Origin of the sequence: Nocardia sp. GCM10030253, assembly GCF_042675075.1 — a bacterium.
In the GTDB taxonomy this organism is placed as follows: domain Bacteria; phylum Actinomycetota; class Actinomycetes; order Mycobacteriales; family Mycobacteriaceae; genus Nocardia.
On the sequence record NZ_JBHTDL010000010.1, the window covers coordinates 280643 to 338313 of the forward strand.

50 protein-coding genes and 1 riboswitch (2 of these 51 running past the window's edge) are annotated in these 57671 nt (G+C 66.4%); of the genes, 15 read left to right on the plus strand and 35 right to left on the minus strand.

Annotated elements, in window-relative coordinates; genetic code table 11:
• From ACFQZZ_RS23995 to ftsY, 3 genes are all read right to left on the minus strand, one after another.
• Window positions 1–63 carry the 5' end (the start) of a P-II family nitrogen regulator gene (locus ACFQZZ_RS23995; protein ID WP_040780799.1) on the minus strand. 276 nt of this gene lie to the left of the window's left edge, so the window shows 63 of its 339 coding nt (coding positions 1–63); its start codon is at window positions 61–63; the stop codon falls past the left edge of the window.
• Window positions 64–68: 5 nt separating this feature from the next.
• Window positions 69–1448 (minus strand): ammonium transporter, encoded by a 1380-nt coding sequence (locus ACFQZZ_RS24000; RefSeq protein WP_378684833.1) that lies wholly within the window; start codon window positions 1446–1448, stop codon window positions 69–71.
• Window positions 1449–1706: 258 nt separating this feature from the next.
• A complete protein-coding gene (gene ftsY, locus ACFQZZ_RS24005; protein ID WP_378684836.1) occupies window positions 1707–3227 on the minus strand; it encodes a signal recognition particle-docking protein FtsY in 1521 nt (506 codons plus the stop codon).
• A gap of 111 nt (window positions 3228–3338) precedes the next feature.
• On the opposite strand from ftsY, the gene ACFQZZ_RS24010 reads away from it, so the two are divergent.
• On the plus strand, window positions 3339–3728 hold the full coding sequence (locus ACFQZZ_RS24010) for a DUF2237 domain-containing protein (protein WP_328404030.1): 390 nt from the start codon (window positions 3339–3341) through the stop codon (window positions 3726–3728).
• A 529-nt stretch (window positions 3729–4257) separates the two neighbouring features.
• On the opposite strand, the gene ACFQZZ_RS24015 is transcribed toward ACFQZZ_RS24010, so the two are convergent.
• Window positions 4258–5061: a TetR/AcrR family transcriptional regulator gene (locus ACFQZZ_RS24015; protein ID WP_378684839.1), complete on the minus strand. Its 804-nt coding sequence runs from the start codon at window positions 5059–5061 to the stop codon at window positions 4258–4260.
• Window positions 5062–5179: 118 nt separating this feature from the next.
• Between ACFQZZ_RS24015 and ACFQZZ_RS24020 the strand changes: the two genes are divergently transcribed.
• Complete coding sequence (locus ACFQZZ_RS24020; RefSeq protein ID WP_378684842.1) at window positions 5180–6097, plus strand: NmrA family NAD(P)-binding protein; 918 nt, start codon at window positions 5180–5182, stop codon at window positions 6095–6097.
• Window positions 6098–6278: 181 nt separating this feature from the next.
• Here the strand turns inward: ACFQZZ_RS24020 and ACFQZZ_RS24025 are convergent, their stop codons facing one another.
• Window positions 6279–7085: a hypothetical protein gene (locus ACFQZZ_RS24025; RefSeq protein WP_378684845.1), complete on the minus strand. Its 807-nt coding sequence runs from the start codon at window positions 7083–7085 to the stop codon at window positions 6279–6281.
• Window positions 7086–7327: 242 nt separating this feature from the next.
• A complete protein-coding gene (smc, locus tag ACFQZZ_RS24030) occupies window positions 7328–10939 on the minus strand; it encodes a chromosome segregation protein SMC (RefSeq protein ID WP_378684848.1) in 3612 nt (1203 codons plus the stop codon).
• 446 nt (window positions 10940–11385) lie between these two features.
• On the opposite strand from smc, the gene ACFQZZ_RS24035 reads away from it, so the two are divergent.
• The gene (locus ACFQZZ_RS24035; RefSeq protein ID WP_378684851.1) at window positions 11386–12315 is read left to right on the plus strand and encodes a hypothetical protein; all 930 of its coding nucleotides are present in this window, start codon (window positions 11386–11388) and stop codon (window positions 12313–12315) included.
• Between the two features lie 4 nt (window positions 12316–12319).
• On the opposite strand, the gene ACFQZZ_RS24040 is transcribed toward ACFQZZ_RS24035, so the two are convergent.
• Both ACFQZZ_RS24040 and ACFQZZ_RS24045 read right to left on the minus strand, forming a co-directional pair.
• Window positions 12320–13249, minus strand: coding sequence for a hypothetical protein (locus ACFQZZ_RS24040; RefSeq protein WP_378684854.1), 930 nt, complete (start codon window positions 13247–13249; stop codon window positions 12320–12322).
• A gap of 156 nt (window positions 13250–13405) precedes the next feature.
• Window positions 13406–13831 carry a DUF1707 domain-containing protein gene (locus ACFQZZ_RS24045; protein WP_378684857.1) on the minus strand — a complete coding sequence of 142 codons (426 nt, stop codon included), beginning with the start codon at window positions 13829–13831 and terminating at the stop codon, window positions 13406–13408.
• Window positions 13832–14091: 260 nt separating this feature from the next.
• Here ACFQZZ_RS24045 and ACFQZZ_RS24050 point away from each other — a divergent pair, with 260 nt between their 5' ends.
• Window positions 14092–15639 (plus strand): long-chain-fatty-acid--CoA ligase, encoded by a 1548-nt coding sequence (locus tag ACFQZZ_RS24050; RefSeq protein WP_378684860.1) that lies wholly within the window; start codon window positions 14092–14094, stop codon window positions 15637–15639.
• Between the two features lie 45 nt (window positions 15640–15684).
• Here the strand turns inward: ACFQZZ_RS24050 and ACFQZZ_RS24055 are convergent, their stop codons facing one another.
• The 8 genes from ACFQZZ_RS24055 to ACFQZZ_RS24090 form a co-directional block, all read right to left on the minus strand.
• Window positions 15685–16134, minus strand: coding sequence for a DUF350 domain-containing protein (locus ACFQZZ_RS24055; protein ID WP_378685121.1), 450 nt, complete (start codon window positions 16132–16134; stop codon window positions 15685–15687).
• Between the two features lie 27 nt (window positions 16135–16161).
• Entirely contained in the window at window positions 16162–17325 is a 1164-nt protein-coding gene (locus ACFQZZ_RS24060) for a glutathionylspermidine synthase family protein (protein WP_378684863.1), read from the minus strand.
• Window positions 17325–18203 (minus strand): hypothetical protein, encoded by an 879-nt coding sequence (locus ACFQZZ_RS24065; protein ID WP_378684865.1) that lies wholly within the window; start codon window positions 18201–18203, stop codon window positions 17325–17327. The genes ACFQZZ_RS24060 and ACFQZZ_RS24065 overlap by 1 nt, the downstream gene beginning before the upstream one ends.
• 32 nt (window positions 18204–18235) lie before the next feature.
• Window positions 18236–18541, minus strand: coding sequence for an acylphosphatase (locus ACFQZZ_RS24070; protein WP_378684868.1), 306 nt, complete (start codon window positions 18539–18541; stop codon window positions 18236–18238).
• Window positions 18542–18757: 216 nt separating this feature from the next.
• Window positions 18758–19225 carry an OsmC family protein gene (locus tag ACFQZZ_RS24075; protein ID WP_378684871.1) on the minus strand — a complete coding sequence of 156 codons (468 nt, stop codon included), beginning with the start codon at window positions 19223–19225 and terminating at the stop codon, window positions 18758–18760.
• A 149-nt stretch (window positions 19226–19374) separates the two neighbouring features.
• Window positions 19375–20082: a response regulator gene (locus tag ACFQZZ_RS24080; RefSeq protein WP_378684874.1), complete on the minus strand. Its 708-nt coding sequence runs from the start codon at window positions 20080–20082 to the stop codon at window positions 19375–19377.
• A 56-nt stretch (window positions 20083–20138) separates the two neighbouring features.
• Window positions 20139–22817, minus strand: coding sequence for an ATP-binding protein (locus ACFQZZ_RS24085; RefSeq protein ID WP_378684877.1), 2679 nt, complete (start codon window positions 22815–22817; stop codon window positions 20139–20141).
• Window positions 22814–22987 (minus strand): hypothetical protein, encoded by a 174-nt coding sequence (locus tag ACFQZZ_RS24090; RefSeq protein WP_378684879.1) that lies wholly within the window; start codon window positions 22985–22987, stop codon window positions 22814–22816. The genes ACFQZZ_RS24085 and ACFQZZ_RS24090 overlap by 4 nt, the downstream gene beginning before the upstream one ends.
• Window positions 22988–23270: 283 nt before the next feature.
• On the opposite strand from ACFQZZ_RS24090, the gene ACFQZZ_RS24095 reads away from it, so the two are divergent.
• From ACFQZZ_RS24095 to ACFQZZ_RS24110, 4 genes are read left to right on the plus strand one after another with little or no spacing between them, the layout of a single operon-like run.
• Entirely contained in the window at window positions 23271–23453 is a 183-nt protein-coding gene (locus tag ACFQZZ_RS24095; RefSeq protein WP_378684882.1) for a potassium-transporting ATPase subunit F, read from the plus strand.
• The gene (gene kdpA, locus ACFQZZ_RS24100) at window positions 23454–25124 is read left to right on the plus strand and encodes a potassium-transporting ATPase subunit KdpA (RefSeq protein WP_378684885.1); all 1671 of its coding nucleotides are present in this window, start codon (window positions 23454–23456) and stop codon (window positions 25122–25124) included.
• A gap of 1 nt (window position 25125) precedes the next feature.
• On the plus strand, window positions 25126–27297 hold the full coding sequence (kdpB, locus tag ACFQZZ_RS24105; RefSeq protein WP_378684888.1) for a potassium-transporting ATPase subunit KdpB: 2172 nt from the start codon (window positions 25126–25128) through the stop codon (window positions 27295–27297).
• Between the two features lies 1 nt (window position 27298).
• Complete coding sequence (locus ACFQZZ_RS24110) at window positions 27299–28186, plus strand: potassium-transporting ATPase subunit C (protein WP_378684890.1); 888 nt, start codon at window positions 27299–27301, stop codon at window positions 28184–28186.
• 103 nt (window positions 28187–28289) lie between these two features.
• Here the strand turns inward: ACFQZZ_RS24110 and ACFQZZ_RS24115 are convergent, their stop codons facing one another.
• Window positions 28290–29384 carry a winged helix DNA-binding domain-containing protein gene (locus ACFQZZ_RS24115; RefSeq protein WP_378684893.1) on the minus strand — a complete coding sequence of 365 codons (1095 nt, stop codon included), beginning with the start codon at window positions 29382–29384 and terminating at the stop codon, window positions 28290–28292.
• 80 nt (window positions 29385–29464) lie between these two features.
• On the opposite strand from ACFQZZ_RS24115, the gene ACFQZZ_RS24120 reads away from it, so the two are divergent.
• Window positions 29465–29749: a hypothetical protein gene (locus ACFQZZ_RS24120; protein ID WP_378684896.1), complete on the plus strand. Its 285-nt coding sequence runs from the start codon at window positions 29465–29467 to the stop codon at window positions 29747–29749.
• Window positions 29750–29795: 46 nt separating this feature from the next.
• Here ACFQZZ_RS24120 and ACFQZZ_RS24125 read toward each other — a convergent pair whose 3' ends face one another.
• The 11 genes from ACFQZZ_RS24125 to ACFQZZ_RS24175 form a co-directional block, all read right to left on the minus strand.
• Window positions 29796–31952: a glycogen debranching N-terminal domain-containing protein gene (locus ACFQZZ_RS24125; protein ID WP_378684899.1), complete on the minus strand. Its 2157-nt coding sequence runs from the start codon at window positions 31950–31952 to the stop codon at window positions 29796–29798.
• Entirely contained in the window at window positions 31949–33052 is a 1104-nt protein-coding gene (locus ACFQZZ_RS24130; RefSeq protein WP_378685123.1) for a glycosyltransferase family 4 protein, read from the minus strand. Before ACFQZZ_RS24130 ends, ACFQZZ_RS24125 begins: the two co-directional genes overlap by 4 nt.
• A 349-nt stretch (window positions 33053–33401) precedes the next feature.
• Entirely contained in the window at window positions 33402–33833 is a 432-nt protein-coding gene (locus tag ACFQZZ_RS24135; protein WP_378684902.1) for a carboxymuconolactone decarboxylase family protein, read from the minus strand.
• 92 nt (window positions 33834–33925) lie between these two features.
• Window positions 33926–35452 (minus strand): substrate-binding domain-containing protein, encoded by a 1527-nt coding sequence (locus tag ACFQZZ_RS24140; RefSeq protein WP_378684905.1) that lies wholly within the window; start codon window positions 35450–35452, stop codon window positions 33926–33928.
• Between the two features lie 194 nt (window positions 35453–35646).
• Window positions 35647–36705 (minus strand): PHP domain-containing protein, encoded by a 1059-nt coding sequence (locus ACFQZZ_RS24145; RefSeq protein ID WP_378684908.1) that lies wholly within the window; start codon window positions 36703–36705, stop codon window positions 35647–35649.
• Between the two features lie 5 nt (window positions 36706–36710).
• The gene (locus ACFQZZ_RS24150) at window positions 36711–37292 is read right to left on the minus strand and encodes a dihydrofolate reductase family protein (RefSeq protein ID WP_378684911.1); all 582 of its coding nucleotides are present in this window, start codon (window positions 37290–37292) and stop codon (window positions 36711–36713) included.
• Between the two features lie 64 nt (window positions 37293–37356).
• A complete protein-coding gene (gene mutM, locus ACFQZZ_RS24155; RefSeq protein WP_378684913.1) occupies window positions 37357–38217 on the minus strand; it encodes a bifunctional DNA-formamidopyrimidine glycosylase/DNA-(apurinic or apyrimidinic site) lyase in 861 nt (286 codons plus the stop codon).
• 1 nt (window position 38218) lies between these two features.
• Window positions 38219–38941, minus strand: coding sequence for a ribonuclease III (rnc, locus tag ACFQZZ_RS24160; protein ID WP_378684916.1), 723 nt, complete (start codon window positions 38939–38941; stop codon window positions 38219–38221).
• A 22-nt stretch (window positions 38942–38963) separates the two neighbouring features.
• A complete protein-coding gene (gene rpmF / locus ACFQZZ_RS24165; RefSeq protein ID WP_014987105.1) occupies window positions 38964–39146 on the minus strand; it encodes a 50S ribosomal protein L32 in 183 nt (60 codons plus the stop codon).
• A gap of 62 nt (window positions 39147–39208) precedes the next feature.
• A complete protein-coding gene (locus tag ACFQZZ_RS24170; protein ID WP_378684920.1) occupies window positions 39209–39838 on the minus strand; it encodes a YceD family protein in 630 nt (209 codons plus the stop codon).
• A gap of 114 nt (window positions 39839–39952) precedes the next feature.
• Entirely contained in the window at window positions 39953–40699 is a 747-nt protein-coding gene (locus ACFQZZ_RS24175) for a DivIVA domain-containing protein (RefSeq protein WP_378685126.1), read from the minus strand.
• Between the two features lie 397 nt (window positions 40700–41096).
• On the opposite strand from ACFQZZ_RS24175, the gene ACFQZZ_RS24180 reads away from it, so the two are divergent.
• Entirely contained in the window at window positions 41097–41609 is a 513-nt protein-coding gene (locus tag ACFQZZ_RS24180) for a GtrA family protein (RefSeq protein WP_378684922.1), read from the plus strand.
• 144 nt (window positions 41610–41753) lie between these two features.
• On the opposite strand, the gene coaD is transcribed toward ACFQZZ_RS24180, so the two are convergent.
• Genes coaD through ACFQZZ_RS24195 form a run of 3 tightly spaced genes read right to left on the minus strand, consistent with a single transcriptional unit; the run spans window position 41754 to window position 46219 of the window.
• Window positions 41754–42239 carry a pantetheine-phosphate adenylyltransferase gene (coaD, locus tag ACFQZZ_RS24185; RefSeq protein ID WP_378684925.1) on the minus strand — a complete coding sequence of 162 codons (486 nt, stop codon included), beginning with the start codon at window positions 42237–42239 and terminating at the stop codon, window positions 41754–41756.
• Between the two features lie 3 nt (window positions 42240–42242).
• Window positions 42243–42818 carry a 16S rRNA (guanine(966)-N(2))-methyltransferase RsmD gene (gene rsmD / locus ACFQZZ_RS24190; protein ID WP_378684928.1) on the minus strand — a complete coding sequence of 192 codons (576 nt, stop codon included), beginning with the start codon at window positions 42816–42818 and terminating at the stop codon, window positions 42243–42245.
• Window positions 42815–46219 carry a pyruvate carboxylase gene (locus tag ACFQZZ_RS24195; RefSeq protein ID WP_378684931.1) on the minus strand — a complete coding sequence of 1135 codons (3405 nt, stop codon included), beginning with the start codon at window positions 46217–46219 and terminating at the stop codon, window positions 42815–42817. Before ACFQZZ_RS24195 ends, rsmD begins: the two co-directional genes overlap by 4 nt.
• Window positions 46220–46716: 497 nt before the next feature.
• Window positions 46717–46964, plus strand: a riboswitch (cobalamin riboswitch).
• 147 nt (window positions 46965–47111) lie between these two features.
• On the opposite strand from ACFQZZ_RS24195, the gene metE reads away from it, so the two are divergent.
• From metE to ACFQZZ_RS24215, 4 genes are all read left to right on the plus strand, one after another.
• Window positions 47112–49379, plus strand: coding sequence for a 5-methyltetrahydropteroyltriglutamate--homocysteine S-methyltransferase (metE, locus tag ACFQZZ_RS24200; protein ID WP_378684933.1), 2268 nt, complete (start codon window positions 47112–47114; stop codon window positions 49377–49379).
• A gap of 762 nt (window positions 49380–50141) precedes the next feature.
• Window positions 50142–50426 (plus strand): hypothetical protein, encoded by a 285-nt coding sequence (locus ACFQZZ_RS24205; protein ID WP_378684936.1) that lies wholly within the window; start codon window positions 50142–50144, stop codon window positions 50424–50426.
• 68 nt (window positions 50427–50494) lie between these two features.
• A complete protein-coding gene (locus ACFQZZ_RS24210) occupies window positions 50495–50848 on the plus strand; it encodes a hypothetical protein (RefSeq protein ID WP_378684938.1) in 354 nt (117 codons plus the stop codon).
• Window positions 50849–51041: 193 nt separating this feature from the next.
• Window positions 51042–51593 carry a hypothetical protein gene (locus ACFQZZ_RS24215; protein WP_378684941.1) on the plus strand — a complete coding sequence of 184 codons (552 nt, stop codon included), beginning with the start codon at window positions 51042–51044 and terminating at the stop codon, window positions 51591–51593.
• Window positions 51594–51608: 15 nt separating this feature from the next.
• Here the strand turns inward: ACFQZZ_RS24215 and ACFQZZ_RS24220 are convergent, their stop codons facing one another.
• The 4 genes from ACFQZZ_RS24220 to ACFQZZ_RS24235 form a co-directional block, all read right to left on the minus strand.
• A complete protein-coding gene (locus tag ACFQZZ_RS24220; RefSeq protein ID WP_378684944.1) occupies window positions 51609–54149 on the minus strand; it encodes an ATP-binding protein in 2541 nt (846 codons plus the stop codon).
• A gap of 42 nt (window positions 54150–54191) precedes the next feature.
• A complete protein-coding gene (locus ACFQZZ_RS24225; RefSeq protein ID WP_378684947.1) occupies window positions 54192–55658 on the minus strand; it encodes a LuxR C-terminal-related transcriptional regulator in 1467 nt (488 codons plus the stop codon).
• A gap of 58 nt (window positions 55659–55716) precedes the next feature.
• A complete protein-coding gene (locus tag ACFQZZ_RS24230) occupies window positions 55717–56307 on the minus strand; it encodes a dihydrofolate reductase family protein (protein WP_378684950.1) in 591 nt (196 codons plus the stop codon).
• Between the two features lie 373 nt (window positions 56308–56680).
• Window positions 56681–57427, minus strand: coding sequence for a MerR family transcriptional regulator (locus ACFQZZ_RS24235; RefSeq protein ID WP_378684953.1), 747 nt, complete (start codon window positions 57425–57427; stop codon window positions 56681–56683).
• A 168-nt stretch (window positions 57428–57595) separates the two neighbouring features.
• Between ACFQZZ_RS24235 and ACFQZZ_RS24240 the strand changes: the two genes are divergently transcribed.
• A protein-coding gene (locus tag ACFQZZ_RS24240; protein ID WP_378684956.1) for a DUF1707 domain-containing protein crosses the window boundary here: on the plus strand, window positions 57596–57671 show its start. Its footprint extends 287 nt past the window's final position; 76 of the gene's 363 nt are visible here — the first part of the coding sequence; it begins with the start codon at window positions 57596–57598; its stop codon lies beyond the right edge, outside the window.

Here is a 57671-nt window from a genome sequence, read left to right on the forward strand (position 1 = left end):
CTCGAGCCCGGTCTTGACGTCCTCGAGAGTGAACGGTTTGACGATTGCGGTGATCAGTTTCATTGTCGTCATGCCTCCTTGACGGCCGTACGTGCCGTGCCACCCACAGCAGCGAAATCGTATGCCGTTTCAGCGTGCTCGGACTCGTCCATGCCCACCGCCTCGGCTTCTTCGCTGGCGCGCAGCCCAATGGTGAACTTCACGATATAGGCAATGACCAGCGAAGCGATGAAGGAGAAGCCGAGCACCGCGCCCGCGCCGACCGCCTGACGCCACAGCTGGTCGACGCCGCCGCCGTAGAACAGGCCGGTCTTGGCCGCACCCGCCTCCGGTGCGGCGACCAAGCCGACCATCAGGGTGCCGACAATGCCGCCGACGAGGTGAACACCGACGACGTCGAGCGAGTCGTCGAAGCCGAACTTGAACTTCAGACCCACCGCGAGCGCACACAGCGCACCGGCGACGACGCCGATGGCGAGCGCACCGAGCACGTTGACCGAGGAACAGGACGGGGTGATGGCGACCAGACCCGCCACGACGCCCGAGGCCGCGCCGAGCGAGGTCGGCTTGCCGTCGCGGAACTTCTCCACCAGCAGCCAGGCTGCCATCGCAGCCGCGGTCGCGATGGCGGTGATGAGGAAGGTCGAACCGGCCAGACCACCCGAGGTGAGCGCGGAGCCCGCGTTGAAGCCGAACCAGCCGAACCACAGCAGACCGGCGCCGAGCATCACGAACGGCAGGTTGTGCGGGCGGAACGGGGTGGTCGGCCAGCCCTTGCGCTTGCCGAGCACCAGCACCAGGGCCAGCGCGGCAGCACCGGCGTTGATGTGGACCGCCGTGCCACCGGCGAAGTCGACCGCGAGCAGCTTGTTCGCGATCCAACCGCCTTCGTGAATGATGTTGCCGTCGGCGTCCTTGGCGTCGAAGTCGAAGACCCAGTGCGCGACCGGGAAATAGACGACCGTGACCCAGATACCCGCGAACAGCAGCCAGGCACCGAACTTCATGCGGTCGGCAACCGCACCCGAGATGAGGGCAACCGTGATGATCGCGAACATCAACTGGAACGCGACGAACACGCTCATCGGAATGGTGCCCATGAGCGGAATGTCCACGGCCGCGGTGGTGACGGCACCGCTGGCATCCTTGACCTCGGCAACGGCGTTGCCGCCGATCAAGCCCTTCAGGCCGAAGAACTGCGCCGGGTCACCGATCACGCCGAACTTGTTGTCGCCGAACGCCGTCGAGAATCCGTACAGCGACCACAGCACGCCGACGAGACCCATGGCGCTGACGCTCATCATGATCATGTTGAGTACGTTCTTCGAACGCACCATGCCGCCGTAGAAAAACGCCAGGCCCGGCGTCATCAACAACACGAGTGCTGAACTCGCCAGCATCCATGCGGTGTCACCGGTATCCGGCACACCGGTAAGGGGAAATGCCACCTTAATGTCCTCCTCATCTCGGGCCCAGCCGACTCCGGCAAATGGACCTGAACGAAAGGGTCCTCATTCGGTGTTTCATCCGCGACGCCGTGGTGTTTCGCCGAGGTGAACGCATGACGCAGTTGTGTTGCTAACACGTTTCATAATGCAAACCGGACGTTTTGCCCCAGTTGTGAGGCTCGTGTCGGCGAGTTCGGACCTTCGATTACCGGCCGGTAGGTCTGGCAAATCTTCCGCTCGGTCGCGCTGACTCCTCGCTCAGCCGAGCAGAGCGTCGACGAACGCGCCGGGTTCGAAGGGTGCCAAATCGTCGGCGCCCTCGCCGAGTCCGACCAGCTTCACCGGCACACCGAGTTCGTGCTGTACCTGGAAGACGATGCCGCCCTTGGCCGTACCGTCCAACTTGGTGAGCACCACACCGCTGATGTCGACAACCTCGGCGAAAACCCTGGCCTGCATCAACCCGTTCTGTCCGACGGTGGAGTCGAGCACAAGCAGCACCTCGTCGACCGCGGCCTTCTTTTCCACCACCCGCTTCACCTTGCCGAGCTCGTCCATCAGGCCCGTCTTGGTGTGCAGTCGTCCCGCGGTGTCGATCATCACCACATCGACGCCGCGCTCGATGCCCATGCTGACGGCGTCGAACGCGACCGCGGCCGGATCAGCGCCCTCGCGACCGCGCACGGTATCGGCGCCGACCCGCTCGCCCCAGGTCTGCAGCTGGTCGGCGGCCGCGGCGCGGAAGGTGTCGGCAGCGCCGAGCAGCACGCGGCGGCCGTCGGCGACGAGCACGCGCGCGAGCTTGCCGGTGGTGGTGGTCTTTCCGGTGCCGTTCACCCCGACGACCAGCAGGATCGACGGATGATCGTCGTGCGGCAGCGCGCGGATCGAGCGGTCCAGTTCCGGGCGTAGCGCCTCGATCAGCACCTCACGCAGTACGGCGCGGGCATCGTCGGTGGTGCGGACGCTGCGCGCGGCCATCTCCTCGCGCAGCCGGGCGACGATCGCCGCGGTACTCGCGGTGCCGAGGTCGGCAAGCACCAGGGTGTCCTCGACCTCTTCCCACGAGTCGTCGTCGAGGTCGCCGCCGCCGAGCAGGCCGAGCAGGCTCTTGCCGACGGCGTTCTGCGACCGGGACAGACGCCCGCGCAAACGGACGAGGCGGCCCTCGGTCGGCTCGATCTCGTCGAGGGCGGGAGCAAGCGCTGCCGCGTCGGCAGCGTCGGGCTCAGCCGTGGTTTCGGCAGGGGCCGCTGTGTCCGTGGACGCTGCGGTCTCGGTCGGCGCGGTCGTCTCGGTGGTCGTGGTGTCCGCCGGAACCTCGACTTCGGGTTCGGCGACAGCCGTGTCCGCGCCTGCCGTCGTATCGACCTCGGCGGGGCCGGACTCGACCTCTGCGGTCTGCTCGGCCGCCGCGGTCGGTTCCGGCTCCAGCAGGTCGACGTCGCCCTCGGGCAGCGGGACGTTGGTGATGCCCCGCTTGGGCGCATCACGTGGAATCGCCGCATCGTCGCCGACGTGTGGCTGCCCATCGGTGTCGGTGCGCTCGATCGGCGCGGGTTCGGGGCGGGTCGCGGTTGCCGTGCCGCCCTGGCTGAAGTTGAAGCCGCCCGACGCCGAATAACCCCCGGACCGATCGGTCAGTTCTTTCTCGGGGGCGGGCGGCGTCAGCGTGATGCGACGGCGTTTGTACAGGACGAATCCGGCGACAAACACCACCAGCAGCAGGGCGGCGACCGCGGCGATCAGGATCCAGGCTTCGGAACTCACGCGGACCATCCTTGCAGAACCACACGGTCTGCATTACCACGCCGCCCTGGCGCCGACACACAACCCCCGAGATTTCTTGTCCTGCGGAACTTCTCGCGAACTGACAATAGGATCGTCGACGTGACCGATCGAAACGTGCTTGGGGGGCCGCTGGAAGAGTGCGGCACCGATCCTCTCACCGGCTTCTACCGGGATGGCTGCTGCAGTACCGGGCCGGAGGATCTGGGTAGCCACACCGTGTGCACTGTCGTCACGGCCGAGTTTCTCGAACACCAGGCGTCCATCGGCAACGATCTGAGTACGCCGCGCCCGGAAAACAACTTCCCGGGGCTGCAACCCGGAGACCGGTGGTGCGTGGTGGCCGTGCGCTGGCTGCACGCCCACGAGGACGGTGTCGCCGCACCCATCGTGCTGGCGGCCACACACGAGAACGCTCTGGAAGTGATCTCCATGGACATCCTGCGCAAATACGCCGTCGACGTGCCCGACGACGTCAGCGACCTGCTGTAAATTCCTGCTCGCCCGAAACGAGACGACCGGAGTTGGGGGACTCGGGTCGTCCGGATTTCCTCGTATGCGACGGCGACCCCACATCGTGTGGCACGCATCGCATCCCGCGCGTCGGCGGCATTGCACGCTGCCATCGTGATGGCGCACACAACCACTGCGTGCGGTGCCGAACGGGCCATACCGAGCCGAACAGGTCGAGCCGGACAAACCGGTTCGAGCAGGGCAGAGCCCAGCGGGGGCCATGCCGAGCAGGGCACGGGCCATGCCGAGCCGGGGCCATACCGAGCCGAGCGAGGCCGAGCCGGGGGCCATCGCGAGCCGCGCCATGCCTAAGCCGCGCCCGGCCGGGCAATGCCGAGCCGAGCTAGGCCATGCCATGCCGGGCCATGCCGAGCCGAGCTAGGCCATGCCATGCCATGCCGGGCCATGCCGGGCCATGCCAGGGCCATGCCAGGGCAGGACCAGGGCCAGGGGCTGCCAGGCCAGGGCCGTCAAGACAGGGGCGAGGCCGGTCAATCTGGGTGGCTGGTCAATCTGGAGCGCCGACCCGGGTCAGTGCGGCGCGCGTGGCGCGTTGGCGGTGCGCCTTCTGACGGCAGGCCGGGGAGCAGTAGCGGGCGGGGCGTCCGGTGCCGGTGTGCCGCACTGCCGCGCCGCAGATCGGGCAGCGGGAATCGCCGACGGTTTCGTTACGCGGCACAGTTCCGTTACGGAGTTCCGGCTCGATGTCAAGTTTCGTTACGGACCCTGTTCCAGGGTTCGCGCGCATCGCGTCGAGCACGATCGCCGCGGCGCGGACCAAGTTCCCGACGGGGCGTTGATGTCGTTGGATCGCAACGCATCCCGTGAAGATGTCGAGGACGTCGGGCAGGGTGATGTCGGCGCGGACCGCGCCCTGCCGCTGGGCGGCGTCCAACAGTGCGCCGAGTGACTGGTGGAACCGCACTCCCGCGCTGCGCAGCAGGGCTTTCGGCCAGCCGTCGTCGGACTGGACCATGTCGCACAATGCCTGGCTACCGGGGGCGGTGGAGACCACCTCGGTGCATACCGCGAAGAAGGCGGCACCCGGGTCCGGCGCGTCGAGATGATCGGCCGCCAATTTGGCGAGCCGGTCGATGCGCTGCTGCATAACCGCTTCCAGCAGATCGGTTTTCGTGGGGAAATGGCGGTAGACGGTGCCCGCGCCGACCCCGGCCCTGCGCGCGACCTCGGCCAGCGATACCGAGGTGCCCTGCTCAGCGAAGGCCCGCTGCGCGGCCGCGAGCACCAGCGCGCGATTACGGCGAGCGTCGGCTCGCGCCGCATTGCCGAGCGGTGACGTTGGAGCAGACATTCGTTACGGCCTTCCCTTTCCTACCTGGCCAATCGGGTCGAGAAACCCGTATCTTCCGAATACGGGTCGCCCGACCCGATTCTATCGAGCAGTGTTCGATCGAGCAGAGAAGGCACGAATGTCCCCTCAGCAGAACCCCATTCTCGTCACCGGCGCCACCGGCAAGCAGGGCGGAGCCACCGCGCTCCGGCTGCTGGCCGACGGTGTCCCGGTGCGTGCGCTGGTACGCGATCCCGAGGCCCCTGCCGCACGCACCCTGGCACACGCGGGCGCCGAATTGGTGGTCGCCGACTTCGATACTCCGACCACATTGGATGCTGCCACCGCAGGCGCCCGCGCCGTATTCCTCGTTCCACCTGCCGCTTACGGCCCAAACGGCTGGGATGTCGACCTGGAGGCCGCCCGCGGCATCGCGGTGGTCGACGCGGCGAAGCGCGCGGATGTCGAGCAGATCGTGTTCACCGGCGTCGCATCGATGAGCGATGACTCCTCTTGGGGCATAGGCGGAAAGCGAAACATCGAAGCCGCCGTTGCCGCCAGCGGCCTGCGTTACACCCTGTTGCGACCGGTCCGATTCATGGAGAACTACCTGATGCGCAATACGCCGGTGGACGGGATCAACGACGGCGTAAACAAACACCTGTTTCCGGCCGATCGGCCGCTGCAGGTGGTGGCGCTCGCCGATATCGCTGCCTTCGCCGCACTCGCCTTCGCCGACCGGGACCGCTTCCACGGCCACACCATCGAACTGGCCAGCGACGCGATCCTGCCGTCGAAGGCGGTTGAGCTGATCAGCGAAGCCACCGGACATCAGGTCAGCTACCGCGAGCTCAGCGAGTCCGAGGCGGGCGCGATAGGCGAGCAGATCGGCAATACGTGGCGGCTGGTCCGCGAGACCGGCGGCTGGCGCGCCGACATCGCGGAGCTGCGGCGCATCTACCCCCGGTTGGCGACCTTCGAATCCTGGCTCGCCGCCACCGGAGCCGCCCAGATCAAGGCTCTGCTGGACAGCGAGCAGGTGAGCTCGACGCACTGAGGCGGCGCGGCGCCGCCGACCGGTGCCCGGCTCAGCCGGTCCGGCGGCATCGGGGTGTGCAGCCGACAGACAAACCGAGTCGAGTCGAGTTGATCGGCGGCTCGGGCGGCTCCAGGCTCCAGGCCCGTGACTCGTATTCAGCGGGGCAACGGATCTTGCACATTGCCGTTCTCAGGTGGGTTCAACCGCTGATATCGGTGATGCAGTAACCATCCGGGCCGATCGGCAGCATGAAGACCGTGGGCTTGGTGACGCCGGACGAATTCGTCACCGGCACCGATACCTCGACGTCGGAGATACCCGTCGGACTCGAGGTCATCTCGCTGTCGGCGAATGCGGTGGTGCCCGTGAGCCTTCCCGGATTGGCTGCAAGCACCGATCCTGGACAGACGAGCGGGTACTTGCCCTCGGTATCGTCAGGATTTACCGGCTGCCCGACCCATCGGGACAGATAGCGCCGGACGGTGTAGCGGGCATCGCCTTCGTTGAGGCTGGACTCCGATCCGGTCGGGGCCACCCTCGGGCACGCGTAGCCGGAGGCGATCTCGCTGCGCTTCACGCTGACCGTCTCGGTCGGCCCCTTCCAGATGATCGCGAACTGGCCGTCGAGGCCGGGTTGCGCGATCGCGGCGAGGATCCCGTCCTTATCGGCGTACATGTCCCTGGCATTCTTCGGGTCTATGGTCCAGCACTTGCGGACCAGTTGGTCGATATCACCGCCGACCAGGTCCCGAGCCCACGGTTGCAGTGCTGCGGCGGCGTTCGCGTTGCCGGGAACCTCGCCGATCGGCACGTTCGCGGCAGGGGCGGGCACGGCACTGCTCGTCAGGGAATTCGATTGCGGCAGGGCCGATGTCGCCGTCCCCGGCTGCCGCGAGTCCGTCGCCGAGTGACCCTCGTGCTGATCGTCACCGCCGCATCCGGTCAGCAACGCGCACGCAACGATCACAACACAGCCACCCAGTTCCCGCCCTCGGCTCTTGATCATGAGCACGACGATAGCCATGAATCGGTCCAGGACAGCCGCATTCGGCCTGGACACCGCATTCGACACCGATTGTCCGCGCGGCCGCTTGCCGACCGGTTCAACCCGCCTGTCCAAGATCCGCCCGGTTCGGCCCGCCAGTCTCGGAGCCAACCCCGGCTCAGCCCGCCAGTGTCGTATCCGCCTGACCCGCCGCCGGTGCCGGATTCGCCCGGCTCAACCCACGAATGACAGATCCGCCCAGATCAGCCCGCCGGCGCCAGGTTCTCCCGGGTCAGCCGCTGGCTGATCACCTGGGTGATGCCGTCGCCGCGCATGCTGACGCCGTAGAGGGCGTCAGCGATTTCCATGGTCGGCTTCTGGTGGGTGATGACGATCAGCTGGCTCTTCTCACGCAACTGCTCGAACAGGCCGATCAGGCGGCGCAGGTTGGTGTCGTCGAGCGCCGCCTCGACCTCGTCCATCACGTAGAAAGGTGAGGGGCGGGCGCGGAAGATGGCCACCAGCAAGGCGACCGCGGTCAGCGACTTCTCGCCACCGGACAGCAGCGAGAGGCGTTTGACCTTCTTGCCTGGCGGACGGGCTTCCACCTCGATGCCGGTGGTGAGCATGTCCGAAGGATCCGTGAGCAGCAGCCTGCCCTCGCCGCCGGGGAACAGTTTCGCGAACACACCGACGAATTCACGCTCGACGTCCTCCCACGCCTCGGTGAAAACCTGCAGGATGCGGGCATCCACCTCGGAAACCACGTCGAGGAGATCCTTGCGAGCGCTCTTGACGTCTTCGAGCTGAGTGGACAGGAAGTTGTAGCGCTCCTCGAGCGCCGCGAACTCCTCGAGGGCAAGGGGATTCACCTTGCCCAGGGTGGTGAGGTCCTTTTCGGCGCGTTTGGCGCGACGCTCCTGGGTCTGCCGGTCGTAAGGCATGGGCGCGGGCGGGGTGACCTGCTCGCCGCGCTCCTTGGCCTGCTCGTATTCCAGCCATTCCAAATCCGACGGCGGCGTCGGGGTGTCCGGGCCGTATTCGGCGACCAGGTCGTTCAGTGCGATGCCGAACTGCTCGGAGATGGTTGCCTCGATCTGTTCGATGCGCAAGGCCGCCTGGGCTTTTGCCACCTCGTCGCGGTGCACCGCGTCGGTCAGCTGGGTCAGCTGGGTGGCCAGGGAACGGGACCGTTCCTTGACTTGATCGACCTGCCCGGCGCATTCGGTGCGGCGGCGCACCAGATCGTCGCGCCGAGTAGCGGCCTCGGCGACCACGATCTCCAGTTCGGCGGCGACGCGTGCACCGGATTCGGCGACGGCGGCCGCCACCTCGGCGGCTTTGCGCCGTGCGGCGTTGGCGCGTTCGGCGCGTTCGCGCGCCTCGCGTTCGGCACGGGCGGCCCTGCGCAGCGAATCCGCTTTGCCGCGAACAGATTCCGCGCGTTCCTCGGCGGTGCGGACCGCGAGCCTTGCCTCGACCTCCATCGAGCGGGCTTCGGCCAGTGCGCCCGCGGCCTCCTCGCGGTCACGGCCCGCGGATTCGGTGCCCGCAGCGCCGATGCCGTCGGCGTCGATGTCGGCGTGCTCGAGTTCGGCGTTGCGCAGCCTGGTCTCGAGGTCGGCGAGCGAGGCAAGGGAATCCTCGCGGCTGGCCTCGGTATCGGCGCGCTGGCCGGTCAGCTTTTCGACGTCGGTCTGCGCGGTGCGCGCGACCTGGCCGAGCCTGCCGAGCCGATCGTAGATCGCCACCAGGGCCTGGTCGGATTCGTGCAGCGCGAGCAGTGCCTGGTCGACGGCGTCCTTGCGATCGGCCTGTTCGGCGAGTGCGCCCGACAGCGCGGCTTCCAGCTCCTCTGCGCGGCGCTGGGATGCGACGAGGTCGGACTTGGCGGCGTCGATATCGGCCTGGATCTCCAGCTGGCTCGGCGCACGGTCGGATCCGCCGAGCACCCAACCGGTTCCGCTGAGATCGCCGTCGCGGGTGACCACCCGCAACTCCGGCCGGACCGCCACCAGTTCGACGGCGGCGGCCAAGTCCTCGACCACAGCGACACCGGCGGTCAACGCGGCAATGGCACCGCGCACGGTGTCCGGACCGTCCACGACGTCCGAAAGCCAACGCGCACCGCCGGGCAGCGCGCCGGACTGCGCGGGCGAGCCGTTGGTCGCGCCGAATACCAGCGCGACCCGACCGCCGTCGGCTTCCTTCAGCGCCCGCACCGCGGCGTGCGCGCTGGCACCGGTGTCGGCCGCGACCGCATCGGCAAGCGGGCCGAGTGTCGCGGCGACCGCGGCCTCGAATCCGCCGTGCACCCTGATCAGCCCGGACAGCGGACCGAGCAGCCCCTCGGCGCGATGCTCGACCAGCCAGGCCGCGCCGTCGCGGCGAGCCAGACCCATGCCGAGCGCTTCGATGCGAGCACTCAGCGAGGCGACCCGCTTACCCGCGTCGCGGTCCTGTTCACGCAATTCGGTGACGCGCTGATCGGCCAGTGCCAACGCTTGCACCGCATGCTCGTGCTGCGCGTCGAGACCTGCTTCGCCCGCGTCCAGCTCGCTGAGTTCGCTCTGCACCGTGTCGTATTCGGCCTGCGCCGCATCCCCGCGATACCTGGCCTCGGTAATCGCGACCGAGAGCCGGGCGATCTCCGCGTCCACCGACTGTGTCCTGGTGCGCAGGGTGTCGACCTGCCCGGACAGCCGGGCCAGACCCTCGCGGCGATCGGCGATGGCCCGAACCGCGGCCAGGTGCGCCTGCTCGGCGGCCTTGGCGGCCTGCTCACGTTCGCCGAGTTGGTCGCGCGCGGCCTCCAATGTCTCGACCGCGATCTCGACCGCCTCGCGCAGTTCGGCCTCTTCGGCCTCCACCCGCTGTGCCTCGGCCTCGAGCTGATCGGGGTCGCGGCCGGTGCCGACGGGGGTATCGGTGTCCAGGTGGCGGGCACGATCGGCCGCGATGCGGATGGTCGCGTTGACCCGCTCGGCGAGTGCGGAGAGCTGGAACCAGATCTGACCGGCGGCCTCAGCGCTCGGGGTGAGCCGGGAGAGCTGGAATTCCTGCTGCGCCAGTGCGGCGTTCGCGGCGTCGAGTTCCGTTTGCACGGTGATGTGCTGTTCGCGCGCGTATGCCTCTTTGCTCTGCTGGCTTTCCAGTTCACCGCGTCGGGTGACCAGGTCGTCGGCTGCCAGCCGCAGTCGGGCGTCACGCAGGTCTGCCTGTACGGTCTGGGCGCGCCGTGCCACCTCGGCCTGTCTGCTGAGCGGTTTGAGCTGGCGGCGCAGTTCGGTGGTGAGGTCGGTGAGCCGGGCGAGGTTGGCCTGCATCGCCTCCAGCTTGCGGACCGCCTTCTCCTTGCGCTTGCGGTGCTTGAGCACACCCGCGGCCTCTTCGATGAAGGCGCGGCGGTCCTCGGGCCGCGATTCCAGGATGGCCGAGAGCTGGCCCTGTCCGACGATCACGTGCATTTCCCGGCCGATACCGGAGTCACTGAGCAGTTCCTGCACGTCCATCAATCGGCAGGAGCTGCCGTTGATCTCGTATTCGCCGGCACCGTCACGGAACATGCGCCGGGTGATGGACACCTCGGCGTAATCGATCGGCAGCGCACCGTCGGAGTTGTCGATGGTCAGCGTGACCTCGGCGCGGCCGAGCGGCGCGCGGCCGGAGGTGCCCGCGAAGATGACGTCCTGCATCTTGCCGCCGCGCAGCGCCTTGGCACCCTGCTCCCCCATCACCCAGGTGAGCGCATCGACGACGTTGGACTTGCCCGAGCCGTTGGGGCCGACCACACAGGTGATGCCCGGCTCGAAGCGCAGCGTCGTCGCGGACGCGAAGGACTTGAAGCCCTTCAACGTCAGGCTCTTCAGGTGCAAGTTCGACGACCTTTCCGTGCGGTGGCCGGACCTTCGTCCGTCCAAGCGCTTCTAAGCGGTGGCTGGACCTTCGTCCGTCCAAGCGCTCTGAGCAGTGGCCCGGACGCTCGTCCGCCCAAGCGCTCTGGGCAGCGGCCAGGATTTGGGTCCGCTCAGTCCTGCGGAGCGACCAGTCATGGTATCCGTCGCTGACCGGTTACCCCGTAAGCGGGCGGGCACCACGCGGAGGCGGCACAATCCGGTGAACGAGTTACTCCCCATACTGCAACCACAGACACACGTAGGTTATCGAGTCCTCCCGCACTATCCGATATTTCGGTGTGCTCCGAATTTGCCCACCCCGTGATCGGGCAACCGCAGTTCCGACATGTCCTGCCGCGATGCCCGGCCGCCGCATACGATCCACTCTGATCGCCCGCCGGAATGTTTGTTTGGGAGCACTGAGAATGCCAGCCGCGTCGGCCACAACCATCGTGGCGCTGCGGCTTGTCCGGATCACCGCGCTGGTGCTCGGCAGTCTGCTGTTTCTGTATGCGTGTGAGTTCGACGACGGCTCCGGATCGACGATCTGGTGGGTCGAATTAGGCGTCGCCACCGGATTGGGGATCGCCAGCCTGGGTGCCGGATGGTTCCAGATCACGCTGGCGCACCGCATGGGACAGCACGAATTCCTGATCGCGTCCGACGGCCGGTCCGTGCGCGCCCGCATCGTCACCTCCGGAAACCTGGTTTTCCACGGGCACGACCTGGGCGGTCCGCATCCGGAATACGAATGGACCTGGACCTTCCGCCCCACCTCCTTCCCTGCCATCCGCGCGGCACTCGGCGGCAGCGACGGCGACCTCCTCGACCTACTCGAGGACACCATCCCCGAACTCGACCCCCACTGCCGCCACGACCCAGGAGCCTGGCTACGCGAACGCGGCATCCCGGCCCGCTACCGCGAGAAAGGCGTCGACTCAACCCACCCCACCCGCGAACTACCGATAACCAATCTGCCCCAACCCATTTCGTCCCAGCACAAACATTCGCCACCCGCGCACCGCAACAAGTCGTCGACATCGCAGCGCGAGAAGTCGCCGACCTCTCATCACAGCCGGTCATCCCCATCACGACGCGACTATCCGCCGCCCCCACAGCCGACACGCACGGATCGCGACCGACGACCGTCATCGCACCGGGAGCAACCACCACCGACCCACCGCCACCAGCCGCCACCGCCGAGTCACCGCGACCAGTCACCGCAACCGCGCCGCGAACAACCTCAACCCTCGTACCACGATCAGCCCGCCCCGTCACGATCCCGAATGAATGTTCCGCGCGGCACCGAACAGTCCGGAGTGGCACTTCCGAGAAGCGCACGGCGTCCCCGGTGACGACTCACCACTGCACGAACATCTCGTACTGTTCACGCAGCTGGCGCGGATTACCTTGCTTGACAAGCCGCCGCATGGCTCGGAACGGCACACCTTTCTTACCGTCGGGATCGGGGCTCTCCACGTACGGGTACCCCACGTAGACAGCGACTTCCGGATCACCGTGCCGGTAACACCACCGGCCGCCTTTCACCCTGCGCCACGTCTCCCCGATGTACCAGGCTGCGCCATCCAGGAATACGGCGTTCGCCGGATCTTCGATCTCGGCGACGGTCGGTGTGTAGCGCATGACCAAGACACCCAAGGTGTCGAGCGAATCCACCGAGTAGTCCCACCCGGCATCGGCGCCGTACGCGGCAACCCAGGCGGGGAACGCGTGCTCCCGCGCGGTCAGCCACTCGCGCAGGTAAACGATGTCCGACTCCTGCGGATCGACCGGTTCGATGCCGGGCGTCGGTCGCTTGATCGGCGTCCATGACGGGTGCGTGATCCGGTAGGCCGCCACCGCCTGTTCCCATGCGGCATACGCGGCACCGAACTCCTCGCCGGTCCGGCGCCGCACTGCCGCGAGCACCAGATCCGACGGCGAGAGCGGGCGAAGGTGAAGTTCCTCGGCGGCTTCGATCAGGGGAAGACGTCGATAAACGCGATCCGGGTCGGCGGCGGTCCACCCACCACCGGCCAGCCGTGCCAGCATTTCCCCGAGGTAGCCGATGACACCATCGACGATCCAGGGGTCATCGACCAGCTCGGCTGGAGTGTCGAAATGACAGAGGAGAAACTCTTCCAGATCGTCGATCGACCGCGCCGAATAGTCCAGCTCGACCTCATTGACATAGGCGTCCCGCACGAATGAGATCCGGCCCGAAACCCGGTCGAGCCAATCGACAAGGCCCTTGTCGCGCGAGCTGTCCCGTCGCTCGTCACTTGTCATGCTGCCCAACCTAATACGGGCCATCGACATCGGCGATACGCCCGACATCGTGCGCGGACCAGGCGTCCATCAGGGTGTCGGCGCTGAACTCGGTGGCGGCGCACACACCCGAATGACGCTTGGCTGTGCCGTCCAGGTAGGGAAACGAGAACCGGCTCAGCCGGCTCGGTGACCGAAGCGACCCGACTCGAAACCGGCGAGCACCCGGAAGGCGAGGACCGCACCCCACGGGCCGATCACCCAGATGGGCCATGGGTAGGTGAATTCACCGACGCTGAGCGAGATGGCGCCCCAGATGGCGAGGACCAGAATGCTGACCCCAAGCCATGAGGTGCCCTCGATCTGCTGCCAAATCGGGAGCCGGGCGGGCAGCTTGCCCTGTGTCTGAGCCTCTTTCGACAGCTTCGGCAGGTCCGAAAGCACCAGTTGCAGGTCGTCGCGGGTGGCGGTGCCGTAGACACGAGCGACCCGCTGGTCGTATTCGACGAGGTCGATCCGACCATCCGCCAGATGCCTGCTGAGCAGCTTCACTACTTTGTCGCGCTCCGCGTCGGAAGCCCGAGTACCAGGTGCGATTTCCATTTCCAGGTCCTAACGACGAGATCCACACTCCACAGTGGAAGGTGATACCAGAATGCACCCTCCAATGTGGAATGTCAAGACACGACAGGGCGAGCGTGGACCACTCCGGGGCAGGCAGTCGCCGCGGCGACGCCTCGAGCGGACTGTTGCGCCAGTGGCCCAGGTCACGTTAGGCTCGCGGGCAGCTAAGTGAATATCAATTAGTCACCCACGGGATGCGGTCGGGTCGCGGGCCCGCGCAATCGGCAAGTAAGGAAACGATGTATCTCACCCAGTCGCTGCATCGCGCGGTGCAGCAGCGCCCGGATTCGATCGCCACCATCTTCGGTGATCGGTTTCGCACGGTGGCCGAATCCCACGACCGGATTGCCCGGTTCGCCGGCGCGCTCCGCAATCTCGGTGTGCGGCAGGGTGATCGGGTCGCCATCCTGGCACTGAACTCAGATCGCTATCACGAATACTTCTTCGCCGTGCCGTGGCTCGGTGCGGTGGTCAACCCGGTCAACATTCGCTGGAGTCCCGCGGAAGTCGTGTATTCCCTCCGGGATTCGGACACCAGGGTGCTGCTGGTCGATGCCGCGTTCGCGCAGGCGATCGGGCCGATCCGTGCCGAGTTCCCCGAACTGCGCACGGTGATCTTCATCGGCGAAGGCGCGCAACCCGCGGACACCCTCGACTACGAGACGCTGGTCGCGGAAAGCGATCCCGTCGAGGATCTCCGCGTCGGCGGCGACGAATTGCTCGGCGTCTTCTACACCGGCGGGACGACCGGCTTCCCCAAGGGCGTCATGCTGAGTCACGCCAATGCCGTCACCTCGGCGCTCGGCTCGCTCGCCACCAACCATGTCATTTCCATCGGCGGTCGATTGCTGCACGCCGCCCCCATGTTCCACCTCGCGGACTTCGCGGTGTGGGGGTGTGGCAATCTGGCGGGCTCGACGCATGTGATTGTCCCGATGTTCACGCCTGCCGGTGTGCTACAGGCGATCTCGGAGCACAAGGTCACCGACGCCCTGCTGGTGCCGACGATGATCCAGATGCTGGTCGACGACCCCGCGGCAGCCGATGCCGACCTCAGCAGCATCGAACACCTCGTGTACGGCGCGTCGCCGATCTCCGAATCGGTACTTGCCAAGGCGCGCAAGACCTTCCCTGCCGCCGGATTTACCCAGGCCTATGGCATGACCGAGTTGTCGCCGATCGCGACACTGCTCTCGCCTGCCGATCATGATGATCCAGTGCTCGGCAAGACAACAGGTCGTGCCGCACCGCACGTGGAGGTCCGCATCGTAGACACCGACGGCAACGAGGTGCCGCGCGGAATCGTGGGTGAGGTTGTAGTCAAGGGCGCCAACGTGATGCTCGGCTACTGGAATAAGCCGGAAGCCACCGCCGAGGCCATCCGCGACGGCTGGATGCACACCGGCGACGGCGGCCGGATGGACGAGAACGGCTATGTCTCCATCGTCGACCGGATCAAGGACATGATCATTACCGGCGGCGAGAACGTCTACAGCGTCGAGGTCGAGAACGCACTGGCCAAGCACCCCGCCGTCGCCACCTGCGCGATCATCGGTGTCCCCGACGACCAATGGGGCGAGCGCGTGCATGCCGTCGTCGTACTCCTACCCGGCCAGCAGGCAACCCCTGACGAACTCACCACTCACTGCAAGCAACTGATCGCCAATTACAAGATCCCGCGCAGCATCGAATTCGCCGAAGCCCTCCCCATGTCCGGCGCGGGCAAAATACTCAAACGCGACCTCCGCCAGCGCTACTGGGACGCCACCGGCAGCCAAGTGTCCTGAGGACTCCGGCCATTGGCACCCATGGTGTGCCACTCGCCGCCGCCGCTAGAGAATCGCGAAGGCGACGACCAGGCCGAGGGCGAAGTGGGCGGCGGCCACAACCAGGACTTCCGTTGTGTAGGTGTCGGAGTGGAGGGCGACGCCGATGTCGATACCGAGGGCACGTTCGATGACACGGACCGACACGACCTGGGCGATGATGCCGACGAGTCCGTAGACGAGGGCGGCGATGAGGCCCTCGGACAGTTTGCCCGCCGAGGCGTACGTGGCGAGGACCACGATGAGTGCCATGCTGACCATGCCCGCCGCGGTGACGATGATGGCGTTCGGCTTGCCTTCGGCCACCATGGTGCGCAGCTTGCCAGGGGTGGTGAGGTCGATGGCGTAGAAGCCGACGAGCATGAGTGCCAGGCCGACAAGGGCATAGAGGATGATCGCCCCTACGCCCTCACCGAGTGAGTTCCAGTACCCCGATTCGAGGGCGACTGCGGTCATCATGGTCCTTCCGAGGTGAATTGGGTGTCAGCTGATGATGCGGTGCGGGACGAACGCCGAGCCGTCGTCGGTGATCAAACCGGCGGTTTCGCGAATGCCGAGGCCCGCCGCGGTGTCACCGACGATCCAGGCGCCGAGCACCGGACGCATGTCGTCGAATTCCGGGAGCGGGTCCAGCAATTGGTAGATGAATCCCTCTTCGCCGTACACACCGCCGGTGGCCGTCTCCAGGCCCGCGCCGACGATGGTCATATTGGCGCCTTCACGGCCGAGCTTCGGTTTGCGAATGTATTCGGTGAGCTCGTTGGGCTGATCGAGGTAGGCGGGCAACAGGTTCGGGTGACCGGGGTACATCTCCCACAGCACAGCCAGGATTGCCTTGTTGCTCAGCAGCGTCTTCCACAGTGGTTCGATCCACATGGTCTGCGGCAGGCTCTCGATGACCCGCTTGCCGAAATCGTCGTCGAGCACCCACTCCCACGGGTAGAGCTTGAAGATCGCATCGATCGGGGATTCCGCCAGATCCACGAACCGGTCGAGATCGGTGTCGACGCCCACCTCTTCGATCGGCAGCGCGACAGTGTCGAATCCGGCCTCCGCGGCGGTCTCCTGCATATAGGCGGTGGTGACGTTGTCCTCGCCGGTGGCGTCCGCGGACGACCAGGTGAAGTGCAGCTGCGATGACGGCAGGGTGTCACGCAACTCGGTCCAGCGCTCGACAAGCTTCTCGTGCAAGGAGTTCCACTGGTCGCCGCCCGGGTACAGCGCGGTCAACCAGTGCCACTGCACAATTGCCGCCTCAAGCAGCGAAGTCGGCGTATCGGCGTTGTACTCCAACAGTTTTGCTGGACGGCGCGCGTCGTAACGCAGGTCGAATCGGCCGTACACGTGCGGGTCACTGCGCCGCCAGGATTCGGCGATCGGCCCCCAACTCCATTCCGGCAGACCGAAATCCTTGAACCGTTCGGTGAGCACGATGTGCTCGACCGCGTTCAGGCACATCGAATGCAGCAGCTCGACATCGGCCTCCAGCGCGAGGATTTCCGACATCTCGAACTCGTAGTGCACCGATTCGTCCCAGTAGGGTCGCGGCTGGCCGCTGGCATCGCGACCGGGCGAGCCGTAGACGAGTCCCTGCTCCTCGGTGATCTGCTGCCAGCCCGGCCGTGGCGTACTGCGCACGCGCCGCATTACGATCCGCTCCCGCTCTTGCTGCTGCTACCGAGGCCGCCGCGCTGAATGCTGGTGCCGCTCTTCGTCTTTATTTCGGCGCCCTTGGGCTGGATGGTGGTGCCGCCGGTGGGCGGCTTGCCGACGGAATTGGTTCCGCCGTAGTAGTAGCGGTACTGGCTGCCGTTGTAGATGAAGATGCCGTTGAGACCGCTGTGGCCGCCGCCGGAACTGGCCGAAGCCTTGTTGCAGAGGTCATCGTCGACGACGACCTCTTTGCCGTTCTGATCGATCTGGGTGCAGTACGCGGTCACCTGGTCGGGCTTGGTGAGCGCACGGTAGGCGAGGTACCCGCCGCCGACCAGCCCGGCGACACCGACGATGGCGACACCGCCGATCAGAACCCGCTTGCGGGTGCGCTTCTTGGACTCCGCGGCGACCACGGCGGCTCGCTGCTCTTCCTCGGCGCGCTTGCGGGCCTTGTCGCGAGCCCGCGCCTCGGCCACCGTCGGCGGACGCGGCTGGGTGATGCCCGGTTCCTGGCGCTGGATGCTGCCGGGCCGGGGCGGTACCGGAACGGTGGGCTCGGGTCCCGAATACTCCGCGAGAGTCGGCACATCCCATTGCGGCGGCGCCGTGCCCGGCTCGGTGGGCGTTGGCTCCGAATATTCGGCAAGCGTCGGGGGCTGCGGTGCGGGCGCATCTGATTGCGACCCGGCCGAGCCCTGCTCAGCCGCTTCCGATGGTTCCGAGTACTCCGCGAGAGTCGGGGTCTCATCTTGTGGCGACGCATCCGGAGGTGCGGGCTGAGTGGGTGAGGGACCTGCGGGGGTCTGATCGGGCTCGCCGGACTTGCGCCGGTCGCCGCTGTTCGCGCTGCCCGGATCCTGCGTACTCAACGATCACTCCCCTTGGTCGGCGCTCGCACCACTCAACGCTCCTCGAATCCGGTCAAATCGCCCCGCGGGGCGTCCCAGCTTTCCACAACCAGGTCCACCCGGCCAGGCGTATCCCCGGAATGCAGCAAATCGAGCAGTCGTGCGCAATCGCGCCGTCGGCCCTCGGCCACCACGTGCACGCGGCCGTCGCGGGCATTGGTGGCGTGTCCGACCAGGCCGAGCTCCAGCGCGCGAGCTCGGGTCCACCAGCGGAACCCGACGCCCTGCACCCAACCATGCACCCAGGCGCTCAGCCGGACGGTGTCGGCTTCGGTGTCGGCACGAGATGTTTCACTCATCGAACGCTACGGTGCGCCCGCGTGGCAACGACAACGGCAGATACCCGAACCCCGCGGGCACGGATCTGCGCTGCCCGTTGAAACTCATCCAGCCTCCAGCATCTGTCGGGGATACACGTACCCGGACGATACCCATAGTCGCCGCGCAATCGCCTTCTGGACACCTGCGGCCGCCCGTGGTGGCCACCACCGAGGGACGTCGCGCGATCGCTCACCTCACCCGTCGACGTCGAACGACAGCGTGACCTTGGTGCCTGCCTTCAAGGTCCGGCCGACGGTGCATACCTTGTCGATGGCGCGCTGGACGGTCACCAGCAGCCGTTCGCGCGCCTCGTCGTCCAGCTCGCTGAGGTCGAGCTCGAATACCTCGTCCAGCTGCGGGTACACCTCGTTCTCCCGATCGGCGTCGCCGGAGACACGGATGGTCGCGTCGAAGTTGTCGCCCAGTTTGCGCGAGAGCGGGAAGTCCGCGCTCAGCCCCGAGCAGGCGGCCAAGGCGATCTTCAGCAGCTCACCCGGGGTGAAGACGCCGGGAACGCCCTGCGATCCGATCAGCACTTCGGCGCCGCGTGAGCTACGGCCGGTGTAGGCCCGGGTCCCGGTGCGCTCGACCCACAGGGCGGTCTCCCCCGGCGTGGTCGGTGCGGTGGTCTGGGTCGCGGTTGCAACGGTCTGCTCAGCCATGGTTTCGATCCTGCCATCCTCGTCGGAAACGGAGCACGCCTGCCAACGCCCTGACGCCCACCCGCATTCCACACCCCTGCCCGTCCGCTATGCCCCTTCGCACCATCCGCACCCCTGGTGGTGCTCCGGAAAGTGCGGGGTGAGGGTGGCTATTCCTGGAAGCGGTAGCCCATGCCTGCTTCGGTCAGTAGGTGTTCGGGGTTGGAGGGGTCGGCTTCCAGTTTGCGGCGGAGTTGGGCCAGATAGACGCGGAGGTAGTGGGTTTCGGTGGCGTAGGAGGGGCCCCAGACTTCGCGCAGCAGTTCTTTGCGGCCGACGAGTTTGCCGCGGTTGCGGACCAGCATTTCGAGCATGCCCCACTCGGTGGGGGTCAGATGGACGGTCTCACCCTTCTTGGTGACCTTCTTGGCCGCCAGGTCGACGGTGAACGAGGATGTCACCACCACCGGGTCACTCGCATCGGTGTCGGTGGCGCCGCGGCGGACAGCGGCGCGCAATCGGGCCAGGAGTTCGTCCATGCCGAATGGCTTGGTGACGTAGTCGTCCGCGCCCGCGTCCAGCGCCTCCACCTTGTCGCTCGAATCGGTGCGGGCGGACAGCACGATCACCGGTGTCTGGGTCCAGCCGCGCAGACCCGCGAGCACCTCGATGCCGTCCATATCGGGCAGGCCCAAGTCCAGAATCACCACGTCGGGATGCTTATCGGCCGCCGCACGCAGCGCCGCGGCACCCGTCCCCGCCGTGATCACCTCGTATCCGCGCACCGACAGGTTGATCCGCAAGGCGCGCACGATCTGCGGTTCGTCGTCGACCACCAGCACCTTGGTCACCGGCGCTTCGTGCTTCTTGTCGGTCATTGCGACTTCCTGTGTCATGCGGGATGCTCCGCCACCATCAACCACGGCCACTGTCATCATCGGCTCCCGGCCTCGCTCTCGCTCGCAGGCAGATCCACGTGTGTCGCGCGTCGGTCCCGCAGAGTCCGTTCAGCGGGCAGACCACCGTGCCGTTCGACCGCGCCGTCATCGGTCGCCGGACCCCCGGTCGTCACACCGGTATCGGGATTCGATTCGGCGGGTGCGGCATCGTTCGACTGGCCGGGCGCGTCGGCGTCGGCGGGCAGATCGACGAGCATCGTCAGTCCACCGCCCGGTGTCGGTTCGGCATGCACCGTGCCACTCATCGCCTCGACGAAGCCGCGTACCACCGAAAGGCCGAGGCCGACGCCAGCGGTGTTGTCGCGGTCGCCGAGCCGTTGGAAGGGTTCGAACAGTTGCTCTTCGGTGCCGGCGGGGATGCCAGGACCGGCGTCGATGACGGCGATCGAGACGCGATCGCCGGTGCGTTCGGCGGTCACGCGCACAGGGGTGTCGCGTGGCGCGTGGCGCAACGCGTTGTCGATCAGGTTGGCGAGGACCCGTTCCAGGAGTCCGCTGTCGGCCAGCACCGAGACCTCGCCGACTTCCACCTTCACCCGATCCATTGCCGCACGGCGCAGGCCGCGCGCGCCCATTCCGACGCTCACCAGCGCACGATGCGCCACCTCGTCCATGTACACCCGCCGCACCTGCGGGGTGATCACGCCCACCGCCAGCCGCGACGAATCGAGCAGGTTGCCGACCAGCGCGGTCAGCTGGTCCACCGATTCTTCGATGGTTTCGAGCAATTCGGCGGTGTCCTCGGTCGAGAACTCGATGTCGTCGCTGCGCAAGCTGGACACGGCGGCCTTGGCTCCGGCCAGCGGTGTCCGCAGATCGTGGCTGACCGCGGACAGTAGCGCTCGCCGCAGTCGATCGGCCTCGAGCAGCGCCGCCGACGCGCTCGCCTCCTCGGCGAGCCGCGCCTGGCTCACCAATCCGGCGGCCTGGTTGGCGACCGCATGGAGCACCGGCCGGTCACCCGAGTCGAGCGTCCGGCCCGCGAGCAGCAGCAGACTGGTGGTATCGCCCGCCTCGATGACGGTTTCGGCATCGGCAATCCGCTGCGGCGGTTCGACGCCGACCGCAGCGACCACCTGCTCACCGCGCACCATGCTGACCGCGCGCAGGCTGTAGGTCTCCCGGACCTGCTCGAGCAGTTTGGGCAGATCCGCGCCGTGCAGGACGGCGCCCGCGAACATCGTCAGCAGCTGGGCCTGCCGGGAAGCCTTGCGCGCCTGCCGGGTTCGCATCGCGGCCACATCCACCAGGGCCGCCACCGCGACCGCGACGATGAGCAGCACCACCACGGTGGCAAAGCTGTCGGGTTCGGCGATGGTGAGGCTGTAGCGGGGATCGGCGAAGAACCAGTTCAATAGCAAACCGGAGAACAGCGCCGAGAATGCCGCTGGCACAACGCCTCCGAGTAGCGCGACGGCGACGACGCCGATGAAGAACATCGCGCTGAGGCCACCGAGCTGGAGCAGGCCATCGAGGAACGCGGCGCTGATCGCGCACACGATGATGGGCACAAGCACTGCGGCAAGCCAGGCGAGCACGGGCTCGCGCGGCCAGAACGAGCGCCAGCGCGGGCCGCGATTGGCCTCCTCGTGCGTCACCATGTGCACATCGATCCGGCCCGACTGCTGCACCACCGCGGACCCGATGCCTTCATCGAAGATGCGCGCCCACCGCGAACGCCGGGAGGTGCCGAGCACCAGCTGCGTCGCGTTCACCTCACGCGCGAATTCGAGCAGCGCCGAGGGCACATCGTCACCGGTCACGGTGTGCAGGCTGGCATCGAGACTGGCGGCAAGATCGCGCAGCCGCGCCATCCGCTCGGTCGAAACGCCTGCCAGCCCATCGCCGCGCACGACATGCACGAGCACGAGATCGGCACTCGACTTGGTGGCGATACGGCTGGCCCGACGCACCACGGTCTCCGATTCCGGACCGCCGGTCACCGCGACGACGACGCGTTCGCGGGCCTCCCACAACTCGGTGATCTTGTGGTCGGCCCGGTACTTCGCCAGCGCCGAGTCGACCTGGTCGGCAAGCCACAGCAGCGCGAGTTCACGAAGCGCGGTGAGGTTGCCGGGACGGAAGTAGTTACGCAACGCCGCGTCGACCTTGTCGGCGGCGTAGACATTGCCGTGCGACAGCCTGCGCCGCAATGCTTCCGGTGTGATGTCGACGAGCTCGACCTGGTCCGCACCACGAACTACCGCGTCCGGCACCGTTTCTCGTTGCACGATGCCGGTAATCTGCTCGACGACGTCGTTGAGGCTCTCCAGGTGCTGAACATTGACCGTCGAGATGACATCGATACCGGCGGCGAGCAGTTCCTCGATATCCTGCCAGCGCTTTTCGTGTGTGCTGCCCGGCGCGTTGGTATGCGCGAGTTCGTCGACGAGCACTACGGTCGGCTGCCTGCGCAGTACCGCCTCCACATCGAGTTCAGGGAAGGTCGCGCCGCGATACTCGATCATCTTGGGCGGTATCCGTTCGATACCGGCCAATAGCTCGGCGGTCTTGGCCCGCCCGTGGGTTTCGACTACCGCAGCCACCACGTCGCGGCCGCGTTCGATCCGCCGGTGCGCCTCGCCCAACATGGCGAAGGTCTTGCCGACTCCCGGTGCCGCACCGAGGTAGATGCGGAGTTGGCCGCGTTTCACTCTTCCATCATCGCGCGCGTCGGCGTACCACCGGCAACCCGTATCCGGTCCGCCGCGAGGTCCGTTTCCCATGCGCCGGGTTCGCGCTCGGCCGCCATTGTCGACACAGCGCGGATGGCAAGCGCGCAACACACAAACCCGACGATCACCGCAACCGTGACAGCCGACATGAGCAATCCTCTCCACAGCCGATAAGACGCCCGGTTGCGCTGGATTGGTCCGCCTGGCCGGTGTTGTCGTTTCTACCTCGCGATCGCGCCATGAACTGGATCTTTACGGTGTGTTGACAGGTTGTCCGCCTAACTTGACGGCATCCTTTCACCTTTGAGGGAGACGGCCCCGTAAACGAAGCGTCAATGCTCGTCGACACGGCGCTAAGGACCCGTAAGGAAGCTCGGCACCAGCTCGAATGCCCGCTTGACTCACCCTGTCGCGCTCCATGAAGGGGCGCCAATGGAGGTTGTAAGAAATGTCTGTCGTGGTGTTCACGGTGCTCACCGTGGCGATCTTCGCGCTACTGGGCCTGATCCAGCGGGGGGTGGAAAAACTGTGATCGCGAACCTGATCGGTCTGATTCTCGCCGTCCTCGTCGCGGTGTACATGGTCGCGGCTCTGCTTTTCCCCGAGAGGTTCTAGGTGAACACGACTACCGCGGGGATCGCGTTCGCGGCGTCCCTGATCATCGCGCTTGCCCTGGTGCATGTACCGCTCGGCGACTACATGTTCCGGGTCTACAACACCAAGAAGCACTCCCGCGCGGAGCGAGTCATCTACAAGGCCATCGGTGTCCAGCCGGAGGTCGAGCAGACCTGGGGCGTGTATGCCCGAAGTGTGCTGGCGTTCTCCGCGGTCAGCGTGGTGTTCCTGTTCTTCTTCCAGCTGATCCAGGGCAAGCTGCCGCTGCACCTGAACGATCCGGGCACGGAGATGACACCGGCGCTGGCCTGGAACACCGCGATCAGCTTCGTGACGAACACGAACTGGCAGAACTACTCCGGTGAGTCGACCCAGGGACACCTGGTGCAGATGGCCGGACTCGCGGTGCAGAACTTCGTGTCGGCGGCGGTCGGCATGGCGGTGGCGGTCGCGCTGGTCCGCGGCTTCGCCCGCAGGCACACCGGCGATCTCGGCAACTTCTGGGTGGACTTGGTGAGGGGTACCATCCGCATCCTGCTGCCGATCGCCTTCGTCTTCGCGATCGTGCTGGTCGCCGGTGGCGTGATCCAGAACTTCCACTTGCACGACCAGGTCGCGCAGACGCTCAACGGCACCGAGCAGACCATCACCGGCGGCCCGGTGGCCAGCCAAGAGGTCATCAAGGAGCTCGGCACCAACGGCGGTGGCTTCTACAACGCCAACTCCGCGCATCCGTTCGAGAACCCGACCACCTGGACCAACTGGGTGGAGATCTTCCTGATCCTGATCATCAGCTTCTCGCTACCGCGCACCTTCGGCCGGATGGTCGGCAGCAAGAAGCAGGGCTACGCCATCGTGGCGGTCATGGGCACCATCGCGCTGATCAGCACAGTGCTGCAGAACGTCTTCCAACTGGCGCACCACGGCACCGTGCCGACCGCGATCGGCGCGTCGATGGAGGGTGTCGAAACCCGGTTCGGCGTGGCCGATTCCGCGACATTCGCGTCCGCTACGACGCTGACCTCCACCGGAGCCGTCGACTCGTTCCACGACTCCTACACCAGCCTCGGCGGCATGATGACGATGTTCAACATGCAGCTCGGCGAGGTCGCGCCCGGCGGTACCGGTTCGGGTCTGTACGGAATGCTCATCCTCGCGGTGATCACCGTGTTCGTCGCTGGCCTGATGGTCGGTCGCACGCCGGAATACCTCGGCAAGAAGATCACGCCGCGCGAAATCAAGCTGGCCGCTTCGTACTTCCTGATCAGTCCGCTGATCGTGCTGGTGGGTACGGCGGTCGCGATGGCCATGCCAGGACAACGCGCGAGCATGCTCAACTCCGGTCCGCACGGGCTCTCGGAAGTGCTGTACGCCTTCACGTCTGCGGCGAACAACAATGGCTCCGCGTTCGCGGGTCTGTCCGGTAACACCGAGTGGTACAACACCGCACTCGGCCTCGCGATGGTGTTCGGCCGGTTCCTGCCGATCATCTTCGCTCTCGCACTGGCCGGTTCGCTGGCCAGGCAGGGCACGACCCCCGAGTCGATCGGCACGCTCCCGACACACCGGCCGCAGTTCGTCGGCATGGTCGTCGGCGTGACCGTGATCCTGGTCGCGCTCACCTTCCTGCCCGCACTCGCACTCGGGCCGCTCGCTGAGGGAATCCACTGAAATGACCAGTCCCACTACTGAATCGACCGGTTCCACAGCCGTGTCCGAGAATCCGAAGAAGCAGGCCGAACACAAGGGCGGTCGTGTCCCCCGTGGCGCGCTCGACCCGAAAATGCTGCTGACATCGCTGCCGGACGCGGCGCGCAAGCTCGACCCGCGCATCATGTGGAAAAACCCGGTGATGTTCATCGTCGAGATCGGCGCCGTGTGGTCGACCGTTCTCGCGATCGCCGATCCGTCCTTCTTCGCCTGGGCGATCGTGGTGTGGCTGTGGCTCACCGTGATCTTCGCCAACCTCGCCGAGGCTGTCGCCGAGGGACGCGGCAAGGCGCAGGCGGACACGCTGCGAAAGGCGAAGACCGACACCGTCGCTCGCCGCCTGGTCGACTGGTCGCCCGGGGCCCGGGTAGTCGAAGAGAAGGTCGGCGCACCCGAACTGCGGCGCGGCGACTACGTCGTCGTCGAAGCGGGCCAGATCATTCCTGGTGACGGCGATGTCGTGGAAGGCATTGCCTCCGTGGACGAGTCGGCCATCACCGGCGAATCCGCCCCGGTCATCCGGGAATCCGGCGGTGACCGCTCGGCGGTGACCGGTGGCACCACGGTGCTGTCGGACCGGATCGTCGTGAAGATCACCCAGGAGCCCGGCGCGAGCTTCATCGACAAGATGATCGCCCTGGTCGAGGGTGCGAGCAGGCAGAAGACGCCGAACGAGATCGCGCTGAATATCCTGCTTTCCTCGCTCACGATCATCTTCGTGTTCGCGGTGGTCACGCTGCAGCCGCTGGCGATCTTCTCCAAGGCGAACAACCCCGGAGTGCCGGACACCGCAGCGCTCGACGTGCACGGCATCACCGGAATCGTCATGGTCTCGCTGCTGGTCTGCCTGATCCCGACCACCATCGGCGCACTGCTGTCGGCCATCGGCATCGCGGGCATGGACCGCCTGGTCCAGCGCAACGTGCTGGCCATGTCGGGCCGTGCCGTGGAGGCCGCGGGCGACGTCAATACCCTGCTGCTGGACAAGACCGGCACCATCACCCTCGGCAACCGGCAGGCCTCGGAATTCGTTCCGGTGCCCGGCGTTCCGGATGACGAATTGGCCGATGCCGCACAGCTTTCCAGCCTCGCCGACGAGACCCCCGAGGGTCGCTCCATCGTGGTCTACGCCAAGCAGGCGTTCAACAAGCGCGAGCGCACCCCCGGCGAGTTGACCGGCGCGACCTGGGTGGAGTTCACCGCGCAGACCCGGATGTCGGGTGTGAACCTGGCCGACGGGCACCAGCTGCGCAAGGGCGCGGCCAGCGCCGTCACCGAGTGGGTTCGCGGACAAGGCGGGGACATACCCAGCCAAGTCGGCGTGATCGTCGACGGTGTCTCCGCCTCCGGTGGCACGCCGCTGGTCGTCGGTGAGGTCAAGGACGGCACGGCACGCCCGCTCGGCGTGATCCGTCTCGAGGACGTCGTCAAGCAGGGCATGCGGGAACGCTTCGACGAGATGCGCCGCATGGGCATCCGCACCGTCATGATCACCGGCGACAACCCGTTGACCGCCAAGGCGATTGCCGACGAGGCGGGTGTGGACGACTTTCTCGCCGAAGCCACACCGGAAGACAAGCTGGCGCTGATCAAGAAGGAGCAGGACGGCGGCAGGCTGGTCGCGATGACCGGTGACGGCACCAACGACGCTCCGGCGCTGGCACAGGCCGACGTCGGCGTCGCGATGAACACCGGCACCTCGGCGGCCAAAGAGGCCGGAAACATGGTCGATCTGGATTCGGACCCGACCAAGCTCATCGAGATCGTGGAGATCGGCAAGCAGCTGCTCATCACCCGTGGTGCGCTGACCACCTTCTCGATCGCCAACGACATCGCCAAGTACTTCGCGATCCTGCCCGCGTTGTTCATCGCGCTGTTCCCCGGCCTCGATGCGCTCAACATCATGCGGCTGGCCAGCCCGCAGTCGGCGATCCTGTCCGCGGTCATCTTCAACGCGCTGGTCATCATCGCGCTGATCCCGTTGGCGCTACGCGGCGTGAACTACACGCCGACCAACGCGTCGAAACTGTTGAGCCGCAACCTGACGATCTACGGTCTCGGCGGCATCGTCGCACCGTTCATCGGCATCAAGCTCATCGACGTCGTCGTCCAACTCCTCCCCGGGATGTCCTGATATGCGTATGTCAACTTGGATCCGGCAGCACCTCGCCGCGCTGCGTGCGCTGCTGGTGCTCACCGTGATCACCGGAATCGTCTATCCGGTGGCAGTTTTCGCGGTCGCCCAGCTGCCCGGCCTGCACGATAAGGCGGAGGGCTCGTTGATCACCTCCGACGGCAAGGTCGTGGGCAGCAGCCTCATCGGGCAGTCGTTCACCGATGCCGACGGCAACGCGCTGGTGCAGTACTTCCAGAGCCGTCCGTCAGCGGCGGGTGACGGGTACGACCCGACCGCCACCGCGGCGTCCAACCTCGGCCCCGAGAGCATCGTGGACACCCTGGATGCCGATCCGGAGAACGTGAAGCTGAGCCTGCTGTCCACCGTGTGCGTGCGAAGCAAGGAGGTCGGCGACCGTGAGGGGGTCGACGGCGCCCGTCCGTTCTGCACCAAAGATGGTGTCGGCGCAGTGCTCTCGGTGATCGGCCCGCGCGACGCCGACGGCGAGGTCTCGCATCCGGTGCAGGTCGTGAGCGTCAACGAGGCGTGCCCGACCACGCCGTTCCTGTCCACCTACAAGGGTGTCCAGGTCGAATGTGCCAAGCCGGGCCAGGACTACGCGGTCGGCCGGACTGCCCCGATCTACGGTGACGCAGCCACCGACACTCCGGTACCCACCGACGCGATCACCGCCAGCGGCAGTGGTCTCGACCCGCACATCTCCCCCGAGTACGCAGCTATCCAGGTGGCGCGAATCGCCAGTGCCCGCAGCATCTCCGCGGACCAGGTTCGTGAACTCGTGGACGCGCACACCGACGGCCGTACCCTCGGCTTCCTCGGCGAGCCCCGCGTCAACGTCGTCGAGCTGAACCTGGAGTTGGACAGCAAGTACCCGTTCCGCGGCTGACCCCCTCCGAAACGCCGAACGTCCCGTCGAGTCGCACCCGCGACCGGCGGGACGTTCGGCGTTTCCTGTCTGGTCGGGACTTCCCATACGCCAACCACAGATTTCACGCATTCGTGTCGATGACGACCTTCCCGTTCCGATCGGGGGCAACGAAGGTCAGTAGGTGTTCGGCTTCGGCGCGTACCGCCTCCGCGTCGGCGGGCGAGAGTGGGTGCCATGGGGTGATGCGCACGGTGGTGTCGTCGAGTGACCAGCGACCGTGTACGAAACCGTCGACGAGGTACATCGGGACGCCCGCGGATGCCTCTTTGGCGATGCGGTTGCGGTCTTCGTCGCTGATGACGCGGCGGCGGTCCTTGTGGCCGAGTAGGGAGTTGTCGAAGGCGGGTAGGAAGCGCACCGGGACAGGAAGATTGGGGTCGGCCAGTGGGGCGTCGGGCAGGTCGAACAGCTCCTTGCCCTTGTCGTCGCGGAAGACTCGCAGGCTTGCGCGCATGCCGTCGATCACTCCGGCCAGCCGGGTGATGCCTGCCCATGCTTGGATGTCCGCGACGCTCGCGGGACCGAAGCCCGCCAGGTAGCGCAGGATCAGGGTCTCCGGCCGCGGCTGCTCGGTCATCGACGCACCGATCCATTCCTCCGCGAGGCCGATGGTGACATAGCGGTTGCGCCATTTGCCCCAAGCGCCGGTGTCCGGACCGTGCACCAGCGGGACCATGAGCTCGACGGCCTCGGCAAGTCTGCGGGTGTGCCGGTCCGGAAAACGTTCGGCGAGTAGCAATCCGAGTTCGCTGCGGGTCAGCGTCCGGCCCGCCAGCAGCTCGCGTCCCGCGGCGGCGAGAGCATCCTGGTCGACGCCCTCGATCTCGTCGCGGTAGTACGGCGCCTGCAACGCCGCGCTGACGACGGGTTGCACCGTCGGCCGCAGCCATCGGAAATCCGCTGCGGTGGCCAGGTGTACCGTGCGACGAATCATGCTGGAACGCACCAGCTTCCGTTCACGCAGCAGTTGCGCCAGCTCGTCGTGACGGAACTCCGTCAGTCGGGCCCACAGCCCGACATACGGCCAATTCGGCTCCTGACCTTGCACCGCCACCAAGTGGCGCACGAGCTCGAGCGGTGTCATCGACACTCGCTCCACCAACATCTGGCGCACCAGCAGGGTTCGATTGAGCTCACGCAGCGACAGTTCGGTCATCCCGCCATCCTGGCCGATGCCACCGACAAATCGGCGCCCCACAGCTGGACTGTCGATATACGCATACATATAATATGTGCATGTTCGATCCCATAACCCTGACCGTCGGGGCGACGATCGCCGGTGTCGGCTGGGCGGTGGGTCGATTCAGCCGCCGCGGGAAACCGGCCGATTCGCCCGCCTCCTGCGGCTGCGGCCACGATCTCGCCATGCACGACCCGCAGGAGGGTGTCTGTCACACCGAGATCTCCCGCAGGGGCACTCACGGCCTACGCGAGTGGGTTCGCTGCGGCTGCCGCCGCTACACGGGGCCGACGCCCATCGAGGACTACTTCAGTCGGCCGATCCTGCCGCCTACAGAGTAAGCGGCACACGGCAACTACCGCCCTCGGCTCGCCTGGCGACTGGGGATTACTTGGTAAGGAGTTGCCAGTCGTCGGGCACCCGAGCCGACACCACCTGCGTACCTTCTGCTGCCAGATCGACGGTCACCGAACCGAGACGCAAGTCCGTCAGCGTGATCCTGCCCCATTCCGGCGGCAGCTGTGGCCGCACGGTGATGGTGCGGGCAGGCGCATTCGGTTCCAGCCCGAGGAATGAACGCACCAGCAGTAGTGGCGCCGCGCTCGCCCACGCCTGCGGTGAGCACGAGGTCGGGTACGGCACCGGGACCGCGAATTGATCGCGCGGAAATCCGCAGAACAGTTCGGGCAGTCGGCCACCGAAAGCCGCTGCCGCGTCCAATAATCCGCCCGCGAGGCGGGTCGCCAATTCGACCGCGCCCGGCACCTGCCGATAGCGGAGCAGACCGGCGACCGCGATCGCGGTGTCGTGCGGCCATACCGACCCGCAGTGGTAGCTCATCGGGTTGTAGGCGCCCATCGACGAAGCCAGCGTGCGCAGCCCGAAACCGGTGTCCATTTCCGAACCCGATAGCCGCTGTACCAGCTCGGCGGCGTGCTCGTCATTGGCGATACCGGCCCAGAGACAGTGCGCCGCATTGCTTGTCAGCGCATCGACCTGGCGCTTGCCGCCGTCGAGTGCGACCGCGTACCACCCTCTGTCGGCAAGCCAGAACTGCTCGGCGAACTTGCCGCGCAGCTCGGCGGCGCGCTCACGCAACCGGCTCGCTGTTCGCGCCTCGCCGAAGGCATCGGCGAGCTCCGCACGGGCGAGCAAGGCGGCGTGCACATAACCCTGCACCTCGCACAGTGCGATCGGCGCCTCCGCGAGATGCCCTGCGGCATCGTTGATTCCGTCGAAGCTGTCCTTCCAGCCCTGGTTGATCAGACCTCGATCGGTGGCCCTGCGGTATTCGACGAAACCGTCGCCGTCCCGATCGCCGTATTGGGTGATCCAGCCGACCGCCGCGTCGGCGGCGGGCAACATTGCCCTGATCGCATCGGGATCCGCGCCCCACCGATGGCATTCGGCCAGCAGCATCACGAAAAGCGGTGTGGCATCGGCTGTTCCGTAGTAGGTATTGCCGCCGAGCACCTGTCCGCTCGCCGGACCACGGCGCATCTCGTGCATGATCCGCCCCGGCTCCTCCTCGGTGAGCGGATCGACCATCTGCCCTTGCAATTCGGCCAGCTGTTGGAGGGTACCCAGCGCCAGATCGACCTCCAGTGGCAGCGCCATCCATGCGGTCAGCAGGCTGTCGCGGCCGAACAGCGTCATGAACCAGGGTGCGCCTGCGGCAACGAACGGCCTGCCATGGCCGGATTCGTCGTGAATCTGCAAAGCGCCCAGATCGCTTTCCGAACGCCGCAGCACCTGGGTGAGCACCGAGTCGTGCGCGGTGATCTTCGTCGCGGTGTCACGCCATGCCTCGATCTTTCGACTCGGCGCGCTGAGTCCGTGGTGCTCTCCCGGTGCCACCGGCGCCTGTACGCGCTGGTTGCCGACGGTCGGCTGGGCGATGATCTCGGTCTGCCACCTCCCACCCGGCGGCACCACGATCCGCCAGACCAGGCTGCCAGGCAATACGGTGGGTTCGACGGTCGCCGTGACCGAAAGCCCGCGCATCCGATCGGCACGGTCGTGGAACAGCAACTCGCCTTCGGCCACCGCCACATCGGCCCTGCCGTGCCCGGCCCGTCCCTCCTTGACCGAGAACAGGTCGACGAAATCCGCGTCGACATGCAGTTCCAACGTGACCGCGGTGGGTTCGCGGCTCATATTCTCCAGCGTCAGGATCTCGTGCATCCCGTCGGCGACGAGGCGCTCACGCACCACCAGCAGCGTGCTGTCGGCCAGCCCCGCGTGTGGTGGCCTGCGCAGCACGAACCGCGCCGCGAACGCTTCCGGGCTGAGCACCGAAAGCGGCTCGGCGGGCTTGCCGTCCACCAGCAGTTCCCAGCGCGAAATGATGCGCGTGTCCCGGAAGAACAGACCGTGCGGCCGACCCGGCTCGACATCGCCGAGCCGGTTCGACAGGCAGAAAGTAGCGCCCTCGACGAGCGTCACCGAACTGTCGCAGCCGCCGATTCGGGTCGGCGCACCACCGTTCAGCGGCGTCGGACCCTGCGGTTCCTGGTTCGGCGCAGAGCCGACGTCTGCTGTCATGCCAGTTCGCTCGCCGCGACCCGGACCGGCATGGTCTCATCGAGCCACCGCGCGGCTCGGGCCTTACGCCCTGGCCGCAGTAGCCGGTGATAGATCTGCTCATACCCGCGGCCGAGCGTGTCCGCGCCGAAGTTCGCCTCGACATGCGCCCGGCAGGCCGCCGGATCCATCGCTCGCACCTCGGCAATCGCCGCGGGCAGCTCGGCGGGATCCTCACAGATCCGGCCGGTCACGCCGTCGACGACCACCTCGGCGACCGCACCGCCGCGCAGCGCGACAACCGGGGTGCCGCAGACCATCGATTCGATCATCACCATGCCGAACGGTTCCTCCCAACGAATGGGGAACAACAGGCAACGCGCACCTGACAATAACTTGCGTTTGGCTGCCGCGTCGGCGAGTCCGAAAACATGATCGTGCTCCGTCAACAACGGTCGCACTTCCTTCTCGAAGTACGCCAACTCGGGGGGTTCACTGCACTTGCCGGCGAGCACCAAGGGGATGCCAGCCGCATGCGCGGCCTCCAACGCCAGGTGGGGTCCTTTGCACTCGGTAAAGCGACCGAGGAACAGTGCATAGTCCCCCTTGTCCGCGCGGAACGGCCATTGGTCTACGTGTAGCGCGTTGTGTACTCGACCGAACCAATTCAGGTCCGGCGCCAGTTCGCGCTGGCGGTCACTGATCGCTACGAGCGCGACCTCGTCACTCAATTCGCGGTAGTACTGATAGCAGTCGCCCTCGTCGACCGGTCCGTGCACGGTCACCACTGTCGGCAGTCCCAGCCCTTGGTAGGCAGGCACGTTGAGTGGTCCCGCGAAGGTGTGGTCGTGCACCACGTCCAGGCCGGAGGTGGCGGCGACGTACTCGATCGCCCTTCGCGCCTTCAGCGCGTGCATGACCTCCGGAAACGGCTCACCGAGCCGCTCCGGCAGCGCTCGGTCCCATACCGGGACGAACTTGGCCTTGGTACCCGGTTCGCCGGCGCCGAACAATGTCACGTCGTGGCCGCGGGCGACCAGCGAATCGACCAAATCCGCGACTACGGCCTCGACACCGCCGTATGCCTTGGGCGGTACGTCGAAATAAGGCGGCACGACCATCGCGATGCGGAATCGTTCGCCGACGTGGTCGATCGATAGCAAATCCGAAGAGGCAATCGGCGCCGCACTGGGCGCGGACATCCCTACGCTCATGACCATCCTTCCAAGCAACCGTTGGCACTCGCATCCACCCAGCACTCGGAGCGCTGGGCGCCGAACGTGGTGGCCGCCGCGGCGGAGGTGGAGACTAGAGCCTGCACCGCCGTCCATCAGGGCTTGGTTGGCCTGATCACGCCGAGGGCGCGAACAGGGGGGCCGACAGAAACGTACCTCGTTACCATGCATTCAAACCAGATAGTCGGTCCGAATTTTTGCTCGGCCGAGCCGGCACTCGACCGAGCGGCTGCCGTCAGAGCTTCTCGGGCTGCATCCGCAGCGGCACCCCGATCCGATTCCAGAGGTTGATCATCGCGCTGACCGCGACCAGGCCGGCGCGCGCGCCCTGCTCGAAATGCTTCTCGACATCCGCCCAGATCTCATCGCTCACGCCGCGCTCACCGAGCTTCGTCACCGCCTCCGCATAGGCGAGCGCCGCGCGCTCAGGCTCCGTGTAGAGCACCGATTCGCGCCAGGCATCGAGCTGAAAGATGCGCTTTTCGGTTTCGCCCGCCAGGCGGGCGTCGGTGGTGTGCAGGTCGATGCAGTACACGCAGCCGTTGATCTGCGAGCAACGGATCTTGACCAGCTCGCGGACCGTCGGGTCCAACGGGCCGCGGCGGATCGCCGATTCGGCGGCAAACCAGGCGTGGTAGATCTCGGGGGAAACGTCGGCCAAATTCATTCGCGGCACGGTGTCCGTCCTTTCCTAGGTGCTTACTGCTGCTCCTGGAAGACGACATAGCCGCCGCGACTGTGACACCGCGACGACCACCCTCACACATCCGGCTGGCATCGAGTCGGATCCGGCAGGTCACCGCAGGCCACATTGCCGTGCGCGGTCAGCACATTCCGCCCCGCCTCATCGGTCAGGTATCGCCGAAATGCGGCGGCCAGCGAGTCGCCCGGCAATTCCCCATAGCTGTAGACGAATTCGATGCCCCAGAACGGGTACGTACGGTCGATCCCACCGTCACGGGACGCGGCGATGCCGTTGATCGCAACGGTCGACACCTCCGCTTTTCTCGCTTCGGAGAGCTCGCTGTAGCCGATCGCGCCACGGAGTTCGGCGACGGCTTGCAGCATGTCCTTGGTGATCTGGACGTCGCAATGGGCGATGCTCGTCGGCGGAATGTCTTGCAGCGCCTTGCAGCTCACGTGTGAGCGGATGACCTGCGGCTGCGTGAGCAATCGTCGCTCGAAGGTATTCCTGGTGCCGGAACCGGGGATTCGATTGACAAGGACGATCGGCAGATCCGGGCCGCCGACGTCCCGCCAGTTGGTGATCCGATCCTGGTATATGTCCTCGATCTGCGAGAGGGTAAGACTCCGGACACCCACCTCCTTGTTCACGACCATGGTGAACAACGACAGGCCCAGTGGTCGCTTGAGTAATGCCGCGTACCCCTCGCCCTTCGGCCCGTCGGTGATCGCCAGCAGTTCGTGGTTGTCCTTGCCCTCCTCGATGAGCTGGTCGAGGCCGCGTTCGGTGCCCTCGAAGCGGAACGTGAATTCGGCTCCGGTGCAACGCTTTCGATACTGCGCCGCGGCGTCTCGAATGACTGGGCCGAACGCGGACGACCCGACCAGCGTGAGTTTTCCCGCAGCACAGTCCAGCGGGGTCGGTTCCGGCTCGACCGCCGCCACGACAAGCTGGATGACGATCACCAGCACCAGAAAGGCGGTGAGCGCCAGCATCACTCTGGAGGCGCCGGTGCGACTCTGAGTCTCCGCGACCTTCCCGCCCTTGATGCCGCCTTGCAGCGTCGGAGCCGGGTACTCGCCTGTCCCGCCGGAACGCTGCAGAATGGCCAGGATTTTGTAGTGATCGCCGCGGTTCAACGACACCTTCGGCAGGTCGATCACGCCGATGTGCCCGGTCGTGTCCTCGCGGACCGCGATTCCCGAATCGCGGTCCAGACTGTCGGCAAGTCCCGGTTCGCTCAGCTCGGTCACCGCCATGCCGATGACTCGACGCTGCGGAAAGTGCAGGTGCAGGCCGATCCGGCCGGTATCGGGCGCCTGATAGTCGCGGTCATCGATGGTCGTGGCACCGCTGTTTTCGATGCGAACCAAGACGACCGACAGATCCTTCAGTTCCGGGCTGGAGCCGTCGAGATCCGGGCGCAGCTGTGGCAGCACCCCGGGGAAGACCGACTCGATCTCACCCGTGACAGGCGTATCCATCTGCACGCGATAGCCGAGCTGCCTGCGCCCGACGAAGACGAACTCCCACAGGAACGCACCAGCCGACAACAGGATTGCGGTGATCGCCAGCACGATCTCGACCGGAAAGTCGCCCACCAGTTAATCCACTCCCCAAGAGATCGTTGTACCAACCATTTTCAGGCGTGATCGGCGATCGGCCCATGGACGACACCACTATTCGGCAACAGTTAACCCGGCGGCCATCCCAGACGCACGTCAGGGCTCCGAGATCGAGTCGATCCACTGCTCTCGGACGCCCGCCATGGAGCCTCGGACCACAGGGCCAGGTGTCACGACGACTTCGTCCAGGCCAGTAGTGCGTCCAATGGCCAGGTGTTGATAACCCGTTCCGCCGCAACGCCGTTCGCCACTGCCCGCTCGCAGCCGTAACCCTGCCAGTCCAGCTGACCGGGTGCGTGCGCATCGGTGTCGACGGAAAACTCGCAGCCCATCTCGACCGCGAGCCGAATCAGCCGCGATGGCGGGTCGCGGCGTTCGGGGCGACTGTTGATCTCGACGGCGGTGCCGTAGTGGCGGCATGCCTCGAACACGACCTCCGCGTCGAAGGTCGACTCCGGCCGGGTGCCACGCGCACCCTCGACCAACCGTCCGGTGCAGTGGCCGAGCACGTCCACGTTCGGGTTGGCCACGGCATAGACCATGCGCTTGGTCATCGTCTCGGCGTCGGCACGCAAGTGCGAATGCACGCTGGCAACAACAATATCGAGCTCGGCGAGCAGATCGGCCTGCTGATCGAGGGCGCCGTCGTCGAGGATGTCCACCTCGATGCCGGTAAGGATGCGAAACGGCGCCATCCGCTCGTTCAGGTCCGCGATGACCTCCAGCTGGCGACGCAACCGGTCGGCGGAGAGTCCGTTGGCGACGGTCAGCCGTGGCGAATGATCGGTGAGCGCACAGTATTCGTGCCCGAGCGCCGCCGCGACGCCCATCATCTCCGCGATCGGACTGCCGCCGTCGGACCAGTCGGAGTGGGTGTGCAGATCGCCGCGCAGCTTGGCTCGCAGCGGCTTGCCCGGCAGGCCGATGGGCTGCGCGGCCGCCCGCAGATCGAGCAGATATTGCGGCACCGCACCGGAATACGCCTGTTCGATCACGGCCGCGGTCTTCGGCCCGATACCCGCGATGTCGCGCCAGCTGTGCGCCGTCCGATGCGCGAGCAGCTCATCCTCCGGCAGCTCCGCCACGATGTCGGCGGCGCGCCGGTAGGCCTTCACCCGATGCGTCTGCGCCCGAGCACGTTCCAGCCAGAAGCCGATCTCGCGCAATGCCTCCGCTGGACCCGGCACCGACGTCGAGTCCGGCTCGGCGCTCGGATCATGTTCCGCCACAGCGGTTATCGAATCCTGCTGTACTTCATGAAGGCCACCCCGTCCTCGAATACCCGGCTGGTGATCATCCGGAATCTGGCCGCATCGGGCAGCCGAGGACCGGAACCGAACAGGGACCGGCCCTGGCCGAGCACCATCGGATACAACTTGAGGAAGATCTGATCGATCTCCGGCAGCAGCACCTGAGCGAGCTCCCCGCCACCGCACAGCCAGATCCCGAGCCCGTCCTCGCGCTTGAGCTCACGCACCTTCGCCAGCGGATCGGCGGAGATCAACTCCACCGCCGGATCGGGACTCTCCGGCAACGTCGTCGACACCACGAACTGCCGCAGGTGCGCATACGGACTCGAGGTCCCGGTCCGGACGCCGAAGTCGTGGGTTTTGCGTCCCATCAGCACCGTATCGAAGTAGCGGTTGCGCTGGTCGATGCCGAGCGCCTCCCGCACCTTCGTCGGCAGCGTTTCCGGGTACTGCGCGATGATCGCCGGACCGTGGTCACCTCCCACCGGGAAGAAATCGACCGAGCCGTCCTCGGTGGCGATGAATCCATCGATGGTCGATGCGACGTAGTAGGTGAGCTTGCGCATATGTCCTTCCTCCACGGCCGGCGTGACTTCCGAACCGCCTAGAAGAAACGGTAGCTCGCCAGCACTACTGGAGGCGAGGCTTCGGCTGGCAGCGAGGGCAGGAGTAGGACGAACGGTTCATGAAGCGCTCGCGACGGATCGCCGCGCCACAACGGCGACACGGTTCGTCCTCGCGGCCGTATACGGCCAGCGAGCGCTCGAAGTAGCCGGATTGGCCGTTCACATTCACATACAGCGCGTCGAACGAGGTGCCGCCCGCGGCGAGCGCCTCACCCATCACGACGCCGACCTCCGCGAGCAGGGTGCGCAGGGCGGGGCGGGTCAATCCGGACGCGAGCCGATTGCCATGGATCTTGGCTCGCCACAGGGACTCGTCGGCGTAGATGTTGCCGATGCCGGAGACCACGGACTGATCGAGCAGCAGCCGCTTGATCTCGCTCTGTTTGGTGCGCAGCCGGGACACCACGGACTCCGCGTCGAAGCGCGGATCCAGCGGATCGCGGGCGATATGCGCGACGGGCTCGGGCAGCAATGTGCCCTCGACCGCGACGAGCGGTGCGAGTGCCCAGCCGCCGAAGGTGCGCTGATCGACGAAACGCAACTGGGTGCCGTCATCGAGGGTGGCGAGGATGTGTGCGTGCTTCTCCACCGGGGTGTCGGCGGGCTGCACCAACATCTGCCCGCTCATCCCCAGATGCACGACCAGCGCGGTGTCGGGATCATCGAAGGTGAGCCACAGATACTTGCCGCGCCGCTGGGCCGCAGCCACGCGCAGCCCGGTCATCCTGGCGGCCAGATCGGCGGCACCCTCCAGGTGCCTGCGCACCGAGCGAGGATGGGTCACCGTCACCGCCTCGACGACGTGGCCGACCACGTGCTCGGCGAGTCCGCGCCGGACGACCTCGACCTCGGGGAGTTCGGGCACGTCAGGCTTCGGCGGTCAGCGCCTGGTAGGCGGTGCCCGCGGCCTTCTGTTCCGCTTCCTTCTTGGATCGGCCGATGCCCGAACCGTACGGGCGGCCGCCGATCACCGTGGTCGCGGTGAATTCCTTGTCGTGGTCGGGACCTGTCGAGGTGATCTCGTAGCTTGGCACGCCGAGTCCACGTTCGGCGGTGAGCTCCTGCAGGCTGGTCTTCCAGTCGAGGCCTGCCCCCATCCGGGGACCGCGCTCGAGCAGGTCGGCGAACAGCCGCAGCACTACCTCGCGCGCCACGTCGATGCCGTGCTCGAGATGCACGGCACCGAGCAGCGACTCCATGCCGTCGGCGAGGATGCTCGGCTTGTCCCGGCCGCCGGTGAGCTCTTCGCCCTTACCGAGCAGCAGGTACACACCGAGGCCGCCCTCGCCAAGCCCGCGCGCCACCTCGGCGAGTGCGTGCATATTCACCACGCTCGCCCGCAGCTTCGCCAGTTCGCCCTCGGACTTCTCCGGGTGCTCGTGGTACAGCCGCTCGGTGATGCTCAGGCCGAGGACCGAGTCGCCGAGGAATTCCAGGCGCTCGTTGGTCGGCAACCCACCGTTTTCATAGGCATAGGACCGGTGGGTCAGCGCGAGGCGCAACAAATCCGGCTGCACGCCGACGCCGAGCGCGGCGAGCAGCCGGTCATGATCACCGGAAGGGCCCGGTTCGTCCTTACTGACGGTCACGTCTATACGACAGGTCGTACGATCAGACAGCAGCGGTGACCTGGCGGCCCTTGTACGTGCCGCAGGAGGGGCACGCGATGTGCGGCAGGGTCTTCTCGCCGCAGGCGCGGTTCGGGCACGTGATCAGGGTCGGCGCGGTGGCCTTCCACTGACTGCGCCGCGACCTGGTGTTGGAACGGGACATCCGGCGCTTGGGAACGGCCACGACTACTTCTCCTCTTGTCCTATTGCTTGCCAGTTCACAGATCGGTCTTGCTGATCTGGGTCTTAATGATCGGGGTCGGCCGCACCCGCATCGGGGCTGCCACTGCCGGGCGACTCGGTGGCGAACTTCGCCAACCCGGCCCAGCGAGGGTCAAGTATCTCATGCCCATGGTCGGAACCCGCAATCGCCATCCGTACACCGCATTCCGGGCACAGTCCGGCGCAGTCCGGCGAGCACAACGGCTGTAGCGGAAGCTCCAGACCGATGGCGTCGATGATCACTGGTTCCAGGTCGATCGTGTCGTCGATCAGGCGGTGGATCTCGTCGTCCTCGGTGGTCTGCTCGGTCGCGCTGTCCGGGTAGGCGAACAGCTCGGTCAGGTTGAGCTCGACCTCGCCGGTGAACGGTTCGAGGCAGCGCGTGCACTCCCCCGCCGTCGACGCGGCCACCGTTCCGGTGACCAGCACACCCTCGGACACCGCCTGCAGCTGCAGGTCGAGTTCGACATCGGAGCCCGCCGGAATGGCGATCAGGTCGAGTCCGATTCGATCCTTCGTGGTGACGACGCGATGGAACTCCTGCATCGTTCCTGGCCGACGGCCCAGGCTGCGGGTGTCCAGCACGAAGAACGCGTCCGGATTGCGGCGCGCAGCCGCATGGGGACGCGAGGCGGAACCGGAACCGGCGGACATCACGAAACTCACTCACGTTCGAAGGGAAATGGGCAACCACACCACAATACGCGAGGGGTTACCTCATGCCCAAAACGCCACCGCTATCCCGCCGAAATGACGGCGTCCGGGTTTCTAGCGGCGGTAGTCCCCAGCATAGTCCGGCGCACCCGCACCGGAACGCAGCTGGTGGCGACCACGGCCGACGGTCCGCAAGGTGTTGTCCAGGGTCTCCTCGAACTCCGCGAGCTTGCTGTCGACGTACTGGTCACACTCGTCGCGCATGCGGTCGGCCTCGGCGTGCGCCGCGTCGATCACGCGCGCCGACTCGGTGTGCGCGGCGCGCACCACCTCGGTCTGTGCGACGAGGCGAGCCTGCTCGGCCAGTCCTTCCGCGACCGAGCGGTCGTAGGAGGCCTGACCCGCCTCGGCCATCCGCTCGGATTCGGCGCGAGCCCGGCCGGTAACAGCCTCGAATTCGGCATTGCCATCGGCGACGACGCGGTCTGCCTCGGCCTGTGCGGTGTTCACCAGGTGGTCGGCATGCGCGCTGGCCTCGGCCACCATGCGATCGGCGTGTGCCTTCGCGTCCGCGAGGATCCGATCAGCCTCCTCACGCGCGGACCCGACGGTCTCGCGGGCTTGGTCGTTGGCGCCGGTCACCGTCGTTTCGGCGGCGGAGCGCGCGTCCGAGACAATCTTGTCTCGATGGTCGAGCACGTCCTGGGCGTCGTCGAGCTCGCCAGGCAACGCGTCACGCACGTCATCGAGCAGCTCGAGCACATCACCGCGCGGCACAATGCAGCTGCGGGTCGGCGGGATGCCACGCGCCTCTTCGACGATGGCGACCAGCTCGTCGAGTGCTTCGAATACGCGATACATGCTCACTACCCCACTCTCCTGCGGACTACGGCGAACTTTCTCACCGAGGCCCAGTGTGCCCCTCGTCACCGCAAGTGCCGAGTCATCCTCCGGTGTGTCGTGTCAGTGTCTCGCACGCCACAAAATCAAGTGGAGGATCTACCTCCACTTGGTGTTACATTTATCCAGAGGGTCGGAACAAGATCTTCATAAGCGAATCCCAGGCCCCTACCGGGACAGTGGGACGAGAGGGCGCCGAAGGAAGGGCATCCAGAAGCCGACGATTGACAGGTTCCAACTGTTCAGTACATACTGAACACGCAGTAACTGAGGAACCTTGTTCGAGATGTCGGCGGGAAGGAAAGCGATGACCATCGCTGTTGCCCTTACCGAAGGCTCGTGTTCGATCGGAAAGACAATGACTGTTCTGGAAATCCCGCGACCGGCGGCCGTCAGCATCTACACCCCGTGGGCTGGCCCGTACCCGGTACTGCGGTCGGCAGCGGCGATTGCCCCCCGGTTCGAACAGCTCATGCCGTACCTGCGCAGCGATCGTCCCTTCGCCCAGCTGATCCGTTTCGCACTGGTCGGCGGCTCCAGCAATATCGCCTACGTCCTGCTTTTCTTCGCGATGCACGGCATCGGTCCCCTGATCGCCAACGTCGTCGGGTCGGTCGTCAGCACCATCATCGCCAACGAGCTGCACCGTCAGCTCACCTTCCACGCGTCAGGCCGGGTCGGCTGGTTCACCGCACAGTGGGAGGGCGGCGGCTTGGCGCTGATCGGCCTCGGCATCACCACCGCGGGTCTGGCCGCGATCGACGTGTGGACTCCCGGCATCGGCGGGGCCGCCCAAGCGGGCGCCATCCTCGCGATCACCGCGGTGGTCGGCGGAATGCGCTTCCTCGCGCTGCGCGGCCTGGTCTTTTAAGAACTGGTTTCGTCAGTACATGGGTAACTCATCGGGTACCAGCTAGCTCATCTACCACTTCACCGCCTGCCGCCAACGCCACTGCTACCGCGCCTGAGTCTGGCCTGAAGACGCGGAGAGGCGGGACTGTGTCGTGGGTAGCCGTCAGCCGCGGCGCTCGGCGAGGCGGTCGAGCAGGCGCTTGTGCACCGAGGGCGGGAGCATGTCGGTGACGTCGCCGCCGAAGGCCGCCACCTCCTTGACCAGTGAGCTGGACAGGAAGCTGAAGGCCGGGTTGGTGGCGATGAAGAAGGTGTCCACTCCGGAGAGCCTCTTGTTCATCTGCGCCATCTGTAACTCGTAGCCGAAGTCACCCGCGTCGCGCAGGCCCTTGACGATCGCGGTGATGCCCTGCTCCCGCGCGAAATCCACGAGCAGGCCGTACCACGACTCCACCCGAATATTGGGCAGGTGCGCGGTGGCCTCGCGCAGCATCTCCATGCGTTCCTCGACGCTGAACATGCCCTGCTTGTTCTTGTTGATCATGACGGTCACCACGACCTCGTCGAACTGGGCCGAGACCCGGTTGAAGACGTCGATGTGTCCATTGGTCACCGGGTCGAACGAGCCCGGGCACAACGCTCCTGCCATGGCTCAAACGCTAGCAGGCGACTCGCCGACGAACTCCGCGAGCTCGATCCGGGTCTCCCCGTACTTGCGCACCTTCGCCGGGACATAAGCTGCGGGCCAAGCGATCTCGGGTGAGCGGATGGAGCGTTCCACGGCGACCAGCGCGCCGGGGGTGAGCCAGCCGCGGTCGGCGAGGACACGGACGTCGTCGGTCACCGCCGCGGTATCCACGTCGTAGGGCGGGTCGGCGAGCACCAGGTCGTACCCACCGGCGCCGGCCTGCGCCAAGACGGCCGCGACCGCGCCGACGCGCAGTTCCGCGCCGGGCAGGCCGAGGTCGGCGATATTGCCGCGCACAATCGCGGCGGCCTTGCGGTCGGATTCGATCAGCAGCGCGTGCCTCGCACCACGCGACAGCGCCTCCAGTCCGAGCGCGCCCGAACCCGCGTAGAGGTCGAGAACGCGGACGCCTTCGAAGTCCATCCTGGATTCCAGCGCGCTGAACAGGGCCTCACGCACCCGGTCGGAGGTGGGCCTTGTCCCTGCGGGCGGCACCCGTAGCCGCCGCCCGCCCGCCGTCCCAGCGACGATCCGCGTCATTCGACCGCGGACTCGCGCACAGCCAGCTCGACAAGCAGATCTCCGCCCTCGACCTGCTGCACCCGGCCGATCGCGACCCGGCCGACGGTGCCACCGCGCGGTGCGGTGATCGCGGCCTCCATCTTCATCGCCTCGATGGTGCCGATGGTGTCGCCCGCGGCGACCGAATCGCCTTCCGACACAGCCAATGTCACCACACCGGCGAACGGTGCGGCGATGTGGCCGGGGTTGGTCTTGTCCGCCTTCTCCGCGGCCGGGATCTCGCTGGCGATGGACCGGTCACGGACCGCGACGGGGCGCAGCTGACCGTTGAGGATGCACATCACCGTGCGTACGCCGCGCTCGTCGGGTTCGGAGATGGCCTCCAGGCCGATGAGCAGGGTGACGCCCTTTTCCAGCTGCACGCGATGCTCATCGCCGCGACGTAGGCCATAGAAGAACTGGTTGGCCGACAGCCCGGAGGTGTCGCCGTACTTCTCACGGTGCGCCAGGAATTCGGCGGTGGGGGCCGGGAACAGCAGCCGGTTCAGCGTGTCGCGACGTTGCTGCGAGGAACCGGTGAGCCCGGCCTCATCCGCGGCCGTCAGCGCGGTTTCCGGTTTCGCGGGGCCACGGCCTGCCAGTGCCCTGCTGCGGAACGGCTCGGGCCAGCCGCCCGCGGGCGTGCCGAGTTCCCCACGCAGGAAACCGATGACCGAATCGGGGATGTCGTAGCGGCCCGGGTCGGCGGCGAAGTCCTCGATATCGACGCCGGTGCCGACGAGCGCGAGCGCGAGGTCGCCGACCACCTTGGACGAGGGGGTCACCTTCACCAGCCTGCCGAGCAGCCGGTCCGCTGCCGCGTATTTCGCTTCGACCTCTTCGAACCGGTCGCCGAGCCCGAGCGCGATGGCCTGCTGACGCAGGTTCGACAACTGACCACCAGGAATCTCGTGGGTGTAGACCCGACCGGTCGGGGCGGGCAGCCCGGACTCGAAGGGCGCGTACACCTTTCGCAGCGCCTCCCAATACGGCTCCAGATCGCAGACGTTCTGCAGGTTCAGGCCGGTGTCGTACTCACTGTGTGCCGCGGCCGCGACGATCGCCGACAGCGCGGGCTGGCTCGTGGTGCCCGCCATGGCGGCGCTGGCGCCGTCGACCGCGTCGGCGCCTGCCTGCCACGCGGCGAGATAGGTGGCCAGCTGACCGCCGGGAGTGTCGTGGGTGTGCACGTGCACCGGTAGGTCGAAGTTGCTGCGCAGCGCGGCCACCAACGTGGCGGCGGCGGGGGCGCGCAGCAGGCCTGCCATGTCCTTGATGGCAAGGACATGTGCGCCCGCATCCACGATCTGCTCGGCCAGTTTGAGGTAGTAGTCGAGGGTGTAGAGGGTCTCGTCCGGATTGGACAGGTCACCGGTGTAGCTCATCGCGACTTCCGCGATGGCGGTACCGGTTTCACGCACCGCGTCGATGGCCGGGCGCATCTGGTCGACATTGTTGAGCGCGTCGAAGATGCGGAAGATATCGATGCCGGTCGCGGTGGCCTCGGACACGAACGCGCGAGTCACCTGTTCGGGGTAGGGCGTGTAGCCGACGGTGTTGCGGCCGCGCAGCAGCATCTGCAGACAGATGTTCGGCACCGCCTCGCGCAATGCGGCCAGCCGCTCCCACGGGTCCTCGTACAGGAAGCGAAGCGCCACATCGTAAGTCGCGCCGCCCCAGGCCTCGATGGACAGCAGTTCGGGGGTCATCCGCGCGACATGCCCCGCGACGGCGAGCAGGCCGTTGGTGCGGACCCTGGTGGCCAGCAGCGACTGGTGCGCATCACGGAAGGTGGTGTCGGTGACGCCGACAGCCTTCTGCTCGCGCAGCGCCCGCGCGAAACCCTCGGGGCCGAGGCTCAGCAGCCGCTGCCGGGATCCGGCGGGCGGCGCCGCGGTGAGATCGAGCGCGGGAAGCTTGTCATGCGGGTAGACGGTGGTCGGCCGCTCGCCGTGTGGCTTGTTCACGGTGACGTCGGCCAGATAGGTGAGGATCTTGGTGCCGCGGTCGGCCGACCCGCGCAGGGTCAGCAACTGCGGACGCTCCTCGATGAACGAGGTGGTGACCCGGCCCGCGCGGAAGTCGGGATCGTCGAGCACGGCCTGCAGGAACGGAATGTTGGTTGCCACGCCGCGGATTCGGAACTCCGCCACCGCACGGCGGGCCCGCGCGATGGCTGCTTCGAAGTCACGGCCACGACAGGTGAGCTTCACCAGCATGGAGTCGAAGTAGGCGCCGACCTCGGCGCCGAGGTTCGCGCCGCCGTCGAGGCGGATGCCTGCGCCACCGGGTGTGCGGTAGGCGGTGATGCGGCCGGTGTCGGGACGGAAGCCGTTGGCGGGGTCCTCGGTGGTGATGCGGCATTGCAGCGCTGCGCCGCGGATCCGCACGGTGTCCTGACTCAGGCCGAGCTGTTCGAGGGTCTCCCCCGCCGCGATGCGCAGCTGTGACTGCACCAGATCCACATCGGTGATCTCTTCGGTCACCGTGTGCTCGACCTGGATGCGCGGGTTCATTTCGATGAAGACGTGATTGCCGCGCTCGTCGAGCAGGAACTCGACGGTGCCCGCGCAGCTGTAGCCGATCTGCCGGGCGAAGGCGACCGCGTCGGCGCAAATCCTTTCGCGCAGTGCGGGATCCAGGTTCGGCGCGGGAGCGAGCTCGATCACCTTCTGGTGGCGGCGCTGCAGCGAACAGTCCCGCTCGAACAGGTGCATCACGTTGCCGTATTGATCGGCGAGGATCTGCACCTCGATGTGGCGCGGGTTCACCACGGCCTGCTCGAGGAACACCGTCGGATCACCGAAGGCCGACTCGGCCTCCCGCGACGCGGCCTCGATCGACTCACGCAGGTGCTCGGGGTCGGCGACGCGGCGCATACCGCGGCCGCCGCCACCGGCGACGGCCTTTACGAAGATCGGGTAGTCCAACTGCTGGGAGGCGGCGACTAGTTCCTCGACGTCCGCTGACGGCTCGCTCGACCGCAGCACCGGCAACCCTGCCGCCTTCGCCGCCGCGATCGCGCGCGCCTTGTTACCTGCCAGCTCGAGCACCTCGGCCGACGGGCCGATGAAGGTGATGCCCTCGCGGGCACAGGCCGCGGCCAGATCGGGGTTCTCGGACAGGAAGCCGTAGCCGGGGTAGATCGCATCGGCGCCCGCCGACTTGGCGGCCTCGATGACGGCGTCGATGGACAGATACGCCCGGACCGGGTGGCCCTCCTCCCCGATCTGGTAGGACTCGGCCGCCTTCAACCGATGGACCGAGTTGCGGTCCTCGTAGGGGAAAACCGCGACGGTTCCGATGCCGAGCTCATAGGCCGCGCGGAAGGCCCGAATCGCGATTTCGCCGCGGTTGGCAACCAAGACTTTCGAGAACATTGGCCTAAGGTACCCGCCCCCGAAGATGCTTCTGACAGCCAAGGCCCCTTCGCAGGAATCTTCACAACAGGACCTAGCACGCTTGCGAAGTTGCGTTAATCCAGTGTTTATTTTTGCAGCGCCTTCGGCATCGCGTGTTCGCGACTGCGAAGAAGCTCGGCCGATCACCGGGCCACCAGGTCTTGCGAGCGACGTACGCGATCAGCCCGTGGAGGACGGAAGCGAGCCAACAAAGTCGCGAGCATCGCCACCGACGCACCCCCTCGCCACGACATCGTCTTCCGAGCGAAGCGAGACCGAGCCCTAGAGTTCGCGGCCCGGCTCGCTTCCGAGCGGGCGAAGCGCATGCGCCGCAGGCGCGAGTCTCGCCCGCTCGGAAGCGAGACCAAGGGGGCCGCGAACACGCGGCGCCGCAGGCGCTGCAAAACAAACACTGCCCTATGCTGGTTGTTGCAGCTGGTTCGCCGGTGCGCAGACGAGATGGAGCCCCGACGTCGCGTATCGGAGCCGAAGCTCGTGCAGCCGAATGCCGGGTGCACGGGCGAAGAGGGAACCCGGTGAGAATCCGGGACTGTCCCGCAGCGGTATGCAGGAACGACCGCCGTCACAGGCACTGAGTTCAACGGGCAGTCGGCCCCGCGGCTTGGGAAGCGACGGCCAGTAGGTGAGCCCCGGCGCAGGCCGGGGTCGGCCAGAAGGCCCGTGCCCGCAAGTCCGAAGACCTGCCAGCCGTGCCGGATACGCCGTATCCGGCGGCCACCGCCTCGTGGATTGGGCGCGCGGACCACCAGTGCGACGTGTCGGGCTCCCCTGTCGGTTCCTCCGGCATGTCACTTGGTTTCCGCGTGCTCGTAGGGCGGTCGGCTCTCGAACTCAGCACTGGAGAAACATCGTGACTGTTTCGCATCACACACCGTTCACCGCAACGGTTCTCGGCCTGCCGCGGGTGGGGCCACACCGTGAGCTCAAGCGCGCCACCGAGTCCTATTGGGCCGGACGCATCGACGCCGAGCAACTGCACGCCGTCGCACGCGACCTGCGGCGCACCCAACTCGCCGAGCTACAGGCCGCCGGGCTCGATTCGATTCCCGTCGGCACCTTCTCCTACTACGACCAGGTGCTCGACACCGCCGTGCTCCTCGGTGCGCTGCCGCCAAGGGTGGCCGGCATCGCCGATTCGCTGGACCGCTACTTCGCCGCCGCGCGCGGCACCGACACGGTCGAGCCATTGGAGATGACCAAGTGGTTCGACACCAACTACCACTACCTGGTGCCGGAAATCGGCCAGGACACCGCGTTTTCGCTGCATCCTGAGCAGGTGCTCGAGCAGCTGCGCGAGGCGCTCGCCCTCGAGGTGCCCGCCAGGCCGGTCGTCGTCGGCCCGATCACCTTCCTGAAGCTGGCCAAGGCGACCGGCGGCGCGGCTCTCGATCGCCTCGGCGAACTCGTTCCGCTCTACCGTGAGCTGCTTCGGCTGCTCGCCGAAGCAGGCGCCGAGTGGGTGCAGCTCGACGAGCCCGTCGTGGTCACCGACCTGACCGCCGACGAAATCGAGCTGGTGCGTAGCACTTACGCCGAGCTGTCGGCGGCAAACGATCGCCCGGCGATTCTGGTTGCCACCTACTTCGGTAAGCCGGGCGCCGCGCTCGCCGCGCTGGCGAGCACCGAGATCGAGGGCATCGCACTCGATTTCACCGTGGCCACCGATCTCTCGGAGGTGGTCGCGGTACCCGCGCTGGCAGGCAAGCTGCTGGTCGCCGGTGTGGTCGACGGCCGTAATGTGTGGCGCACCAATCTGGATCGCGCTCTGGCCACCCTCGGCACCCTGCTCGGTTCCGCGGCGACGGTCGCGGTGTCGAGCTCCTGCTCGCTGCTGCATGTGCCCTACGCCCTCGACACCGAAACCGGCCTGGACGAGCAGCTGCGGTCGTGGCTGGCATTCGGTGCGGAAAAGGTAGCCGAGGTGCGGCTGCTCGCCACCGCGCTGAACGAGGGCCCGGACGCCATCGCCGCCGAGTTGGACACGGTTCGTGCGGCTTTGGCGACCAGGCGCGCGGATCCCCGGCTCGACGACCCGCAGGTGCGGGCCAGGCTGGCCGCGCTCGGCCCGGACGCCGTCCGACGCGCGCCCGCCGACCAACGTCGCGTGCTGCAGGCCGAACGGCTGCGGTTGCCGTCGCTGCCGACCACCACCATCGGTTCTTACCCGCAGACCTCCGCGATCCGGCTGGCAAGGGCCGCACTGCGCAAGGGCGAGATCGACCAGGCCGAATATGTCGGCAGGATGCATGCGGAGATCGCCGATGTCGTTGCGCTGCAAGAGAAGCTGGGATTGGACGTGCTTGTGCACGGCGAGCCCGAGCGCAACGACATGGTGCAGTACTTCGCCGAGCAGCTCGACGGTTTCGCCGCCACCGAGGCAGGTTGGGTGCAGTCCTACGGCACCCGCTGCGTGCGGCCGCCGATCCTGTACGGCGATGTGGCGCGCCGCGCCCCGATGACCGTCGACTGGATCACCTACGCCCAATCGCTTACCGACAAGCCGGTCAAGGGCATGCTCACCGGTCCGGTGACCATCCTGGCCTGGTCGTTCGTGCGCGACGACCAACCACTCGCCGATTCGGCACGGCAAGTGGCGCTGGCGATCCGGGACGAGACCGTGGATCTGCAGGCCGCGGGCATCCGTATCGTCCAGGTCGACGAACCGGCGCTGCGGGAGCTGCTGCCGCTGCGGGCGGCCGATCAGCCGGAATACCTCGACTGGTCGGTGCAGGCCTTCCGGCTGGCGACCTCGGGCGTTTCGGATGCGACCCAGATCCACACCCACCTCTGCTATTCGGAGTTCGGTGAGGTCATCGACGCGATCGCCGGTCTGGACGCCGACGTGACGTCGATCGAGGCGGCCCGCTCGCACATGGAGGTGCTCGACGATCTCAATGCGGCGGGCTTCGACCTGGGTGTCGGCCCCGGTGTCTACGACATCCACTCGCCACGGGTGCCGAGCATCGAGGAGATCACCACGTCGCTGCGTGCTGCACTGAAAGCCGTTCCGGCCGAACGACTCTGGGTCAACCCGGACTGCGGATTGAAGACCCGGGGACCGGTCGAGGTGGAAGCGTCACTGCGCAATATGGTCGCCGCCGCGGCCGCCGTCCGCTGATCCGCTCGACGTATCGGACGCGTTCGCATTAATGCGTTCGCACTGAAATCCCTTACTCCCTCCGGAAGTCCGGAGGGAGTAAGGGCAGGTCCGCCCAAGCCGAGCAGGTACCGAATTAGGCTCGGGGACCAAATTCACCTTTGTCACGAGCGGCCGGACATCGCCATTTACCGGATCCGATCGTCTTCAAAGAACAAATAGCCGTACCGAATTACCAATGGCCTCAGCCGGATTCAGGCTCAGGCCGTGGCCGTCGCCTTGGACGCGTCGGGTAGCGCTCACATGCCTCCCCGGCCCGCAGCACCGGCCGTACCTGCGACTTTGCGCCGACCCCACGCCGCAACGCGGCATGACATCCCGGACAACGCTCCATGTGCATCCCCTCCTCGCACGATCGAAACAGCTCGAATCCCCTTTGTTGTCTTCGACGCGAGTGAGCCCGATCGGGTTCCCCTTATTCCCTACAAGTTTCCGGGGGCAGTAGCCGTCGGTTCCTGCCGGATCCGTTCGACCGGCGTACTCCGGCCGCACGGGAAACCGTTTCCGCCGATCGCCGCTCGGCCTGCCCCGATTCGGGCCCGAAGGCCGTCGCCCCCTCGTCGAAACGTCCGCGAAACCTGTTCGTAACTGCGGATTCTCCCAAGAAACCTCTAGACATCCATCGAACCGTCGATTAATGTGACGTTATATAGCGGCACGATAGACAGTGAGTCGCTAGCCGGGGATTCCCGGGCGATCTACAGATCGTGAAGGACGCAAACGATGACTGGACACAACCCACAGCGGCGGGCGACGAAAACCCTGCTCCGCCTGCTGATCGTGAGCGCAACGGTGGTGACCCCTGCGGTGCTGATGCCCGCGCAGGTTCTAGCCCAGCCCGGCCCGACCGTTTCGATGGTGCGGACCGAATCCCCCAGCCACCACGGACGTGACAAATCGGGAAGCGATTCGCAGCGCCACCGCAGGCGCCACGACGAGCAAGCACGTCGCCAAAACTGCGGCACGCAATTCATTCCCGGCCCGCTGTTCTGCGGCCTTTTCAACTAACCGACCAGCAACACGTCGGTTAGTGCCACTCGACTTGACTACAGCTCGAAATTGATCGGAGAAATACAATGACCACCAATTCCAACACTCGCCGCCTGCTGACCTGCGCCGCGATCGTCGGCGCGATCACCACCGCCTCCGCGGGAATCGCATCCGCAGTCCCCGGTGACCATTCCGGCGGCGGGTCGGGCCGCGGTGGTTCCTACAGCTCGGGCGATTCGGCCGGCGCGCATCATATCGACCCCATGGGTTACCACCACCGCGAAAACAATCCCGGGCGGCGCGTCGCGCAGGAACAGAACATCCGCGAATTCCACCAGCGCCAGAACCAGAACCAGAACAACTCCCGCAGCTACCAGGCCCAGGGTTCCGAAAACGGCGGCTGGAAGGTCTGCAAGGTCCAGGCAACCTGGTGCAAATAAACCGACAGCGTTGACCGCCGATACGGAGTCGAACCCCGGCGGCGGTCAACGGTCAGTGGCAACTATCGCCCTTCCTCAGCCCCTCCAATAAACGTGCCGCTACTTAACGGCACATTACATGACGTGTGAAGTATCCCCGCTAGCCCGATCGACGTCGGCTGATGGGACAGACGACGAAAGAGAGTTAAAGCCGATGTCCACAATGAGCGGACGTGAGAAGGCCGTGCCGATGTGTACCGAACGCCGTACTTCGAAGGCCAAGACGCTGACCCTGCTCGCGATGACCGCGGTGACGGCCGGCGGCATCGGTGTCGGCGCGGGAACCGCCGCGGCCGAGCCCGCCGTCTCCTGCCGGTGGGCGGGCGACGCCTACGCGCAGGGCACGGCGGTGAACGCGGGCGGCTGGAACTTCAGCTGCCGATCGGATAGGTACGGCAGCCCACACTGGGTCCGCGGACATGCGGTGAACGGGCACAGCACCGTCCGCAACCCCGGCGCGTACACGAACCCCGCGGGCCTGTTCAGTCCGGGCGCGCGCCAGCCGGGAACCTCGTACAACGACTATTGCGTCGGCAGTCAACTGATCGAAGGCTCCGAGGACGTGTACGAGGTCGTCGCGGACCGTAACGGCGCCGTGTACTGGAAGGCCGCAGAGTCCATCACCATGTGGACCTTCGACGGGGGCACGGGGCCACAGCGCTCGTGGCGGTCGGCGAGCCTCTGCTACGACGGCAACCTGACCTGATCGCGAAGGCGACGTTCACGGACGTGCCGGGGACCTCGAGGGCCGTTGCTCGGATTCGAGCCGGATCCGCTCGGTGAGGTCACCCGGCACGTGCCACATGATGTCCGCGCGGGTGGCCGCCATCAATTTCCGGCGAATGGCCACGACCTGGGCATCGACAGTCCGAATGGAACTACCACGCCGCGCGGCGATGGCGCTGTTGGCCCAGCCCGCCGCAGCGAGCACCGCGACGTCGCTTTCGGCCGGCGAGAGCTCGTGCCAGCGTGAAGCGGTCTCGCGCGCCGCGGGACCGTCGCTCGGCAGCTCGTCGATAGCGAACCTGCCGAGCATGAACCGTTGCAGCTCATCGAGTTCCGGGCGCATTCGCGCGCCGCGGCGGACGGCCGCCGCGTAGTCCTGCGCACCGAGGATCGATCTCGCCACCGCCGCGGCATGATCGATGCCACGAGCCACCAGCGTCACTCGGTCGGCGACAATGCCCATCGACCGGTGCAGAGTGGCGATACCGCCTTGGAAGTAGGCGATTTCGGTCGCCGCCGCTCGGAGTTCGGCGTGGTCACCGTCCTTTGCGGCGATCCGGGCCGAGAGAATATAGGTCAGCGCCATCGTGCTGAAGTGGATGATCCAGCCGGCCGTCCATCTGTCACCCGAGACCAACAGACGTTCCACGGCGGCCCGGCCGACTTTTATCGCATCGTGTGGATCGCCGTGCCTGGACACCGCGATCAACCATGCCACCTCGCCCCAGGAGATGGCCCATTGGGAATCACTGGCGACAGCCCGATCGAGATGCTCCCGCGCGGCACCGAGAGCTTGCTCGGCGTTACCGAGGTTCGCGCAGGTGAGCGCCGCGAACAGTTCGCTCCGTTGCACCCCACCCTGATCATTCGCCTCCGCGAATTTCCTACTCGCCCTGGTCAGTACATCAACGGCCCGCGGGTCGAGGTGCATCAGCAACAGCTCCAGACCCCAGGTGAACTCCACCGGGGCAGGTAGGCCGACGTCCTTGCGGGCGGTCGCGCGCCAGGTCCGGCGCAGCGCCGGATCGGACAGGCACTCGGCCGCGCACTCGTCGAGCAGCTGCGCGGTATAGGCATGCCTGCCCTGCCAGATCGCCACCCACCCGACCAGCGCGGTCGCGGTGATCCGGAGCTGGGTCGGCGGCGGATCGACCTGCCTGGTCGCTTCCAGTGCCTGTTCGGTGAGACCCCCGATGGCACGGTTGGCTCCGGTGATGAACGGGATGCGCAGCGCCATGAGAATGGCGGCGGTCTCCAGGCCGATGACGGCCTCGGTGGGTTCGATGAGGCTGGTTTCGATGCCGAGCAGAATGTTGCACCAGGCCGAACGCGCCCAAGCTAGCCAGTCCTGTTCGTGCGGGCCGTACCAGGTGGCCTGGCCCGCGGCGACTTTGTCCCGGTAGTAGCGCCGGTGGCGGGCCAGCAGCCGCGCTTCGTCCATATCGTCGGTACGCCGGGACAGTCGGTCTCGGACGAACACCCCGACACTTTCGAGGAGGAAGTACCGGACTGTGGTCGGCGCGATGCGGCAGGAAACCAACGACCGTTCCGTCAACCGTTCGAGCGAACGCTCGATCTCCTCCGGTGACAGGGACGGATCGGCGCACACCGCGACGATGGCGTCGGATTCCGCTCCGCCGCCGAGCGTTTCGTCGTCGTCGCTATCGCATCCGGTGACGAACACCGACATCCGGTCCAGCAGGAGTTGTTCACCCGCGGTGCACAGTCCATACGACCAGGCGATCACGTCCCGAACACTGCGGTGGCGTTCCTCGGCACCGAGCCGGACGCCGTTGGACCACTGCATGCGTCTGTCGTCGGTATTGCCGGTGAGCTCGCGCAGCACGATGACGGGTGGCCGGTGCAGCAGACGCGCCGCCGCCAGTCGGATGAACAGCGGGTTGTTGTCCACGTGCCAGCAGATCTGTTTGGCGACGGCCAGCTGTTCGGGATCATCGGAGATCGGCCGGCCGGTGAGCTCGGCGCGCCGTCGGAACAGCTCGAGAGCGTGTCCGGACGACATCGGCGGCACCGTCACAATATGCTCGTCGATCCACCCCACCGGTTCCCTGCTGGTCGCGATGATGGTCAGTCCCGGCACCGCCTCCAGCAGGCCGACGATCAGCGGAAAGACGCCAGCGAGTACATGCTCGCAGTTGTCCAGCACCAATATCGTCCGATGGCTCCCCGTCTCGCGGCCCGCAGTGAACGTCTCCAGCAGACCGTCCCAGGCCGACCTGGCGGCGATATCCGCGGTCACCACCGACTGCACCACTTCTTCGGCGACGACTCCGGTGTCGGCGCCCGGCGCCAACCGGGACAGCCGCGTCCAATAGACCGTGTGGTGTGGCGCCTTCCGGTATCTGCGCAGCGCTTCGGCCGCCAACGTGGTCTTGCCGATGCCACCCGGTCCGGCCAGGGTGATCAGTCGAGCTGTGGACGAGGACAGCAGCGTGGCAACCCGCTCCAGCTCGATGTGCCTGCCGACGAACTCACTCGCGGCAGGGACGTCGTCGCCGGGATTCACTGCAGACATCCTTGCTCACCTATCGATTTCGAAGCTACGTGTAGCAGTAGCTTATCGATAACGAGCAACTCTACTGTTTCGGCGCGGCCTTCGTTCGGATTCGTGCCGAACGCGCTCCGCGAGTTCATCGGGGATGTAGCGGGCGATCTCGTGACGAGAGGCGATCATCAGTTTCTGTCGAATGGTCGCGACCTGTGCGTCGACGGTCCGGATGGAACTGTGTCGCCGGGTCGCGATCGCACTGTTCGGCCAGCCCGCCGCGGCGAACACCGCCACATCGCGTTCTGCCTGCGACAAGTCGCTCCATGGGGAGGGAGATAGGGCGGACCGAGCAGCGGGCAGCGGGCGCGAAACCTCGACGGCGCTTCGGATCTCCTGACCGACCGAGTCGATCCACGCCCTATCCGCGGGACCGTGCCACATGGGTTGCCCGGCAGCGAATTTGTCACGGAAGTAGCGGCGGTGCCGCGCGGATAGTAGCTCCGCCTCGGCGCGATCGCGGTGGTGTAGCCGGTCGCGAGCGAAGACCTGCACGCTTTCCACCAGATACCAGTTCATCGTGGTAGCGGTGAGGTGCACCGAGAGCAGGGAACGCTCCGTCAGACGTTCGAGCAGGTGCTCGATCTCGCCCGCCGGGAGGATGTGGTCCGCGCACACCGCGATCACGGCATCGAGTTCGATTCCCCTGCTCGGTGATTCGCCGTCGTCGGTCTCGTGTCCCGCGGCGAATACCGACAGCCGTTCGAGCAACAGTTGTTCCCGCACGCCGCACAGTGCGAAGGACCAGGCCAGGACGTCGTACACGCAGCGGTGCCGCGCCTCCGTGCCCGACCTGGCGCCGTGCGTCCACCTCAGACGCTTGTCATCGGCGCCGCCGGTGAGTTCGCGCAGCACCATGGCGGGTGGTTGATGCCGCAACCGCGCCGCGGCCAGCCGGATGAACAGCGGATTGTGATCGACGCGACGACAGATCCGCGCGGCGACGGCGAGGTGTTGCGCATCATCCGGGATCACCCGCCCGACGAGTTCGGCGCGCTGCCTGAGCAATTCGAGTGACTGTTCCGGCGCTAGCGGCGGCACGGTCAGGATGTACTCGTCGACCCAGCCGATCGGTTCTCTGCTGGTGGCCAGGATCGTCAGGCCCGGCGCCGCGGCCAGCAGATCCGCGATCAGCGGGCCGACGGCGCCCAATAGGTGTTCGCAGTTGTCCAGCACCAACACCGCGCGATCCGCGGAGTAGTCGCCGCCGGTCCCGAAAGTGCACACCGCCGACTGCACCACGTCCTGCGCGGTGGCTCGGCAATCGCCTTCCAATTCGGCCAAGGAGGCCCAGTAGACCAGGCGGTTCCTGGCGCGATGCACGCGACGCACGAACTCCGCCGCCAACCTCGTTTTCCCGATGCCACCCGGCCCGACCAGGGTGATCAGCCGTGCACCTCCGGACAGCAGGCTACCTAGTCGGTCCAATTCCATTTGGCGGCCGACGAATTCACTGGTGGGTGCCTGTACCAGGGACATAGGACGAAAGTTAGTCGAATCAACACGAACGCGCTGGAAATTTCAGGTTACCGGGGCGCTACGCTGACCGACATACCGACGTATGAGCAGGCTGGTGGTAGTGCATCTGCACGACCGCGCTGTCGAAGGTCATCACGTCGACCAGCTGCAGATCCGACATCGCGGCCGGCGCCGGGAACAGTGGTACGCCCCCACCCAGCACGAGCGGGTGGACGAACAGCCGGTACTCATCGATCAGGTCGTGCCGCATAAAGCCCGAAGCTGTCTCCGCGCCGCCGAACAGCACCATGTTGCAGTCCTGCTGGTCGCGCAGTGCGCAGATCTCATCGACCACGCCGTCGCGAATGACTCGCGTATTCCAGCCCGCGCTGGGCAGACTGCGCGAGATGACGAGCTTCGGCGTCTGCTTCCAGCAGCGCGCGAAATCGACATAGAACTCGGATATCGCCGGATCCCCGTCGGCTGTCGGCCAGAACGATGCCATGATCTCGTACGTCTTGCGTCCGTAGATGAACAGATCCGCCGCGCGTAGTTCGTCGAGAAACGATTCGCACAACTCCTCGTCCACCATCGGCCAGTGGATCTCCTGATCCGGCCCCTCCGCAAAGCCGTCGAGCGACATCTGCATCCACAGTGTCACGCTTCCCATACCCAACCCATCTGCTGCCCTCGTGCCGAAGTCAGATTCTGGTGGGGAGTGGAGGCCGCGCGCATCGGTAGATTTGCTCACGACATACCTAAGTAGGTCGTGAGAGGTGGCGCGGCGGCAGGCCTCGGCGCCGCCGACCTCCCCGAATGGGTCATCGAGAGGGGGCGCCGAACCTCGAGCGCGATCGCGGTTCGCCGGCGTTCACGTAGCCGAAAACCATTCCCGTGCAGTGATTCTCACCCTGCGGACGGCGCCGATGCCGTCGCGGTATGCCAGCAAACATACCGCTGTTTAACGGCACGTTACAGATCAGTATCTTCAGGCGTGGGAATAGCGGTCATCAGAGTGGTAATTCGAGGGTTGAACCGACCGGTCAGGCCTGCAACAGCGCCTCGGCGAGTTCCGCGTCTTGGTCGAGATACCGTGCGACGAAGAGGGTCACGAGCTCCGCGGTCGCCTCGCCGGACATGGTTTTGGTCGACTGGAGGCGGTTGGCGAGTTCGTTCCGATCAGCCCGATCTCGATCGGACCGCTGGAACGCCGCAAAGGCCGTTCGACGGAACAGATCGACGAAGCGACGGGCGATGCGGTCGGTGTCGGCGCGGAGCTTCTCGAGCTCGTCAAGCACCTCGGCGGCGGGGACGCCTGCCGCAACCAGCTTGTCGATGATCCGTACCAGCCTGCGGTCCGCCATCCGATAGGTTTCGGCGTCCACAGGCTCGTACAGACCCGCCGCTACCACGCGCGAAAGGCCGTTGGGCACCTCGCGATAGCGTTCGGCGAGTTCCGTTGCGGTAATGGTCTCTGCCGCCTCCGATATCGTCTCGGCAACCTCCGACTTCGCCACGTCGGGGTCGATGACGCCGAGAATGTCACCCAGGTCGTCACCGCGGCCCCAGGCGTCGAGCAGTTCCCTGATGCCATTGAGTTTGATCCCGCGATCCAGCAATCGACTTATGGTCCGGACACGATTGAGATGCTCGGGCCCGTAGAACCCGGTTCGTCCTTTGACCTGCGGCGGGGGCAGCACGCCCCGTTCGTGGTAGACCCGCACACTCCGCACGGTCGTGCCGGCCTCGCGCGCCAGCTCGTCGATCGTGTATTCAACAGCGGCAGCCATAGTTCAAGGAAACCACATCAGGTCCGCGCCGACCGGCACCACACGGGCGCTGTAGCCGCATCCATGGCCGACAGCAAAATATCAGCAAATACAATTTCGACCATCGGACTTCCCGCCGGTGGAAACCGACACCTGCGCTACATTTCCACCGGCGCATATCCTTCGGGCATGAGCGCGGGATCTCGGGTCAGTGTCGCGGACCGTGAACGGGCGCTGCTGGAACTGTCACAACACCTCGGTTCCG

Bases quoted from the DNA above. Each gene is read 5' to 3' on its own strand.
- ACFQZZ_RS24230 (WP_378684950.1), bottom strand. From the start codon at position 56,307: ATGGGAAGCGTGACACTGTGGATGCAGATGTCGCTCGACGGCTTTGCG.
- ACFQZZ_RS24215 (WP_378684941.1), top strand. From the start codon at position 51,042: ATGTCCACAATGAGCGGACGTGAGAAGGCCGTGCCGATGTGTACCGAA.
- ACFQZZ_RS24015 (WP_378684839.1), bottom strand. From the start codon at position 5,061: ATGTCTGCTCCAACGTCACCGCTCGGCAATGCGGCGCGAGCCGACGCT.
- ACFQZZ_RS24070 (WP_378684868.1), bottom strand. From the start codon at position 18,541: ATGAGTGAAACATCTCGTGCCGACACCGAAGCCGACACCGTCCGGCTG.
- ftsY (WP_378684836.1), bottom strand. From the start codon at position 3,227: ATGGTCCGCGTGAGTTCCGAAGCCTGGATCCTGATCGCCGCGGTCGCC.
- ACFQZZ_RS24025 (WP_378684845.1), bottom strand. From the start codon at position 7,085: ATGATCAAGAGCCGAGGGCGGGAACTGGGTGGCTGTGTTGTGATCGTT.
- ACFQZZ_RS24170 (WP_378684920.1), bottom strand. From the start codon at position 39,838: ATGTCCGCCGGTTCCGGTTCCGCCTCGCGTCCCCATGCGGCTGCGCGC.
- ACFQZZ_RS24115 (WP_378684893.1), bottom strand. From the start codon at position 29,384: ATGACCGAACTGTCGCTGCGTGAGCTCAATCGAACCCTGCTGGTGCGC.
- ACFQZZ_RS24180 (WP_378684922.1), top strand. From the start codon at position 41,097: ATGACTGTTCTGGAAATCCCGCGACCGGCGGCCGTCAGCATCTACACC.
- ACFQZZ_RS24210 (WP_378684938.1), top strand. From the start codon at position 50,495: ATGACCACCAATTCCAACACTCGCCGCCTGCTGACCTGCGCCGCGATC.
- ACFQZZ_RS24220 (WP_378684944.1), bottom strand. From the start codon at position 54,149: ATGTCTGCAGTGAATCCCGGCGACGACGTCCCTGCCGCGAGTGAGTTC.
- ACFQZZ_RS24130 (WP_378685123.1), bottom strand. From the start codon at position 33,052: ATGGTCGTGCCGCCTTATTTCGACGTACCGCCCAAGGCATACGGCGGT.
- ACFQZZ_RS24235 (WP_378684953.1), bottom strand. From the start codon at position 57,427: ATGGCTGCCGCTGTTGAATACACGATCGACGAGCTGGCGCGCGAGGCC.
- ACFQZZ_RS24110 (WP_378684890.1), top strand. From the start codon at position 27,299: ATGCGTATGTCAACTTGGATCCGGCAGCACCTCGCCGCGCTGCGTGCG.
- ACFQZZ_RS24055 (WP_378685121.1), bottom strand. From the start codon at position 16,134: ATGACCGCAGTCGCCCTCGAATCGGGGTACTGGAACTCACTCGGTGAG.
- ACFQZZ_RS24175 (WP_378685126.1), bottom strand. From the start codon at position 40,699: ATGTATCGCGTATTCGAAGCACTCGACGAGCTGGTCGCCATCGTCGAA.
- ACFQZZ_RS24150 (WP_378684911.1), bottom strand. From the start codon at position 37,292: ATGCGCAAGCTCACCTACTACGTCGCATCGACCATCGATGGATTCATC.
- ACFQZZ_RS24035 (WP_378684851.1), top strand. From the start codon at position 11,386: ATGCCAGCCGCGTCGGCCACAACCATCGTGGCGCTGCGGCTTGTCCGG.
- ACFQZZ_RS24075 (WP_378684871.1), bottom strand. From the start codon at position 19,225: ATGGCTGAGCAGACCGTTGCAACCGCGACCCAGACCACCGCACCGACC.
- ACFQZZ_RS24225 (WP_378684947.1), bottom strand. From the start codon at position 55,658: ATGTCCCTGGTACAGGCACCCACCAGTGAATTCGTCGGCCGCCAAATG.
- ACFQZZ_RS24095 (WP_378684882.1), top strand. From the start codon at position 23,271: ATGGAGGTTGTAAGAAATGTCTGTCGTGGTGTTCACGGTGCTCACCGT.
- ACFQZZ_RS24125 (WP_378684899.1), bottom strand. From the start codon at position 31,952: ATGACAGCAGACGTCGGCTCTGCGCCGAACCAGGAACCGCAGGGTCCG.
- ACFQZZ_RS24205 (WP_378684936.1), top strand. From the start codon at position 50,142: ATGACTGGACACAACCCACAGCGGCGGGCGACGAAAACCCTGCTCCGC.
- ACFQZZ_RS24195 (WP_378684931.1), bottom strand. From the start codon at position 46,219: ATGTTCTCGAAAGTCTTGGTTGCCAACCGCGGCGAAATCGCGATTCGG.
- ACFQZZ_RS24060 (WP_378684863.1), bottom strand. From the start codon at position 17,325: ATGCGGCGCGTGCGCAGTACGCCACGGCCGGGCTGGCAGCAGATCACC.
- ACFQZZ_RS24020 (WP_378684842.1), top strand. From the start codon at position 5,180: ATGTCCCCTCAGCAGAACCCCATTCTCGTCACCGGCGCCACCGGCAAG.
- ACFQZZ_RS24045 (WP_378684857.1), bottom strand. From the start codon at position 13,831: ATGGAAATCGCACCTGGTACTCGGGCTTCCGACGCGGAGCGCGACAAA.
- ACFQZZ_RS24135 (WP_378684902.1), bottom strand. From the start codon at position 33,833: ATGAATTTGGCCGACGTTTCCCCCGAGATCTACCACGCCTGGTTTGCC.
- ACFQZZ_RS24120 (WP_378684896.1), top strand. From the start codon at position 29,465: ATGTTCGATCCCATAACCCTGACCGTCGGGGCGACGATCGCCGGTGTC.
- ACFQZZ_RS24040 (WP_378684854.1), bottom strand. From the start codon at position 13,249: ATGACAAGTGACGAGCGACGGGACAGCTCGCGCGACAAGGGCCTTGTC.
- ACFQZZ_RS24080 (WP_378684874.1), bottom strand. From the start codon at position 20,082: ATGACCGACAAGAAGCACGAAGCGCCGGTGACCAAGGTGCTGGTGGTC.
- coaD (WP_378684925.1), bottom strand. From the start codon at position 42,239: ATGGCAGGAGCGTTGTGCCCGGGCTCGTTCGACCCGGTGACCAATGGA.
- ACFQZZ_RS24090 (WP_378684879.1), bottom strand. From the start codon at position 22,987: ATGTCGGCTGTCACGGTTGCGGTGATCGTCGGGTTTGTGTGTTGCGCG.
- kdpB (WP_378684888.1), top strand. From the start codon at position 25,126: ATGACCAGTCCCACTACTGAATCGACCGGTTCCACAGCCGTGTCCGAG.
- rsmD (WP_378684928.1), bottom strand. From the start codon at position 42,818: ATGACGCGGATCGTCGCTGGGACGGCGGGCGGGCGGCGGCTACGGGTG.
- ACFQZZ_RS24050 (WP_378684860.1), top strand. From the start codon at position 14,092: ATGTATCTCACCCAGTCGCTGCATCGCGCGGTGCAGCAGCGCCCGGAT.